The sequence below is a fragment of the Nocardia vaccinii NBRC 15922 genome, from assembly GCF_001613305.1.
Taxonomy (GTDB): Bacteria; Actinomycetota; Actinomycetes; order Mycobacteriales; family Mycobacteriaceae; genus Nocardia; species Nocardia vaccinii.
On record NZ_BDCC01000011.1, the window covers coordinates 57,184 to 114,028 of the forward strand.

General features: G+C 67.5%; 56 protein-coding genes and 1 pseudogene (2 of these 57 running past the window's edge). 16 read left to right on the forward strand and 41 right to left on the reverse strand.

Features of this window, described 5'->3' with window-relative positions; genetic code table 11:
- The 4 genes from NV1_RS08250 to NV1_RS08265 form a co-directional block, all read left to right on the forward strand.
- A protein-coding gene (locus NV1_RS08250) for a M24 family metallopeptidase (RefSeq protein WP_067887412.1) crosses the window boundary here: on the forward strand, positions 1–710 show its 3' portion. Its footprint begins 412 nt before the window's first position; only the last 710 of its 1,122 coding nucleotides appear in the window; its start codon lies beyond the left edge, outside the window; it ends in the stop codon at positions 708–710.
- 63 nt (positions 711–773) lie between these two features.
- Positions 774–1,733, forward strand: a complete 960-nt coding sequence (locus tag NV1_RS08255; RefSeq protein WP_067887415.1) for an enoyl-CoA hydratase/isomerase family protein — start codon at positions 774–776, stop codon at positions 1,731–1,733.
- A gap of 36 nt (positions 1,734–1,769) precedes the next feature.
- Positions 1,770–4,229 carry a CaiB/BaiF CoA-transferase family protein gene (locus NV1_RS08260; protein WP_067887418.1) on the forward strand — a complete coding sequence of 820 codons (2,460 nt, stop codon included), beginning with the start codon at positions 1,770–1,772 and terminating at the stop codon, positions 4,227–4,229.
- 226 nt (positions 4,230–4,455) lie between these two features.
- Positions 4,456–5,280, forward strand: a complete 825-nt coding sequence (locus NV1_RS08265; RefSeq protein ID WP_067887421.1) for a hypothetical protein — start codon at positions 4,456–4,458, stop codon at positions 5,278–5,280.
- A gap of 205 nt (positions 5,281–5,485) precedes the next feature.
- Here the strand turns inward: NV1_RS08265 and NV1_RS08270 are convergent, their stop codons facing one another.
- From NV1_RS08270 to NV1_RS08355, 18 genes are all read right to left on the reverse strand, one after another.
- Positions 5,486–6,688 carry a cytochrome P450 gene (locus NV1_RS08270; RefSeq protein WP_067887424.1) on the reverse strand — a complete coding sequence of 401 codons (1,203 nt, stop codon included), beginning with the start codon at positions 6,686–6,688 and terminating at the stop codon, positions 5,486–5,488.
- A gap of 225 nt (positions 6,689–6,913) precedes the next feature.
- Positions 6,914–8,152 (reverse strand): cytochrome P450, encoded by a 1,239-nt coding sequence (locus tag NV1_RS08275; protein WP_067887427.1) that lies wholly within the window; start codon positions 8,150–8,152, stop codon positions 6,914–6,916.
- 47 nt (positions 8,153–8,199) lie between these two features.
- Entirely contained in the window at positions 8,200–8,394 is a 195-nt protein-coding gene (locus NV1_RS08280) for a ferredoxin (protein ID WP_067887430.1), read from the reverse strand.
- 13 nt (positions 8,395–8,407) lie between these two features.
- A complete protein-coding gene (locus NV1_RS08285) occupies positions 8,408–9,625 on the reverse strand; it encodes an NAD(P)/FAD-dependent oxidoreductase (RefSeq protein ID WP_067887433.1) in 1,218 nt (405 codons plus the stop codon).
- Positions 9,622–10,272, reverse strand: coding sequence for a TetR/AcrR family transcriptional regulator (locus NV1_RS08290; protein ID WP_373864596.1), 651 nt, complete (start codon positions 10,270–10,272; stop codon positions 9,622–9,624). The genes NV1_RS08285 and NV1_RS08290 overlap by 4 nt, the downstream gene beginning before the upstream one ends.
- Positions 10,273–10,432: 160 nt before the next feature.
- Positions 10,433–11,299 (reverse strand): SDR family NAD(P)-dependent oxidoreductase, encoded by an 867-nt coding sequence (locus NV1_RS08295; protein ID WP_067887436.1) that lies wholly within the window; start codon positions 11,297–11,299, stop codon positions 10,433–10,435.
- A 61-nt stretch (positions 11,300–11,360) separates the two neighbouring features.
- Complete coding sequence (locus NV1_RS08300) at positions 11,361–12,242, reverse strand: alpha/beta fold hydrolase (RefSeq protein WP_067887439.1); 882 nt, start codon at positions 12,240–12,242, stop codon at positions 11,361–11,363.
- 148 nt (positions 12,243–12,390) lie between these two features.
- Positions 12,391–13,578, reverse strand: a complete 1,188-nt coding sequence (locus NV1_RS08305; protein ID WP_067887441.1) for a 3,4-dihydroxy-2-butanone-4-phosphate synthase — start codon at positions 13,576–13,578, stop codon at positions 12,391–12,393.
- Complete coding sequence (locus NV1_RS08310) at positions 13,575–14,189, reverse strand: NADPH-dependent FMN reductase (RefSeq protein ID WP_067887445.1); 615 nt, start codon at positions 14,187–14,189, stop codon at positions 13,575–13,577. The genes NV1_RS08305 and NV1_RS08310 overlap by 4 nt, the downstream gene beginning before the upstream one ends.
- A 22-nt stretch (positions 14,190–14,211) precedes the next feature.
- A complete protein-coding gene (locus NV1_RS08315) occupies positions 14,212–15,207 on the reverse strand; it encodes a cyclase family protein (RefSeq protein WP_067887448.1) in 996 nt (331 codons plus the stop codon).
- Entirely contained in the window at positions 15,207–16,043 is an 837-nt protein-coding gene (locus NV1_RS08320) for a coniferyl-alcohol dehydrogenase (RefSeq protein ID WP_067887451.1), read from the reverse strand. Before NV1_RS08320 ends, NV1_RS08315 begins: the two co-directional genes overlap by 1 nt.
- Before the next feature lie 27 nt (positions 16,044–16,070).
- Positions 16,071–17,369 carry an LLM class flavin-dependent oxidoreductase gene (locus tag NV1_RS08325; RefSeq protein WP_067887454.1) on the reverse strand — a complete coding sequence of 433 codons (1,299 nt, stop codon included), beginning with the start codon at positions 17,367–17,369 and terminating at the stop codon, positions 16,071–16,073.
- Positions 17,366–19,066, reverse strand: a complete 1,701-nt coding sequence (locus NV1_RS08330) for an FAD-binding protein (RefSeq protein WP_067887593.1) — start codon at positions 19,064–19,066, stop codon at positions 17,366–17,368. The genes NV1_RS08325 and NV1_RS08330 overlap by 4 nt, the downstream gene beginning before the upstream one ends.
- A gap of 107 nt (positions 19,067–19,173) precedes the next feature.
- Positions 19,174–20,145, reverse strand: a complete 972-nt coding sequence (locus tag NV1_RS08335; protein ID WP_067887457.1) for a 3-carboxyethylcatechol 2,3-dioxygenase — start codon at positions 20,143–20,145, stop codon at positions 19,174–19,176.
- Positions 20,102–21,826, reverse strand: coding sequence for a bifunctional 3-(3-hydroxy-phenyl)propionate/3-hydroxycinnamic acid hydroxylase (locus tag NV1_RS08340; RefSeq protein ID WP_084525194.1), 1,725 nt, complete (start codon positions 21,824–21,826; stop codon positions 20,102–20,104). Before NV1_RS08340 ends, NV1_RS08335 begins: the two co-directional genes overlap by 44 nt.
- Before the next feature lie 3 nt (positions 21,827–21,829).
- Positions 21,830–22,693 carry an alpha/beta fold hydrolase gene (locus NV1_RS08345; RefSeq protein WP_067887460.1) on the reverse strand — a complete coding sequence of 288 codons (864 nt, stop codon included), beginning with the start codon at positions 22,691–22,693 and terminating at the stop codon, positions 21,830–21,832.
- Between the two features lie 70 nt (positions 22,694–22,763).
- Complete coding sequence (locus tag NV1_RS08350; RefSeq protein ID WP_067887463.1) at positions 22,764–24,401, reverse strand: FAD-dependent oxidoreductase; 1,638 nt, start codon at positions 24,399–24,401, stop codon at positions 22,764–22,766.
- 38 nt (positions 24,402–24,439) lie between these two features.
- A complete protein-coding gene (locus tag NV1_RS08355) occupies positions 24,440–25,975 on the reverse strand; it encodes an AMP-binding protein (protein WP_067887466.1) in 1,536 nt (511 codons plus the stop codon).
- A 349-nt stretch (positions 25,976–26,324) separates the two neighbouring features.
- Here NV1_RS08355 and NV1_RS08360 point away from each other — a divergent pair, with 349 nt between their 5' ends.
- The 6 genes from NV1_RS08360 to NV1_RS08385 all read left to right on the forward strand — a co-directional run bounded on the left by NV1_RS08360 (position 26,325) and on the right by NV1_RS08385 (position 32,206).
- Entirely contained in the window at positions 26,325–27,185 is an 861-nt protein-coding gene (locus NV1_RS08360) for a mycofactocin-coupled SDR family oxidoreductase (protein ID WP_067887469.1), read from the forward strand.
- An 86-nt stretch (positions 27,186–27,271) separates the two neighbouring features.
- Positions 27,272–28,636, forward strand: coding sequence for a cytochrome P450 (locus NV1_RS08365; protein WP_067887600.1), 1,365 nt, complete (start codon positions 27,272–27,274; stop codon positions 28,634–28,636).
- A gap of 27 nt (positions 28,637–28,663) precedes the next feature.
- Positions 28,664–29,758, forward strand: a complete 1,095-nt coding sequence (locus NV1_RS08370) for an amidohydrolase family protein (RefSeq protein ID WP_067887471.1) — start codon at positions 28,664–28,666, stop codon at positions 29,756–29,758.
- Positions 29,759–29,770: 12 nt separating this feature from the next.
- A complete protein-coding gene (locus NV1_RS08375) occupies positions 29,771–30,916 on the forward strand; it encodes an amidohydrolase family protein (RefSeq protein WP_067887474.1) in 1,146 nt (381 codons plus the stop codon).
- Positions 30,916–31,323, forward strand: coding sequence for a Rieske (2Fe-2S) protein (locus NV1_RS08380; RefSeq protein WP_067887477.1), 408 nt, complete (start codon positions 30,916–30,918; stop codon positions 31,321–31,323). The genes NV1_RS08375 and NV1_RS08380 overlap by 1 nt, the downstream gene beginning before the upstream one ends.
- A gap of 13 nt (positions 31,324–31,336) precedes the next feature.
- Entirely contained in the window at positions 31,337–32,206 is an 870-nt protein-coding gene (locus tag NV1_RS08385; RefSeq protein WP_067887480.1) for an alpha/beta fold hydrolase, read from the forward strand.
- Between the two features lie 29 nt (positions 32,207–32,235).
- On the opposite strand, the gene NV1_RS08390 is transcribed toward NV1_RS08385, so the two are convergent.
- Positions 32,236–32,703, reverse strand: coding sequence for a hypothetical protein (locus NV1_RS08390; protein WP_067887483.1), 468 nt, complete (start codon positions 32,701–32,703; stop codon positions 32,236–32,238).
- 71 nt (positions 32,704–32,774) lie between these two features.
- On the opposite strand from NV1_RS08390, the gene NV1_RS08395 reads away from it, so the two are divergent.
- Positions 32,775–34,082: an NADH-ubiquinone oxidoreductase-F iron-sulfur binding region domain-containing protein gene (locus NV1_RS08395; RefSeq protein WP_067887486.1), complete on the forward strand. Its 1,308-nt coding sequence runs from the start codon at positions 32,775–32,777 to the stop codon at positions 34,080–34,082.
- A pseudogene (locus tag NV1_RS08400) lies at positions 34,079–34,273 on the forward strand (ferredoxin); the annotation flags it as partial. The gene NV1_RS08395 and the pseudogene NV1_RS08400, both read left to right, overlap by 4 nt.
- Before the next feature lie 321 nt (positions 34,274–34,594).
- On the opposite strand, the gene NV1_RS08405 reads toward NV1_RS08400, so the two are convergent.
- The 4 genes from NV1_RS08405 to NV1_RS08420 all read right to left on the reverse strand — a co-directional run bounded on the left by NV1_RS08405 (position 34,595) and on the right by NV1_RS08420 (position 36,456).
- Positions 34,595–34,933 (reverse strand): DUF4286 family protein, encoded by a 339-nt coding sequence (locus NV1_RS08405; protein ID WP_067887492.1) that lies wholly within the window; start codon positions 34,931–34,933, stop codon positions 34,595–34,597.
- 18 nt (positions 34,934–34,951) lie between these two features.
- A complete protein-coding gene (locus tag NV1_RS08410) occupies positions 34,952–35,254 on the reverse strand; it encodes a hypothetical protein (RefSeq protein ID WP_067887495.1) in 303 nt (100 codons plus the stop codon).
- Positions 35,255–35,373: 119 nt separating this feature from the next.
- Positions 35,374–35,970 (reverse strand): hypothetical protein, encoded by a 597-nt coding sequence (locus tag NV1_RS08415; protein ID WP_245713610.1) that lies wholly within the window; start codon positions 35,968–35,970, stop codon positions 35,374–35,376.
- A 12-nt stretch (positions 35,971–35,982) separates the two neighbouring features.
- Complete coding sequence (locus tag NV1_RS08420) at positions 35,983–36,456, reverse strand: MarR family transcriptional regulator (protein WP_067887498.1); 474 nt, start codon at positions 36,454–36,456, stop codon at positions 35,983–35,985.
- Positions 36,457–36,753: 297 nt separating this feature from the next.
- Here NV1_RS08420 and NV1_RS08425 point away from each other — a divergent pair, with 297 nt between their 5' ends.
- Together NV1_RS08425 and NV1_RS08430 are read left to right on the forward strand one after the other, a co-directional pair.
- Positions 36,754–38,007 carry an amidohydrolase family protein gene (locus NV1_RS08425; protein WP_067887502.1) on the forward strand — a complete coding sequence of 418 codons (1,254 nt, stop codon included), beginning with the start codon at positions 36,754–36,756 and terminating at the stop codon, positions 38,005–38,007.
- Positions 38,008–38,118: 111 nt separating this feature from the next.
- A complete protein-coding gene (locus tag NV1_RS08430; protein ID WP_067887605.1) occupies positions 38,119–38,520 on the forward strand; it encodes a DUF427 domain-containing protein in 402 nt (133 codons plus the stop codon).
- Between the two features lie 29 nt (positions 38,521–38,549).
- On the opposite strand, the gene NV1_RS08435 is transcribed toward NV1_RS08430, so the two are convergent.
- The 11 genes from NV1_RS08435 to NV1_RS08485 all read right to left on the reverse strand — a co-directional run bounded on the left by NV1_RS08435 (position 38,550) and on the right by NV1_RS08485 (position 50,466).
- Positions 38,550–39,353: an Rv1363c family protein gene (locus NV1_RS08435; protein WP_067887505.1), complete on the reverse strand. Its 804-nt coding sequence runs from the start codon at positions 39,351–39,353 to the stop codon at positions 38,550–38,552.
- A gap of 39 nt (positions 39,354–39,392) precedes the next feature.
- The gene (locus NV1_RS08440) at positions 39,393–40,643 is read right to left on the reverse strand and encodes an MlaD family protein (protein ID WP_067887508.1); all 1,251 of its coding nucleotides are present in this window, start codon (positions 40,641–40,643) and stop codon (positions 39,393–39,395) included.
- Positions 40,640–41,800, reverse strand: coding sequence for an MCE family protein (locus NV1_RS08445; protein ID WP_067887608.1), 1,161 nt, complete (start codon positions 41,798–41,800; stop codon positions 40,640–40,642). The genes NV1_RS08440 and NV1_RS08445 overlap by 4 nt, the downstream gene beginning before the upstream one ends.
- Positions 41,801–41,820: 20 nt before the next feature.
- Complete coding sequence (locus NV1_RS08450; protein WP_067887511.1) at positions 41,821–42,936, reverse strand: MCE family protein; 1,116 nt, start codon at positions 42,934–42,936, stop codon at positions 41,821–41,823.
- Positions 42,933–43,952: an MCE family protein gene (locus NV1_RS08455; RefSeq protein WP_245713611.1), complete on the reverse strand. Its 1,020-nt coding sequence runs from the start codon at positions 43,950–43,952 to the stop codon at positions 42,933–42,935. Before NV1_RS08455 ends, NV1_RS08450 begins: the two co-directional genes overlap by 4 nt.
- Before the next feature lie 38 nt (positions 43,953–43,990).
- Positions 43,991–45,028 carry an MlaD family protein gene (locus NV1_RS08460; RefSeq protein ID WP_067887518.1) on the reverse strand — a complete coding sequence of 346 codons (1,038 nt, stop codon included), beginning with the start codon at positions 45,026–45,028 and terminating at the stop codon, positions 43,991–43,993.
- Entirely contained in the window at positions 45,025–46,332 is a 1,308-nt protein-coding gene (locus tag NV1_RS08465) for an MlaD family protein (RefSeq protein ID WP_067887521.1), read from the reverse strand. Before NV1_RS08465 ends, NV1_RS08460 begins: the two co-directional genes overlap by 4 nt.
- A 3-nt stretch (positions 46,333–46,335) precedes the next feature.
- Entirely contained in the window at positions 46,336–47,190 is an 855-nt protein-coding gene (locus NV1_RS08470) for an ABC transporter permease (protein WP_067887523.1), read from the reverse strand.
- Positions 47,190–48,053, reverse strand: coding sequence for an MlaE family ABC transporter permease (locus NV1_RS08475; protein WP_067887525.1), 864 nt, complete (start codon positions 48,051–48,053; stop codon positions 47,190–47,192). The genes NV1_RS08470 and NV1_RS08475 overlap by 1 nt, the downstream gene beginning before the upstream one ends.
- A 1,025-nt stretch (positions 48,054–49,078) precedes the next feature.
- Positions 49,079–49,273 (reverse strand): DUF3046 domain-containing protein, encoded by a 195-nt coding sequence (locus NV1_RS08480; RefSeq protein ID WP_067887527.1) that lies wholly within the window; start codon positions 49,271–49,273, stop codon positions 49,079–49,081.
- Positions 49,274–49,302: 29 nt separating this feature from the next.
- On the reverse strand, positions 49,303–50,466 hold the full coding sequence (locus NV1_RS08485) for a glycosyltransferase (RefSeq protein ID WP_067887529.1): 1,164 nt from the start codon (positions 50,464–50,466) through the stop codon (positions 49,303–49,305).
- A gap of 247 nt (positions 50,467–50,713) precedes the next feature.
- Here NV1_RS08485 and NV1_RS08490 point away from each other — a divergent pair, with 247 nt between their 5' ends.
- The gene (locus NV1_RS08490) at positions 50,714–51,301 is read left to right on the forward strand and encodes an HD domain-containing protein (protein WP_245713612.1); all 588 of its coding nucleotides are present in this window, start codon (positions 50,714–50,716) and stop codon (positions 51,299–51,301) included.
- Here the strand turns inward: NV1_RS08490 and NV1_RS08495 are convergent.
- The 3 genes from NV1_RS08495 to NV1_RS08500 form a co-directional block, all read right to left on the reverse strand.
- A complete protein-coding gene (locus NV1_RS08495) occupies positions 51,286–51,996 on the reverse strand; it encodes a PIG-L deacetylase family protein (RefSeq protein ID WP_067887531.1) in 711 nt (236 codons plus the stop codon). The genes NV1_RS08490 and NV1_RS08495 overlap by 16 nt on opposite strands.
- A gap of 72 nt (positions 51,997–52,068) precedes the next feature.
- Complete coding sequence (locus NV1_RS43350; protein ID WP_157116702.1) at positions 52,069–52,245, reverse strand: hypothetical protein; 177 nt, start codon at positions 52,243–52,245, stop codon at positions 52,069–52,071.
- 286 nt (positions 52,246–52,531) lie between these two features.
- Positions 52,532–53,371, reverse strand: coding sequence for a helix-turn-helix domain-containing protein (locus NV1_RS08500; RefSeq protein WP_067887533.1), 840 nt, complete (start codon positions 53,369–53,371; stop codon positions 52,532–52,534).
- Between the two features lie 101 nt (positions 53,372–53,472).
- Here NV1_RS08500 and NV1_RS08505 point away from each other — a divergent pair, with 101 nt between their 5' ends.
- On the forward strand, positions 53,473–54,180 hold the full coding sequence (locus NV1_RS08505; RefSeq protein WP_067887535.1) for an SDR family NAD(P)-dependent oxidoreductase: 708 nt from the start codon (positions 53,473–53,475) through the stop codon (positions 54,178–54,180).
- Here the strand turns inward: NV1_RS08505 and NV1_RS08510 are convergent.
- From NV1_RS08510 to NV1_RS08525, 4 genes are all read right to left on the reverse strand, one after another.
- Positions 54,147–54,371 (reverse strand): hypothetical protein, encoded by a 225-nt coding sequence (locus NV1_RS08510; RefSeq protein ID WP_067887538.1) that lies wholly within the window; start codon positions 54,369–54,371, stop codon positions 54,147–54,149. The two genes, NV1_RS08505 and NV1_RS08510, sit on opposite strands and share 34 nt — an antisense overlap.
- 73 nt (positions 54,372–54,444) lie before the next feature.
- Positions 54,445–55,356: a phage shock envelope stress response protein PspM gene (pspM, locus tag NV1_RS08515; protein ID WP_245713613.1), complete on the reverse strand. Its 912-nt coding sequence runs from the start codon at positions 55,354–55,356 to the stop codon at positions 54,445–54,447.
- 58 nt (positions 55,357–55,414) lie between these two features.
- Positions 55,415–56,242 carry a PspA/IM30 family protein gene (locus NV1_RS08520; RefSeq protein WP_067887541.1) on the reverse strand — a complete coding sequence of 276 codons (828 nt, stop codon included), beginning with the start codon at positions 56,240–56,242 and terminating at the stop codon, positions 55,415–55,417.
- Positions 56,243–56,461: 219 nt separating this feature from the next.
- Positions 56,462–56,845: the 3' portion of a helix-turn-helix domain-containing protein gene (locus NV1_RS08525; RefSeq protein ID WP_067887615.1), read on the reverse strand. 27 nt of this gene lie beyond the right edge of the window; 384 of the gene's 411 nt are visible here — the last part of the coding sequence; its start codon lies beyond the right edge, outside the window; its stop codon occupies positions 56,462–56,464.

Genomic DNA, 56,845 nt, shown 5'->3' on the forward strand with positions numbered 1-56,845 from the left:
TGGACGGCGAGTCGGCCATGCGTACTGCCCGGCGGATCAAGACCGCCGAGGAGATCGAGGTACTGCGCGGCACGTTGCGGGTCGCCGAGGCGGGGCTGGCCGCGGCTGTGGCCGAACTCGCGCCCGGCAGCGGTGAGCAGAATCTGACCGGTGTGCTGCTCGAGGCGATGACGGCGGGCGGTATCAGTACGCCGGCGTCGCAGGATTCGGTCTGGGTCACCTCCAAGGAGCATCCGTGGCGGCGGGCCGGCGCGGACCGGCGGGCGCACGAGGGCGATCTGGTGGCGTTCTCGGCCGGAGTCCTCGGCGACGGGTACATCGGCGAGATCGGCCGGACGTATCCGGTCGGTGCGGCCGGTGACCAGACCCGAAAGCTGTACCGGCGCTGGGATGCGTTGCAGGCCAGGCTGATCGAGGCCTGCCGCCCGGGTGCGTCGGCCGCGGGTCTGCTCGCGGCCTACGAACTCGCGGGCGAGCCGCTGCCCGCGATGCCGGTCGCGCGCGGACTCGGGATGGGTTTCGATCCGCCCGTGGTCTCACCGCATCTGCGTGCCACGGCCGAGGCCGAACGGCTCGAGCCGGGCATGGTGCTGTCGGTCACCGGCTACGTCTGGGAATCCGGGCTGGGCGCGGTGTTCGGCCGGGACGCGGTGCTGATCACCGATGACAGCTGCGAGGTGCTCACCTCCGCACCCCACTGGGAACACTGATCGGCCCGAGGCGCTATGCCTCGGGTTCGGTGTCCCCCATCATTTTCGGCAAAGGAGTCGAGCATGTCCGAATCCGAGCAGCCCTCGGCAGAGGAGATCATCCGCTACGAGAAGGATACGAAGACCAGGATCGCGACGATCACCTTCGACCGGCCCGACCAGCTCAACGCGCCCACCGCAGCGGCCCGATTGCGTTATGCGGATCTGCTGCACCGGGCCAGCGTCGACGACGAGGTGAAGGTGCTGGTCGTGCGGGGCGCGGGCGATGATTTCGGCACAGGCGCGGATTTGCCGGAATTCATGGAGATGCAGAACGATCCGTCCCAGAAGCGCCGGCTGGCCGAGTTCCGGATCGGCGAGGACGAGGTGCGGTATCCGCCGAAGGATTCCTTCCGGCACGGCGCGACCATCAGCCAGTGGTACGCCAACGCCTCGGCCGGATGCCGCAGCCTGCAGGAATTCAAGAAGATCAGCATCGTGGAGACCAAGGGGTACTGCTACGGCTGGCATTTCTACCAGGCCGCCGACGCGGATCTGGTGATCTCCTCCGACGACGCGCTGTTCGGGCATCCCTCGTTCCGCTACTACGGCTGGGGGCCGCGGATGTGGACCTGGGCGCAGACGATGGGGCTGCGGCGTTTTCAGGAGATGGTGTTCACCGGACGCGCCTTCACCGCGCAGGAGATGTACGAGTGCAACTTCCTGAACAAGGTGGTCCCCCGCGCCGAACTCGAGGCCGAGACCGAGAAGTACGCGCTGGCCTGCTCGCGCAACCGCCCTACCGACACAGTCTTCATGCAGAAGGTGTTCTTCGAGGTGATGAAGCAGCATCAGGGCGAGTACATGGGCAGCCTGCTGAGCGGATTCTTCGAATCGATGGGCGGGCACATCCGCGCCGACGACGACGAACTCATGCTGGACAACGCGTTCGAGGGCGGGCTGAACAACTCGGTCAAGGACAACGACGCACAGTTCCCACCGGATTTCCGGCTGAGCAGGTCGGGCCGGAACAAGAAGGCGTAGCCGCGGCCAGCGTGCGGCGAAAGTCGGTGAGCGAGAATGTCATCCAGGCAAACCACCCGCGCGTCGGTCGAGCCGCCGCTGCGCGGCTGTGTCGTGATCGATCTGTCCAGCCAGATCGCGGGCGGGTACTGCACGAAAATGCTGCGCGACGGCGGTGCGCAGGTGATCAAGGTCGAACCGCCCGAGGGTGATTCGCTGCGATCCTGGTCCGCCTCCGGCGCGGCCATCGAGAACGGTTGCGACGGTGCGTTGTTCAGCTTCCTGGCCGGCGGCAAGGAGAGTGTGAGCGCGGATCCGGATCGCACCGAGGATCTGGATCTGGTCGACACCCTGCTGGATTCGGCCGATGTGGTGGTCTGGTCGCCGGGCTCGCGGCTGGCCGAGCATCCTCGGCTGAGCGTGTCCGCGATCCGCCGCGCGCATCGGCATCTGGTGGTCACCGCGATCACACCGTTCGGGCTAGAAGGTCCCTGGAGTGACCGCGCCGCAACGGAATTCACGTTGCAGGCTTGGTCCGGCGGCATCGTCGGGCTCGGCCGCGGCGCACCCGAGCAGGCGCCGGTATACATCGGCGGCCGGGCGGGCGAATGGTTCGCCGGGGCGTACGCGTCGGCGGCCACCATGACCTCGCGGCTGCGCACGCTGGGATCCGGGACCGGTGAACTGGTCGATCTGTCCATCCTGGAGACGCAGATTCTCGGGCTCACCTATTTTCCGGTGTCGTTCCACGAGGCGCTGGACCGGCCGTTCCGCACGCAGCGGCGGTTGAGCGTGCCGGGTGTGGCGAGCGCGGCCGATGGGATGGTCGCGCTGGGCTGCGGCACCTCGCAGCAGTGGTTCGATCTGTGCGCGATGGTCGGACATCCGGAGTGGATCGATGAGGACACCGATCTGTCCATCACCGAGCGGGCGAACAAGAATGCTCCGGAGATCTTCGCGTGGCTGGCCGAACAGCCCGCCGAAGTGATCCGGGATCTGGCCTCCGCGTTCCGGATTCCGAACGGTCCGGTGGTCAACGGGGCCAATGCGACCACGATGGATCATCACATCGCCCGCGACGCCTTCACGGTGAATCCGCGCGACGGATTCGTCCAGCCGCGACCGCCGTATCGCCCGCAACCGAGCTGGTCGAACGATCCGCTGCCCGCGCCGCGAGTCGGCGAGCACACCGCCCGGTATCGCGCCGCGCGCCCGGAACGCCATGACGCGCGCCCCGCGGCGACCCTGAATCCTCTTCCGTTCCAGGAACTTCGAGTACTGGACCTGACCGCCTACTGGGCCGGCCCGGCCTGCACGCACTATCTGGCCATGCTCGGCGCGGAGGTCATCCACGTCGAATCGGCCACCCGACCCGACGGCACCCGACTCATCGCCGGTGTGCCCGCGACGCAGGAGCAGTGGTGGGAGTACTCACCGATCTTCTCCGCGATAAACACCAACAAGAAGAGCATCACCCTGGACTTCCGCTCCCAGCGCGGACGGGAGCTGCTCGCGCGCCTGGCCGCCACCTGCGATGTGATCGTGGAGAACTACACACCACGGGTGCTCGACCAGATCGGGCTGGATTACGCCGCGGTGCAACAGCTCAGGCCCGATACGATCATGGTCCGCATGCCAGGCTTCGGCCTGGACGGACCGTGGCGCGACAATCCCGCCTTCGCGTACGTCATCGAGGACACCTCCGGGCTGACCTGGCTCACCGGATATCGGGATCGAAATCCGTTGGAGCCCTATTCGATCGGCGACCCCAACGCCGCTGTGCACGCTGTCAACGCCCTGCTGTTGGCGCTGGAACACCGCCGCCGCACCGGAAACGGCATGCTCGTGGAGGCGGCGATGGTGGACGCCGCCTTGAACATCGCCGCCGAACAGGTCATCGAATTCTCCGCCTACGGCGCACTATTGGAGCGCGACGGCAACCACGGCCCCTCGGCCGCCCCGCAGAATCTCTATCGAGCCTCGGGCACAGACGAATTCGGGCGTGAGGACTGCTGGGTCGCCATCGCCGTCAGTACCGACGACCAGTGGCGCGCCCTGTCCAAGGCACTGGGCGATCCGTCCTGGGCCCAGTCCCCAGATCTGTCCTCGGCCACCGGGCGCCGCCGCGAACACGATGCGATAGATGCACACCTGGCCGAGTGGTGCGCGGCCCGCGACAGCGACGAGATAGTCCGAATCCTCTGGGACGCAGAGATTCCCGTCGCCAAGGTCATGCAACCGCACCGCCAGACCGAAATCCCCCAACTGGACGCGCGAAACTTCTTCGAACCCGTCTCGCACCCCGTCGCCCGGACCGCCCGGCACAGCACCGTCCCCATCCGCTTCTCCGCCGGCCCCGACCGGTTCCACCGCTCCCCCGCCCCGCTACTGGGACAGCATACCGCCGAGGTCTTCACGGCACTGGGGCTGACCGAGACGGAGATCTTCGAACTCGAGGCCGATGGCGTCATCGGCGGCACTCCCGCGGTCGTCCGCACATCCGCGAAATCCGACTGACCCGTCGGATCTTCTCGGCAACGACGGGACGAGCCGATCCGCTGGTTCGACGTGTCACGCGAGGTGGAGTCGGGCTGAAATATACGAGAGCACAACTCGTCAGCGCCGCTATACCATGGCGAGATCGTCTGTTTCACAGCCAGTCTCGGGGTGGGGTCATGAGTTCGACACGGGTACCAGCGGAGTTGCGCATTCGGCACAAGCCACCGGACGGGTATGTGCGCCGGTGATCACGAGCGTGCTCGTGCTGTCGGCCTTCTGCGCGTTGGTCGTCTGCAGCCTCTACTTCCTGCTGAAGCTGCACTGGTGGGCACTGCTGGGCCTGGTGCCGATGCTGCTCGTCTTTCCCTTCGGCACGATCGAATTCCTCCAGAACATCACCCGGGCCACGATGTACCGTGCCACCACCACCGAGCTCATCATGTCCTGGCGCTGGCGCCGGAACTGGCCGGAGATCGAGTGGATGTCGTTCGGCGGGAAGTACGGTGCCGAGTACCGGGTCGGCCTGCGCGACGGCAAAAACAAGAGCTTCCGCCCGATCGGCGGCTACGACGTGCAGTGGTGGGAGTTCTTCGACTACATCGGCAAGGTGGCGCCACACGTCCGCTTCCTCGACCGGCGCGACCACGACCGGGCCTGGCGCCGGCAACATTCAGGGCCGAGCGCGACCGACCAACCGGCCCGCCACCGCCAGCGCATACCCCAGCTCCTCGCCCCGATCGGGCTGCTCGCCCTGCTCTTCGGCGGCCTGCTCTTCTTCATCTGGAATTCCGCCGAACCCGGCCGCGCCATGTGCGAAGACAAGGTGATGTCACCGGGCGACAAATGCGTCTCCCTGAACGGCGGGACCACCACAACCTACGAGGAAGAACTCGCCACCAGCAGCCGACAGCACGACGAAGCCCCGATCGCCCTCGCCGTCGCCGCCGGCGGCGCCGTGCTGCTCGTCGGCTCGGTGATCGTGCTGTTCGCCACCAGCCGCAGCGAGAAGGAGGACGAAGACCCCGACCTGCCCCCGGTCAAGGCTTACCAAGCCGTCGACCGAGGCTGACCTCGCGACGCCCGCTGTCGGGGCTGGAGACCGCACTGAACCCTCTCACCTGCAATAGAGGGCCTACTCGCGCCGGACCGCGCACACCGGAGATTCTCGGACCACCCGAACCATCGCAGTCCGGGCAACTCCGCGAAGGACCCGATGCTGTTGATGTGGCGGTCGGTGGCCGGGCGGCACCGAAAACAGCGGCCCGGCAACGAATTCAGCGGGTCGTCGCGGGCAAGGTCTCCCAGCCGCGGACGGTCGAGGTGGGTGAGAGTTTGGCCGCGGACAGGTCGACCTCCCACTCCGGGAATCGCTTCAGGATCTCCTCCAGCGCGATCCGGCCCTCGAGCCGGGCCAGGGCGGAGCCCATGCAGTAGTGCGTGCCGACGCTGAAGGTCAGGTGCTGGCGAGTGTCGCGGTGGATGTCGAAGACGTCGCCGTCGGGGGCGAAGTGGCGGTGGTCGCGATTGGCCGCGCCGATCAGCAGCATCATCGCGCTGCCCTGGGGCACCGTGCGGCCGTACAGCTCGACGTCGCGGGTGACGTACCGCGCGACATGCGGCGCGGGCGGTTCGAAACGCAGCAGCTCCTCCACGGCGTTCGGGATCAGCGCCGGATTCTCGACCAGCTGCCTGCGCTGATCGGGATGTTCGGCGAGAACCTTTCCGGCCCAGCCGATCAGCCGCGTGGTGGTCTCGTTGCCCGCACCGGACACGACGTTGACGTAGGTCAGCAGTTCCTCGCGGGTCAACCGCCGCACGGTGCCGGTCTCGTCGGCGAATTCGACGTTCAGCAGCTCGGTCATGATGTCGTCGGACGGATGCTCCGCGCGCCAGTCGATGTACGCGCCGAAGATGTCGCCGGTGGCCATGCCCTCCGAGGCGGCCTTCATCGGCTTGCCCTCCTCGGTGCGCATCTGCTCGTTGGCGAAATCGCGGATGGCCTCCTGGTCCTGCTCCGGAATGCCCACCAGCATGCCGATGACGCGCATCGGCATCTGCGCGCCGATATCGGCGATGAAATCCAGTTTCCCGGTGCCCACGTGCGGGTCCAGGCTGCGCGCGCAGAATTCCCGGATCTTGTCCTCCAGCTCCCGGATCTTGCGCGGAGTGAACATGCGCGACAACAACTTCCGGTGGATGTCGTGGATCGGCGGGTCCTCGAAGATCAGCACGCCCGGCGGAATCGGGATATCGGCCTTGATCAGCTCGATGATCGCGCCCTTGGCCGAGCTGTAGGTGCCGTGATCCAGCAACGCCGCGTTCACGTCCTCGAACCGGCTCAGCGCGTAGAAGTCGTGCTGCTCGTTGTAGTAGAGCGGTTCCTCCTCGCGCAGCCGTTTGAACATCGGATAGGGATCCGCGTTGAGCTGTACGTCGTAAGGGTCGTAGTAGACGTCACTGGCCGCGCTGGTGGTCACAGAGGTTCACCTCTCGCAGAAAAGTCATCGCGCTCGGTGCGGGCGGGCTTCAGCCGGGACCGAGTCGTCGGGGAAAGTACTACTTAGTGTAAATGCGACAGTACGCTGTCGCAACTGATCTTCTCATATCTCGAGAGTCTCATTCTCATCGAGAATCGGGCAGAACGCGGCCGCCCCCGACCCGAGCTGGCACGAGGGGTCGGGGGCGGGGCGGAAGCCCGGGCGCTACCAGGCCACGGGCAACTCGTAGAGGCCGTAGGCGAGCCGATCGTGCTTGAACTCGACCTGATCGAACGGAATCGCCAGCCGCAGTGTGGGAATCCGGCGTACCAGCGTCTGGAAGACGATCTGCAACTCCGCACGCGCGAGCTGCTGTCCGACGCACTGGTGCGGGCCGAAACCGAAGCCCACGTGCTGCGCCGCGGGACGGGTCAGATCCAGCTTGTCCGGCTGATCCCAGGCCTTCTCGTCCCAGTTGGCCGGGGCCAGGTCCAGGATCAGCCCGTCTCCCGCGCGGATGGTCTCCCCCGCGATCTCGATATCCGCCACCGCGACCCGCCGCTGGCCGTTCTGGATGACACTCAGATAGCGCATCAGCTCCTCGACCGCGTTGGCGACCACCTTGGGATCCTCGGTATCGCGCAGCAGTGCGAACTGGTCCGGATTCTCCAGCAGCGCAAGGACACCCAGCGAGATCATGTTCGAGCTGGTCTCATGCCCGGCGATGAGCACGCCGGTGCCCAGCGCCGATGCCTCCTTCATATCGATCTCCCCGGCGCGCACGCGTTCGGCGATATCGGAGACCAGATCCTCGGCGGGCTCGTCCAGCTTCTTCTTGACCAGATCGATCAGGTAGAGCGCCAAACCCATCCGGCTCTCTTCGGCCTGCTCCTTGGTGGCGAAGCGGTCGACACTGGTGACGGCCTGCGCCTGGAAGTATTCGTGATCCTCGTACGGCACCCCGAGCATCTCGCTGATCATCAGCGTCGGCACCGGAAGCGCGAGTCCCGCAACCAGATCCGCGGGCTGCGGCCCGGCCAGCAGCTTATCGATGTGGTCGTCGGTGATCTGCTGGATGGCCGAGCGCAAGGCCTCGACCCGCTTGAAGGTGAATGGTTTGGTGAGCATCCGGCGGTACCGGCTGTGCTCCTCGCCGTCGGTGGTGAACAGCGACTTCGGGCGGCTGTCGACGATCGCGGCCATACCCTCGTTCCAGTGCGGGAATCCGGCCACGTGGTCGTTCACGCTGACCCGCGGATCGGACATCAGCGCCTTGAATTCGGCATGCCCGGTCACCAGCCAGGGGGTGCTGCCGTCCCAGATCCGCACCCGGTTGAGCGGTTTGTCCCGGCCCAGCCGGGTCGCCTCGGGCGGCGGCGCGAACGGGCACCCGGGCGACCGCAGCATCGGATATTCGGGGACTTCCGTGGTCGCGGTGGTCTCATCGGTCAACGCTTCGGACACTTCTCACTCCTGATGATCGGCTGCGGGGCGAACCGCAGAAGGTCGGTTCATTCCTCGATCTGGATGGCCAGTGCGGGACACATCGCCGCCGCGTGCCGAACGTCCTCGGCGAGTTCGGCCGGCGGATTCTCATCGAGCAGGATGACGATGCCGTCATCGTCGCGCTGATCGAACACCGCGCCCGCGTGCATGACGCAGTGCCCGGCCGCGATGCATTTGACTTGATCGACAGTCACTTTCATCGGGACCTACTTCCTAGGATGAATGCGCAGAGGTCAGCGCCGGACCGGGGGCGGACTGCGCGTCCACCAGGGTCTGGCGCTGCATGCGGGCTTGTTTGGGCATATTCCAACCGAGCACCGCCGTCGGGATTCCGTCGCGCTCGTACCGCACGAGGAAGCGCCCCTGTGCGGGATCGCCCTCCACGACAGTGGCCCGAGCGTCGGGTGTGACGGTGCCGTGCACCTGGATCTTGACCTCGAACTGGTCGGTCCAGAAGTACGGAATCGGCCGGTAGACATCCTCGGCGCCGAGGATATTGGCCGCGACCACCGCGGCCTGTTCGGCCGCGTGGGTGCGATTCTCGAGTCGGACAGCGGAATTCGCGCCCCGATCGGGCCAGCGGGCGACATCGCCGACCGCGTACACGCCCTCGGCCGCACGGCATCGCGCATCGCAGACCACGCCACGATCGAGCCTCAGGCCGCTGCCGGCGAGCCAGTCGGTCGCGGGCACCGCGCCGATGGCCACGACCACCAGATCGGCGGGCAGTGTTCGCGAATCCGCCAGGCGCACACCGGAAACCCGGCGATCACGACCGAGAATGCTTTCCACCCCGACCCCGAGTCGCAACCCGACCCCGTGCCGGGTGTGCAGTGCGGCCAGCTCCGCGGCGACCAGATCGCCGAGTTGTGCGGCCATCGGCGCGTGCAGCGGTCCGGTCATGGTGACCTCGAGGCCGCATTGTCTTGCCGTGGCCGAGATTTCGGCGCCGAGCACACCTTCGCCGACGACGACCACGCGTGGGGCCGCGGCGAATTCGTTCCGCAGGGCCAGGGCGTCGTCGAGGGTGCGCAGGACGTGCACCCCGCTCACCCCGTCGGGCACGGGCAGTGTCCGGGGAGTCGCGCCGGTGGCGATCACGATGGTGTCCGCGACGATCGGACCGGCCGTGGTCCGCACCGTGCGACTGGGCAGATCCAACGACAGGGCGCGCTGCCCCAGCAGCAGATCAACGTCCAGACCGGCCAGCATGCGCGGGGCGCGCAGCAGTGTGCGCTCCGGACGCCAAGCGCCGGAAAGGATCTGCTTGGACAGCGGCGGACGATCGTAGGGCAGGTGCGGCTCGTCGCCGACGACCGTGATGCGATCACGGAAACCTCGGCGGCGCAACGCCTCCACCGTGTTCAGCCCCGAAACCGAGGCCCCGACGACGAGCACTCCGGTGCGCCGGGTCCGGGTGGATGTGGTCATATCGCTTCCTCTCGGGTGACCGGAGCCAGATACAACCCGGTGATCGCATCGATCAACCCCACCGCGGTCTCCGCCCAGCTCGTGCGATACACGAGGGTGTCGTCCGCGAGCGCGCGCTCGCGCTCGGCGCAGCTGTGCACGATCAGCAAGCGCGCCATGGCGTTTCGCTCCCGGTGCAGTTGCGGCGACAGCTCCGGCAGACACCGCTGCAGACCTTCCACGATGCGCACCACCGACGGCGAGGCCAGCGACTCGTCCGAGATCAGGTCGCGGAAGACCGGATCGGGCATGAGCTGGGCGCTGAATCGCGCGTACCACGTCGGATTGCCCAGTACCGCGAGATGTCCGGTGACGGGACGGACCAGACAGCCCACCCAGTCCCGCAGGCCGGCCGAATCGTCCAGGCCCTGAACCATCTCCCGGCACAGCTGTTCGGTGTGCGCGTGATGTTTGCGCACGATCGCGCGCACCAGGTCGGCTTTACCGCCGAAGTGGTAGCCGACCGCGGTGTTGTTGCCCTGCCCCGCGGCCTCGCTCACCTGACGGTTCGACACCGCCGCGATCCCGCGCTCGGCGAACAGGCGTTCCGCGGCGGTGAGGATGGCTTCCCGCGTGGTGTCCACGCGCCCGGATCGAACGGATCCCATCATGTGCCCCTTCGGATCTGCCGTCTGGACCGCGAGCCGACCTGGACCGATCGAGCGCGGCGGAATCACATTCTCGATTCCGATCACGGGATTACCTCCAGTCAACGCTTCGAAGGGAATTAAGTCAACTGATTGACTTAATAAATGATCTCGGCGCAGCTCAGTTCTTCGACGCGACCGGCTGTCCGGTCGAATTCTGTTCGGCGGACTTGCTCTCCTCGGGCTTCTTGCGCGGCTTGAGCACCTTGCCCGCGGTCGTGCCGCCATCGATCGGCAGCACGGTGCCGGTGACGTACAGCGACCGGTCCCCGGCCAGATACACCACCGCATCCGCGACATGTTCGGGCTCACCCTCACGTGGCAGCGGCCGATCGTTGTTCATCGACGCGCGCACCGCCTTGGCGAACCGCTCCACCTTGTCCGGCGGCATGCCGGCGGCCGAGGTGGTCAGCAGCGGGGTCGGGATATTGCCGGGCGCGAGACAGTTGACCCGAATGTCGTACTGCGCCAACTCGATCGCGGCCGATTTGGTGAAGTGGATGACCGCGGCCTTGGACGCGCGATAGGTCTGCACTCCCCCACCCGCCAGCACACCGCCGACCGAGGAGACATTGATGATCGACCCACCGCCGTGCTCGGCCATATGCCGCGCGGCGAACTTGGTGCCCGCCATGACGCCCAGCAGATTCACCCCGAGCACCCGGTGGAAGTCACCGAGGTCGTCCAGCAGCAGGCTCGGATGCATCTTTCCCGGAATGCCCGCGTTATTGCACATCACGTGCAGTCCGCCGAAGGTCGCTACCGCATGGTCGACCAGCCGTTCGACCTGTGCCGGATCGGAGACGTCGGTCTGCAGGAAGACCGCGGCGTCGCCGTGTTCGGCGATCGCCTCCGCGCCGCGCTCGGGGTCCAGGTCGCCCATGACCACCTTCGCGCCCTCGGCCACCAGTTTCGCCACCGTCGCGCGGCCGATTCCGGAGGCTCCGCCGGTGACGACGGCGACCTTTCCGGCCAGTTCGTCGATCATCCCTGTGTCCTTTCGATTCGGTTCGGCCACAGCCGAACTCGCGGTCTGCGTATCAGGCCCGTCACGGCGCGGGCCGGTCGGACTCGGTGGTCGTGCGGGACTGCTCGCCCAGGAACGTCAGCAGCAGTTCGTTGACCACCTCGGGTTGCTCGATCTGCGGGCAGTGCCCGGCCTCCGGGACGACCGCGTGACGTCCGTCCGCGAGCTGCGCGGCGATCTCGGCGGCCCAGCCGCGCGGCAGGAGCTTGTCGCAGCCGCCCTCGACCACCAGGACGGGAATCGAGATGCGCTCGTACGCACGGCGACTCGACGGCGCGGGCGGCGCGTCGGCGCCGGGACGACGAAACCGGGCCGCCGCCAACGCCTCCCACGCACCGGGTGCGACACTGGCCTCGTAGCGCCTGCGCACGTACTCCTCGTCCACGGGATACTTCTCCGAATGGAACAGCGCGGTGACGATGCGCCGCATCGCTTCCGGCGTGGCGTCGTAGTCGTAGAGCGCGCGCATATGCTCGTTGCTCTGGATCTCCCCTCCGCCGCAGATCGCGACCATACTGCGCATCGGCAGGCGCGGCGCGGCCGAGGTCGCGTCGGCGAACATGTTCACCGCGCCCATCGAATTACCAACGAAATGCGCCGATTCCACGCCCAGCAGCGCGAGAAACCGTGCGATGTGCCGGATTCGCAGACCCCGGCCGTCGGTGAAGTCGACGACCTTGGCCGACTCGCCGAACCCCAGCATGTCCGGGGCCAGCACGCGAAAACGTTGCGCGAGCGCAGCTATGGTGTGCTCCCAGCCCACCTCCGCACCCGCGCCGAATTCACCACCGTGCAGCAGCACCACCGGCTCGCCGGTTCCGGCCTCCAGATAACTGGTCACCGAACCGTCCACGACCAAGGTCCTGCGCTGGGCCTGATGCGCGACAGGGTATCGCTGATTCATCGAAGACCCCCCGCACGGATCGACCGGACAGCGGTCACACGACGTCCCGGCAGACGAACGGCGCAACCGGTGCGGCGCAGATGTTCTCGTCGCCGATCGGGTATCGCCCCGGCCCTGCGAAGTCGGATCTGCGTGCGAAGCTCTCCCATTACGAGACCCTCCCCATCGAATCGGAAATCCCGGCCGGGCCGGGCCGTGGCGGCATCGCGCCCAGAACCTCGTCCCGCGGATCGCCGGTCAGCTCGATCCGGTCGAGAATGCGGACCTGTTCGGGAATGAAGCGATCCTCGTCGGCGGCGGTGAGCAGACGGATCTCGTGCATACCGAGTTCGTCCAGAATCTCGAAGGCCGACATCAGATCGGCCGGATCCACCGAATGCCTTGCGGCGCAGGAGCGCTTGCTGGAAAGAGGTCCGGGCAGACCGCGTAATACCGCGTCGCGAGAACGTACGTAGACCAGCACACCGTGCCCCGCCCGCGCGATCACCTCCAGCGCCCGCTCGAACCTCGTCCCGCAGTCGCAGAACAGCGAGCCCAAGGTATCGCCGAACAGGCATTCCACATGCACCCGCACCAGCGGCACGCGATCGGCCCTGGGCTGGCCGTGGACGAAGGCGATATGGTCGCGGCCGAGTCCGTCGATGAATCCGACCGCGCGAAATTCTCCCACCGGCAACGGAATTCGCGCCACGCCGCGACGTTCCACCCGGCACAGCTCACGCCGCCGGTAGGCGATCAGATCCTCGATCGAGACCACCGGCAGCCCGTGGACGGCGCCGAGTTCGAGCAGTTCGGACAGCCGGGCCGCTTCCCCGTCGGCCCCGCAGACCTCACACAGCACACCCGCGGCCGACATGCCCGCCTGCTCGGCCAGATCCATCGCGGCCTCGGGCGGTACGGGTGCGTCCAGCACCCCCCGCCCGGCACAGCCGAGCGGGAACACATGTCCGAGCCGACTGAACTCACGGGCCGTACTCGACGGATCAGCAAGGGCGCGAATGGTTTTCGCCCGTTGCGAGGCATACACCCCCGCCGCGGCGGAGCCCACCGGACCGACCGGCACTCGGAACCGGTCCCGGACCCGATCGGCCGCGGAGGGATCGGCGGGCGGTATCTCCAGCCGATCCAGCTCCGCCGAACGCATGGCCACCTGGACCGGCCCGCGGCCGATGCCGGTGAGCAGATTGACCGACTGGGCCGTGGCCCGCTCGGCCGCCAGCACCAGATCGCCGCGATAGCCGCCGTCGATCTGACTGACCAGCAACACCATTCGGCCGCGGCGCAACGCGGTGATCGCCGCGCGCACCGCGGCCGGATCGGGTGTCGGGGCACTCACGCCCGCGCACCGCCCGCCGGGGCGCAGGTGAGCACCTGGGTCGCGAGCAGTTCGAGCTGCGCGGCGACGGTGTCGTCGCACAGATTCCCCTCGGCGTCCCAGATCGGGTCGGCCGAATTGATCGGCACACCCAGCGGAGTCGGCCACGCGCGCAGAGCGTGCCCGATCGCCCGCAGCTGCCCCAGCGTGCCGACCGCGGCCTGCCAGCCGTAGGCACAGGTGATGCAGCCCAACGGTTTGTTGTCCAGATAGACCGTCGGATCACCGCGCAGATCCTCGATGTAGTCCAGCGCGTTCTTCACCAGTCCGGAGATGCCGCCGTGGTAACCGGGCGAGCCGATCACCACCGCGTCCGCGCGCCGCAACGCCTCGATCAGCGCGACCGCCTGCGGCGTGCGAGCCGGATCGTGCGGGTTGTACATGGGCAGGTTGATATCCGCACCGCAGAACAACGCGGTGCGCCCGCCCTGGCGCTCGACGGCCGCGAGGCAATGCCGCAGTGCCCTCTCGGTCGACGAGCCCGCGCGCAGCGTGCCGCCGAGACCGACGACGAACCTGCGTCCGTCGTGGTCCGCGACCGCGGGGATCGCACTGGTCGTACTTGCGGTCATTTTCGAATCCTCCTGGTTTCCCTTACTTGATCGCGATGGGGTTGATCGGGGAGCCGACCGCGCCGACCACCCGCAAAGGCGGTGCGACGAGCTGGAATTCGTAGACGCCGTCGGCGGCGCAATCCGCGGCCAGGGCCGTCAGATCCCAGTACTCGCCGAGCATCAGGCCGATATCGCGCAGACACAGCATGTGCATCGGCAGGAAGGTGCCCTCGACTCCGGACACCACATCCTCGACCATCAGGTTGTCCGCGGCCACGGCCGCGACCTCACGGTCGTGCAGCCACTTGGCGCACATCCAGTCCAGGCCCGAATACGGTTCCGCGCCGTCACCGGTCTCCTGGAACCGGGACCACCAGCCGGTGCGCACGAGCACGATGTCGCCACGGCCGATCTCGACGCCCTGCGCCTTGGCCACCTCGTCCAATTCGTCCGGGGTGATGGGGTTTCCGGGCTCGAGGAAGACGTCCGCGCCGCGATGCCGGACCAGATCCAGCAGCACGCCGCGCGTGGTGATGCCCTTGCCGTCGACCTTGTCGATACCGCAGTGGAAGGCGCCGGCGCTGGTCACCGAATCGGCCGGGAAACCGTTGTACAGCTTGTCGTCGTAGTACACGTGCGACAGGGCGTCCCACTGGGTGGCCGCCTGCAACGGCATGACGATCATGTCGTCGTTGAACCGGAAGGGATTGTCCTCTCCGGCAAAGAAACCGCCGAATTCCTGGCCGAATCCGTTACGCGCCCACTGTGGTCCGTATTCGGCCATCGTGCGCGCGTCGCCGCCGTCGACGGTCATCACGTGCACCGGGTTCTGCCGGAACTTGAACGCCCCCTGCGGTCCGGACGAGTCGAAGTCGACCCCGAGCGGGAACACCCGCCCGTGCCGCACCAGCTTCGCCGCCTCGGCGATCTTGTCCGGGGTGATGAAGTTGAGCGTGCCGAGTTCGTCGGCCGCGCCCCAGCGGCCCCAGTTGCGCACTTGTTCGGCGACGCGCCGGAATTCGGTCAGGGTGGCCACTATGCCTCTCCTTTTTCGGTGCATGTTTCTGTGGTGGATGTGCCCGCTATCCGCGCGGCCACATTGCCGCCGTCCACCCACAGCACCTGGCCGTGCACATAGCTGGCGGCCTGGCTGTTGAGGAACACCAGGACGGCCGCCTGCTCGGCCGGCTCGCAGACGCGGCCGAGCGGTTTGGGGATGGTGTCGAGATACTGCGGCCCGTACGCCGAGCGCAGCTGGTCCAGGATGGGGGTCTCGGTGACCCCCGGCCCGGTGCAGTTGATCCGGATGCCCCGCGCCCCGAGGGGTACGGCGTTGCGCATCGTGTAGTAGATGATCGCTTCCTTGGACAACCGGTATCCGCCGTCGGCTATCGCGTCGGGATTGCTTGTACACCAAGCGATTCCGTCGTCGATGCCGGTGGTCGCGAGCAGTCCGTCGGACTGCTCGCGGTGGTCGAGGTACCCGGACGCGGCGAGCGAGGACACGCTCACGATCGTCGAGTCCGGGCCCATTCCCGCCGCCAGCGCCTCGGTGAAGTGACGCAGACCCAGGAAATTGATGGTGACGACCTTGATCGGATCGCCGATACCCGAGGAGACGCCGGCGACGTTGAACAGCGCGTCGACCGGACCCCCGATCGCGGCGACGGCACGGTCGATCGATCCGGCATCGGCCATGTCCACCCGGTGGAACTCGTCGAGTTCGCCGGACGGCTCGGCCAGGTCCAGGCCGATCACCGTGCCACCGAGGTCGCGGACCTGCGCGGCCACGCACGCGCCGATGCCCGAGGAACACCCGGTCACCGCGACCCGGCGGCCGTCATACCGCCACAGCTGATCTGTTCGTCCCATCTCGGATACCTCGCCTTCGCCGTGTGGCTACTGCTCGTCCTTGGCGCGCTGGGCGGCCTGCACCCGGCCCTCGTTGATCTCGGCCATCGCCTCGGGAATCTCGCTCGCGGTGAACTTGCCGCCGCGGCCGGTGGGCAGCCCGCCGAAGGAGTAGCTTTCGTCGAATGCCGGTGCGGCCAAGGGCTTGCGGCGCGACTCGACCTTCTCGATGATCGGCTCGAGCCGCTTGGCCTTGGCCGCGACCTGCTTCTCGTCGCGCTCGATGAATTCGGGCAGTACGTGCTTGCCCATCAGTTCGATGGACTCCATGGTTCCCTCGTGGCTGCGCGGGTTCAGCAGCAGGATGATCTCGTCCACCCCGCTCTCCTCGTAGCCGCGCAGGAATTCGCGCACGGTGTCCGGCGAGCCGATCGCACCGCGGCCAGGACCGTAGGCGAGGGTCTCGTCCTCCTTCACCGCGTCCAGGTAGCGGTCCCACACGCCGGTGCGGCCCGGGGTGTGCTGGCCGGTCATGTAGTAGTGCATGATGCCGAACGAGAAGAACCCGCCGCCGACGCCCAGGCGCTGCAGGGCCTGCTCGTCGGTCGGGGCGACCATCATCGACAGATCGCCGCCGATGGCCAGGATGTTCGGGTTGAGCACCGGAATGGTGGGCTCGGCCTTGTCCTCGAACTCCTGGTAGTAGCCGCGCACGCGCTCGGCCAGCGGGCCGGGGCCGGTGTACGCGAAACTCAGTGCGCCGATACCCTTCTGGGCCGCCATCTGCACCGAGGAGGGCCGGGTGCAGGCCACCCACACCGGCGGGTGCGGGCTCTGGGCCGGCTTGGGGATCACGTTGCGGGCGGGCATCTCGATGTGGTTGCCCTTGAAGCCGGTGAACGGCTCCTCGAGCATGCAGCGGATGGCGACGTCGAGCGCCTCCTCCCACTGGCCGCGCTTGTCGGCGGGATCGATGTTGAATCCGCCGAGCTCACCCACCGAGGACGATTCGCCGGTGCCGAACTCGACGCGCCCGTTGGAGATCAGGTCCAGCGTCGAGACCCGCTCGGCGACGCGCGCCGGGTGATTGATCGCCGGCGGCATGTGCATGACGCCGAAGCCGAGCCGAATGTCCTTGGTGCGCTGGCTCGCCGCCGCCAGGAACATCTCGGGCGCGGTGGAGTGGCAATACTCCTCGAGGAAGTGGTGCTCGGTCAGCCAGACGGTGGAGAAACCGGCCTTGTCGGCGGCCTCCACCTCGTCCAGCCCGTCCTGGAACATCTGCCGCTCGTCGTCGGGAACCCACGGCCGCGGCAGGGCGAATTCGTAGAACAGGGATATCTTCATTTACTTCCTCCATTGGAATCGGTGGTAGTCACCTGCGCCGAACCGTTGTCGTCGGCTCGGTCTCTCCCCGAAATGTGCTGGGCCGCTATGTATCCGAAGGTCATCGCGGGACCGATGGTGGCCCCGGCTCCGGCATAGCTGCGGCCCATCACCGCCGCGGTCGTGTTCCCGGTCGCGTACAGACCGGTCACGACCGTCCCGTCCGCCCGCAGCACCCGAGCGAACTCGTCGGTGCGCAGACCGCCGGAGGTGCCCAGATCGCCCGGGACCATCCGGAACGCGTAGTACGGCGGCTTGCCCAGCGGGTAGAGGTTGGGGTTGGGCAGCGTGGGGTCGCCGTAGTAGTTGTCGTAGACGCTGTCCCCGCGCTGGAAGTCGTCGTCGTGGCCCTTGCGCGCGAGTTCGTTGAAACGCTCGGCGGTAGCGGCCAATTGGTCCGCGGGCACGTCGATCTTCGCGGCGAGCTCGGCCCACGAGTTCGCTTGTTTCACCACGCCGGAGTCCAGCCACGCCTGCGGGATCTTCCAGCCGGTCGGCACCGGCGCGAACGGGACCTTCGGAATGGGCAGATGTCCGGCGACAACGTACCGGCGCCACGAGCGCGCGTCGGTGATCAGCCAGCTCGGGATGTGCGTGACGCCGGATCGCTGGCCCTCGATCATCGCGTGGCCGAAGTCCATATAGGGCGCGGCCTCGTTGATGTACCGCTTCCCCGCGCCGTTCACGATGAACTGCGCGGGCATCATCCGCTCGTTCAGCATGAATTGCATACGGCCGTCGGGCCATTGGATGGACGGGAACCACCACGCCTCGTCCAGCAGATCGGTATCCGCGCCGACCTGCTGGCCCGCGCGAATCCCGTCGCCCATCGAGGCCGGATTGCCGAAACTCCAGTCCTGGTCGACTTCCGGGCACAATTCCTTGCGCCACACCATGTCGTGTTCGAAGCCGCCGGTGGCCAGGACCACCCCGCCCTCGGCTCGGACGCGCAGTTGGCGCCCGTCCTTCTCGATGACCGCGCCGAGCACCTCACCGTCCGGGCCGGTGATCAGCGAGGTCATCGGGGAGTCGAGCCACAGCGGCACTTCGTGTTCGCGCAGAGCCAGGCGCATCCGGGCGATCAGCGACTGGCCGATGGCGGCGATGCGGTCGCCGAACACCCGCGCGCGGAACATCCGCCACACCAGCTTGACCAGCACGGCCTTGCCCCGCCAGTTCTGCCGGACCTGATAGAACAGCCGAAGATCCTTGGGCCCCAGCCAGATTCCCTTCGGCGCCAGGGCCAGCGGGTGCAGTAGCTGTTCCTCGTCGGGGCCGAGCTCGCGCAGATCTATCGGCGGGACGTTGATGGTGCTGCCCTCACCCGACCCGCCGGGAAGTTCCGGGTAGTAGTCGGCATAGCCGGGCTTCCAGACGAATTCGAGCCAATCGCTGCTGCGCTCGAGGAAGGCCATCATCTCCGGCGCCCGCTGCACGTACGCCCGCAACCGTTCCTCGGTGACCAGGCCCTGGGTGATGGTGCGCAGATAGTCGACCACGCCCTCGGGGTCGGGACTGTAACCGTCCCGGACCTGCGCGGGGGCGTTCGGCACCCAGATGCCGCCGCCGGACAGTGCGGTGGATCCGCCGTAGTGCGCGGACTTCTCCACGATCAAGGTGCGCAGTCCCGCGTCCTGTGCGGCCAGGCCCGCGGTCATACCGCCGCCGCCGGAGCCCACCACCAGCACGTCGACGGTGTGGTCGAAGGCCTCATCCTGTTGTGCGGCACTGGTTTCCGGCTCACCGGCCGGGGTCGTCTCTGCTGTCACGGATGCCTCCTGCTGGTCGAATCGAGATCGCGCTGCGGCAGCGCGGTGCGCACGGCGAATCCGGCGATGAGCGCGGGGGCGGGCCGGTAGTAGCGCTCGATGGTCCGGTAGCGGCCCGCGCTCGCCAGCGCGCCGAAGGCGGCGACCCAGGTGCGCACCTCGTGCGCGGAATTGCCCGCCGCCTCGGTGATCCACGGATTGGACCAGTCGTCGAACTCGTCCAGTCGTCCGTCGTCGAGCGCGGCCAGCACCCGGCGGTCCCAGTCCGGGTTGAGTGCGCGCAACTGCCCGCTCCCGGAGGCGAATTCGCGCGCCACCGCGATCACCTGCTCCTGCCGCGCCGCGCGCTGCTGCCCGGACATGGTGCCGCCGTGCAGGATTCGGTCGCGCGCAGGACCGGTCGCGGTCGCCAGTGCGGGCATCGGCGGATCGTGGGACAACCCGCCCGAGCCCACCACGAGCACCCGTTTGCCGAGGCCTGCAAGATAATCGCCGACCGCCGCCCCCAGCGCGACGGCCCGGCGCAGCGGTCCGAGCGGTACCGCGACCGAATTGACGAAGATCGGGATCACCGGACGCGCGGTGGCCGAACCCAGCAACCGCTGCAACGGCTGCACGGTGCCGTGGTCGACCTCCATCGTCATCGACATCGCGACGTCCACACCCGCGTCCAGCACCGATTCGGCCAGCTCGCGGGCCAGATCCGCGGGCACGTCCAGCGGTCCGGAGTGGGTGCCGTAATCGCCGACGCCCGAGGCCGCCGCGCCGATGCAGAACGGGGGCATGAGTTTGTAGAAGAACCCGTTGTAGTGATCCGGCGAGAACGCCACGACCAGTTCGGGATCGAATTCGCGGACGAACTCCGCGGCCCGGTCCAGGGCGGCGCCGATATCGTCGAGCAGTTCCCGGTCGGGTCCGGGCAGATCAAGTAGAGGGCTGTGCGAGACGCAGCACAGGGCCAGCGGCATCGTGTCCTCCTCCCGGAGCGACGGTGAGGGTGCGCAGTAGATCCGCGCTGAGTTCCGGCGCGAGCTGGGCGATGGTCGCTCCGGCGACGCAGCGATCCGGGCGCAGGAACAACACCGAATCCTGTTGTCCGTCGAACCATTTCTTCAGCGCGCCGCCGCGATCGGCCAGCACCGTGACGTCCGGGTCGTCGTGCCCGCCCCAGTGCAGCTGGTTCACCGGCAGTATCTCGAAGAACCTGGCGCCCAATGCTTTCCACTGCTCGAATGCCGCGTCACCGAGGACGCGGCGCGGCGCGTTGTTCCAGCACAACACCGCGAACCAGGGGCCGAGTACGTCGTCCAGCAGCGCGTTCGACTGCTCGCGGGTGTCCACCCGGGGCTGGATGAACAACGTGCCGACCGCGGATTTCGGTGTGCGCGACCAGGTGTGCACCACCGCGCCGCGTTCGTACTTCGGCATCGGCTTGAACCGCATGCCCAGCACGTAGCGCTTCACGGGCGGAACGGCGGCCGCCGCGCGCACCAGCACATCCCGCACCGCGGCGACCTTCCGGTCGGTCGGCGAGATGACCTTGCCGACCATCGTGGACAGATCGATCATCGCTCGCGCGTGTTTGCGGCGCTCGAGGTCGTAACTGTCCAGCAGGCCGTCGCCGGCCTTGCCGGTCACGACCGCGGCGAGTTTCCAGCCGAGATTGGCCGCATCGCGGATACCGCTGTTGTAGCCCTGCCCCTGCCATACCGGCATCAGGTGCGCGGCGTCACCGGCCAGGAACATGCGGCCTTTGCGGAACGAACCCGCGATCCGGGAGTGATGCGTGTAGACCCGCCGCCGGATGACCTCGAGCCGATCGGGGTGCGGGACGAACGGCGCGATCAGGCGCTGCGCGAAGGCGGGATCCTCGGCCAGCTCGTCGGGTTCGTCGTCGTGGATCATGAATTCGAAGCGCCGGATGCCGTGCGCGATCGATACCGACACATTCGGCCGGGCCGGATCGGCGGCCACCTCGAGATTGGGATGGCCCAGCGGATCGGTCGCCAGATCGACCACCAGCCAGCGGGTCGAGGAGGTGGTGCCCTCGAACGAGACGCCCATCTGCCGGCGCGTCGCGCTGCGCCCGCCGTCACAACCGACCAGATAGCGAGCGGTGACAGTGGAAGCGCCTGTGGCCGTGGCGAGTTCGACGCTGACCCGGTCACCCGAATCGGTCGCCGAACTCATCCCCGCACCCCAGAGCACCTCGACGTGCGGATACCGGGACAACCCGGCCAGCAGTTCGGCATCCACCAGCGGCTGCACGAAGCCGTTGCGCTTGGGCCAGCCGAATTGGGCGTCGGTGGGGGCGATCTCGGCGAGCAACCGGCGCCGGCCGTCGACGAATCGCATGAACTGATTCGGCGTGGTGTGCGGCAGGATCTGCTCGGTCAGGCCGATGGACTGGAAGGTGCGCAGCGATTCGTCGTCCAGGCCGACGCCGCGCGGATAATCGATCAGCGTGGGACGCTCCTCGACCACGCGGGTGCGCACCCCGTACATACCGAGGATGTTCGCCAGCGTCAGCCCGACCGGGCCCGCGCCCACCAGCAGCACGTCCACGTCGGTCGATGACCCGGAATCGGATTCACCCGGGCCGAACCCGGCGTTCGCGGAATCGCCCGGGTCAGAACTACTCTGCGCCATGAGCTACCCGCCCAGCAGGAAATCGAGGTGCAGCGCGTTGAAACTCTTCGGATCCTCGTACTGCGGCCAGTGCCCGCAGTCGGGCAGCACCTCGAAGCGCGCACCCGGGATCATCGACGCGATGCGGCGTCCCTCGGTGACGTCGGCGGTGGGGTCGTCACTGGTCCACAGCACCAGCGTCGGTGCGGTGATCCGGCCGTAGTCCGCGGGGGACACCAGATTTCGCTGCCGGATCTCCGGATCCTGCAGCGCCATGATGTCTTTCATGGCCGCGACGAATCCGGGCTGGCGGTAGATGCGCTGACGGCTCGCGACGACGTCGTCGTAATCCTTGGTCTTGTCGGCCATCAGCCAGCGGATCCGGGCCTGCACGGTCTCCCAGGTCGGATCGGAGACCGCGGCCATGGACAGGGTGATGATGCGTTTCATCACCTCGGGATCGGCCTGCGATCCCCCGGCGGTGTTGAGCACCAACCGCTCGACCCGATCCGGATGATCGATCGCGGTGCGCGTGGCTACCCAGCCGCCGAGCGATTCACCGCTGATGCTCGCCCGCTCGACGCCGACCGCGTCCAGGAACGCGATCAGGTGTGCCACATAGTGTTTCACCTCGAGCGGGTGGCCGGGCCGGGCGGTGTAGCCGTGCCCGAGCATATCGATCACCCAGGTGGAGAAGTGCTCGGCATGCGCCTCGATGTTCCGGGAGTATGCCTCGACGTGTCCGCCGGACCCGTGCAACAGCACCAGCGCCGGCTTGTCGCGGTCGCCCGCGTGCAGGTAGCGGGTGCGCACACCGCCGACGTCCAGATATCCCTGGGTGAACGCGACGCCCTGGAGATCGCTCCAGATGCTCTCGTACTCCGACAACTCGTAACCTCCGTGTTCCGGCCTGCCCGTCCCGGCGACTCGATCGGGGCGCGATAGATGTGTTCGCTGTTCAGACGTCCGCCGACGTCCCGGTCGCGGCGGTGTGACCGGCCCGGAAGCCCCACACCATGCCGGGGCCGATGGTTCCGCCCGCACCGCCGTAGGCCCGGCCGGTGACGCCTGCCATCGCATTGCCGACCGCGAACAGGCCCGGAATGACCCGGCCGTCCACGTGCAGCACCCGCCCGTCGCGATCGGTGCGCGGCCCGCCCTTGGTGCCCATCGCGCCGACCGTGATCGGCACCGCGTAGTAGGGCGCGCTATCGATCGGGCCGAGGGTGCGGCCCGCGGCGGTGGTCGCGTTCTCATCGCCCCACCAGCCGTCGTACGCGCTCGAGCCGCGGCCGAAATCGGGATCGGCGCCGGCGGCGACGTTGCGGTTCCAGGCCTCGACCGTCGAGGCCAGGCGCTGCGGATCGATGCCGGTCTTCGCGCCCAGTTCGTCGAAATCCTTCGACTCGCAGAACCATTCGGGCACCGCCTCGCCCGGGGCGACGCCCAGGAAGCCGTACCTGCGCAGGTGTTCGGCGTCGAACACGATCCAGCCCGGATCGTTGACGTACCCGCCCTTGGGATCGAGGTAGTGGAACGCACCGGCCATCGAGTTGTACTCCGACGCCTCGTTCACGAACCGCCGTCCGGAGCGGTTGACCATGATGCTGCGCGGGCGGGTGCGCTCGAGACGCACACTGCGGCTGCGCGGTTTGCCCTCGATCGTGTCGCCGGGGATCTGCACCACCGGCACCCACCACGCCTCACTCATCGTGCCCAGATCCGCGCCGTGCGCCATCGCCATGCGCAGGCCGTCGCCGGTGTTGTTGGGCGGGGAGACGGGGCCGGACATCGGGCCGCGCAGATAGGCGCGGACCAGTCCGGGGTCCCATTCGAAACCACCGGTCGCGAGCACCACGCCCTTGCGGGCCCGCAGGACCGACTCGCCCTCGGGTGTTTCGAACCGCACGCCGGTGATCGTCCGCCCTTCCGAAAGCAGTTCCACCGCACGGGCTTTCGTGCGCGGCACGATTCCGGCCTCGAGCACGCCGAAAAGCAGTCCGGCGACCAGCGCGGCCCCGGCGACGACCAGATCCGTGGACTCGGTATCGATTCCGGCGTGCAGCCGCGCCCGGGTCTCCGCGTCGAAGCCGACGTTGCTCCAATCCTCCGGGAAGGCGGTGATCCGATCGCGCCACTCCCCCAGCCGGGACCGGTCGAAGGCGACCGGACTCAGCGAACGCCCGCCGCCGGGCCGCCCGCCGGGCAGTTCGGGCTTGTAATCCGGGAAGCCGTCGGCGATCTCGAAACGCAGACCGCTGTGCTTCTCGACGAATTCGACCATCCGCGCGCCGGTGCGCACGAAGGTCTCCACCAACTCGTCGTCCATCGAATTCAGCGACTGGGCGTGCAGATAGCGCAGTGCGTCCTCGACGCTCAACGGCCCGTCCGGAGATCGGTCGTGTGCCGGAATCCACGCGATGCCGCCGGACACCGCACTGGTTCCCCCGACGGTCGCGGCCTTCTCCACGATCGCCACCGAGGCGCCGCGGGCCGCGGCGGTCAGCGCCGCGGTCAGGCCGGACGCACCACTGCCCAGTACGACGACGTCGACCTCGGATTCGGATGTGTCGGCGTCGATTGCACGGCTAGCCATGAGACCTCCATTTGCGAATGTGAAGAATCATATTCTCGTCAGTTGGATGTGGCAATCTGCTGCCGGATCAGCTGTTTGCGCACCTTGCCGCTCGGGGTCCGGGGATAGTCCGCGACCTCGAACAACCGCTCGGGCCACTTCTGTCGCGCGATGCCGGCGGCCTGGAAATGCCTGCGTACGGTCTCCACCGAGGGCAGGACGTGTCCGGGCCGGATCCGCAGCACCGCGCCGACGGTCTCGCCGAGGCGCCGATCCGGGACGGCCACCACGACCGCCTCGGCCACCGCGGGCATCGCGGCCAGCACCTCCTCCACCTCCACCGCGCTGACGTTCTCGCCGCCGCGGATGATGACGTCGGATTTGCGATCGGTGATCGTCAGATGACCGTCCGGGTGCAGGACGCCGATATCGCCGGTGTGGTACCAGCCGTCGGCGTCGAACACCTGCCCGGTCAGCTCCCGATCGGTGTAGCCCAGGCACAGATCCGGTCCGCGACTGAGGATTTCGCCGTCGTCGGCCAGGCGGATCTCCACCCCCGGCAGCGGCCGCCCGTCGGTGCACAGCCGCTCGAATTCGGGTGCGGTGTAACGGGATGCGGTGATCGAGGGATGTTCGGTGCTGCCGTAGGCGCGGAAGGCGATCAGCCCGAGATCGGCGATCCGGCGCGTGACCGCCGCCGGGACCGCCGAACCACCCAGGCCGACGTACCGGACGTGCTCGAGATGGGCGGGCGTGAAGTCCGGATGATCGAGCAGACTGGTCACGAAATAGGGCGGGCCGCCGCCGACCGACAGGCCGTATTCACTCATCAACGCCAGCGCGTTACCCGGTTCCCACACATCCAGTAGATGAATCGCCTTGCCGCTCAACACCGGCAGCAGGAATGCGCCGAGCATGCCGATGAAATGGCCCACCGGCGTCGCGGTGAGCTGATCCCCCTCGTCGAGGGCGTTCTGCTCGGCCAATTGTCTTGCCTCACAACCCAATGTCTGATGGCTGTGCAGCACACCCTTGGGCGCGCTGGTGGTTCCGGAGGTGAAGGCGATCAGCGCCGGGCCCGCGGGATCCACGGCGATCGTGCCGCTCATCGGCTCGTCGGCCAGCAGCGCGTCGAAATCCCGTCCGACCACGCCCACCACCGGAACCTCGGCGGCCGAACCGCGATCGAAAACGCGCGCGCCGAATCGCTCCGCGGTGAGGTATGCCGCCGGACGAACCGTGGTCAGGATGTGCGCGACCTCGCGATCGCCGTAGAAGTGCACGATCGGCACCACCACCGCGCCGAGAAAGGATGCGGCCCAGAAGGTCGCGGCGGCCTCCATCCAGTTGGGCAACTGGAATGCGACCGCATCGCCGGGTCCGACGCCACGGGCGCGCAGTCCGGCCGCGAGCCGCCGCGCGGTGTGCTCGACCTCGGCCAGCGTGCCCGACCACGGCCTGGCCTGGGAATGCACCCGGAATTCGGCCTCGGGCGCGGCGGCCAGGCCGCGGCTCAACAAATCGCCGAGCGTCTCGGGCCGCCACCACCCCGCGTGCTCGTAGCGGCGTCTCAGTTCCTCGGGGATGGTTCGCATTCAGCTCTCTCTCGATCGGCCGTCGGAGGCCTGCGCTTCGATGTAGACGAGAATAACGTTCTCGTCAGATGCAAAGGTCACTTTCGCATAAAATGCCCGGAAATCCCACGAAACAGCGGCGCTTCGCCCTGAAAATCTCCCCCGGATCACGTCGCCGACCGCCAACCTCGGGACCTTGCGGCAACTTCGGCGCGAGAGTAGTGTTCTCTTTCACCGCAAGGAAAATTCTTCTATGGCGAGATCATGAAGCGGGCCGATGTCGCGTGCATCGGCCGCTGCGGCAACCAGCGGGGACGGGTGATCCGTCGCGGCGGCAGCGCCACCCGGGGAAAGAGATTGGAAGTCAGCTGTGGGACGTGTTGAAGGCAAGGTCGCGTTCATCACCGGTGCCGCGCGCGGGCAGGGCCGCAGTCACGCGGTCCGCCTCGCCGAAGAAGGCGCCGACATCATCGCGGTGGATCTGTGCGAGGACATCTCGACCATCGGCTACCCGCTGGCGCGGCCCGAAGACCTCGAGCAGACCGCCAAACTGGTCGCCGCGACCGGTCGCCGGGTGGTGACCGCCAAGGCGGACGTGCGCAGCGCGGAACAGCTGCAGACCGCGCTCGAGACCGGCATCGCCGAACTGGGACGGCTGGATATCGTCGTCGCCCAGGCCGGTGTGGCCGGTATGAAGGGCCAGCCGGCCATGCAGGCGTGGACCGATGTGATCAATACGAATCTGATCGGCACCATCAACGCCATCCAGGTTTCGCTTCCGCACCTGAGTGAGGGCGCCTCGATCATCGCGACGGGCTCCACCGCCGCGCTCATGGACATCTCCAAAGTCGATCAGCCGGGCAAGGACCCCGGCGGCTCGGCCTACGTGCACTCCAAGCGGGCACTGACCGCCTACGTCTACGAGATCGCGCGCCAGCTCGCCGAACGCGGAATCCGCGCCAACGTCGTGCATCCCACCAACTGCAATACGCCGATGCTGCAGAGCGAACCGATGTATCGCTCGTTCCGCCCGGACCTCGAACATCCGACCCGCGCGGACGCGGAGCCGGTGTTCGGCGTGCAGCAGTCCATGCGCATTCCGTACGTCGAGCCCGAGGACATCAGTAACGCGGTGCTCTACCTGGCTTCGGACGAGGCCCGGTACGTCACCGGTACGCAGATGCGTGTCGATGGCGGCGGCTATCTGAAGTTGTACGACTACCACATGTGATCGCCCCGGACCGCGCCCTCGCGGACACCGCACCCGCGGTGTCCGCGAGGGCGCACCGAATCCGTGAGCAGCGGAGGAAGAACAACGTGAGCATCGAAGACACCACCGCCGACCAGGACCGCAAGAAGAACCGGTACAGCTTCGACCGGCACACTCCCGAATACCGGCACCGGTTCGAGGAGATCACGCAGGAGATGCAGGCCAAGTGCCCGGTCGCCTGGAGCGACACACACGGCGGGCACTGGGTGGCCGCGGACAGCACGTCGGTCTTCGAGCTGGCCCGCTGCCCGCACGTGTCCAACGACCACGACCTCCGCGGCGAACGCAAAGGCTATAAAGGCATTTCGATCCCCACCGCGCAGCGCGCCCAGGCCGTGCGCGGCGGCATGTTGGAGATGGACGATCCCGAGCACCGCCTGTACCGGCAGGTACTCAACCCGTATCTGTCCCCCGCCGCGGTCAAGCGCTGGGATCCGGTCATCGACGAGATCGTGCGCGCGAGCCTGGACGAGAAGATCGAATCCGGCCGCATCGATTTCGTGGACGATCTGGCCAATATCGTGCCGGCCGTGCTGACTCTGGCCATGCTCGGCATCCCGTTGCGACGCTGGTCGCTCTACAGCGAGCCGGTACACGCCGCGGTATACACCCCGGAGAGCTCCCCGGACGCCGCCCGCGTCGCCGAGATGCACCGCGCGATGGGTCTGGACCTGCTGAACAATCTGGTCGAGATCAAGGAGACGCCGCGACCGGGCCTGGTCGACGGCCTGATCAAACTCCGCATCGACGGCGAACCCGCGCCGGACCTCGAGATCCTGGGCATGCTGGGGCTGCTCATCGGCGGCGGTTTCGACACCACCACCGCGCTGACCGCGCACTCGCTGGAATGGCTGTCCGAACATCCGGATCAGCGCGAGCTGCTCAGCAAGGAGCGCGAGCACCTGCTCGATTCGGCCACCGAGGAATTCCTGCGCTACTTCACCCCCGCGCCCGGTGACGGCCGCACGATCTCCGATGACGTCACCATCGCGGACACCCGGTTCGCGGAGGGTGATCGGCTGTGGCTGTCCTGGGCGATGGCCAACCGCGATCCGCAGGTCTTCCCGGACCCCAACGATGTGATCCTGGACCGAAGGGGTAACCGCCACTTCAGTTTCGGGCTCGGCATCCACCGGTGCATCGGCTCGAACGTCGCGCGCGCGGTGTTCAAGAAGATGCTCACCGCGGTGCTGGACAGGATGCCGGATTACCGATGCGACCCCGAGGGCACCGTGCACTACGAGACCATCGGCGTCATCCAGGGAATGCGGCATCTCCCGGCCACCTTCACGCCCGGCAAGCGCCAGGGCGCGGGACTCGAGGAGACCCTGGAGAAGCTCCAGAAGATCTGCGACACACAGGAACTCGCCGCACCGGTGACGGAGCGGCCCGATATCGCGCGCATCGACTGACGCGGAAGCGCACCCGAAAGAGAGCGGATGAGCAGATTACTAGCCGACGGGACCCGTATCCCCGTCATCGATGCCAGCGTGCACATCTTCTTCGGATCGAATCGCGATATGCGCGGATTCCTGCGCGAGCCGTTCGCCAGCCGGGGCATCCCCGATGTGGAGATGGACTGGTACGGCGCACCGGGCGGCGAGTACGCCCCGGGCACCCGCGGGCCGGACAAGCAGTATCCGGGCTCGGATCCCGAGCTGGTCGGCGAGGCGCTGTTCGGCGGGCGCGGGGTGGATGTTGCCGTACTGCATCCGATGACCCGCGGCATCCTGCCGGACCGGTATCTGACCACGGCCGTGCTCGCCGCGCACAACGAGATGATGGTCTCACGCTGGCTGGAATCCAATCCGTACGCCGACCGGTTCCGCGGCACGATCCGGGTGAATCCGGAGGACATCACCGGTGCGCTGCGCGAAATCGACAGGTGGGCAAGCCATCCCGGCATCGTGCAGGTCGGCGTTCCGCTGCAGTCCCGCGAACTGTACGGCAAGCCGCAGTTCTGGCCGCTGTGGGAGGCCGCCGCGCACGCGGGCCTGCCCGTCGCGGTGCACAGCGAGACCGGGGAGAGCATCGCGTTCCCGCCGACCCCGTCCGGGCACACCCGCACCTATGAGCAGTACCTCGGATTCACCTCGCTGAACTACATCTATCACCTGATGAACATGATCGCCGAGGGCGTCTTCGAGCGGATCCCGGAGCTGAAGTTCGTCTGGGCCGACGGCGCGGCGGATATGCTCACGCCGTTCACCTGGCGGATGGACACCTTCGGCCGGCCGCATCTCGAGCAGACCCCGTGGGCGCCGCGCATGCCCAGCGACTATCTGCCCGAACACGTGTACTTCGTGCACAACAGTCTCGACGGTCCGGGCGAGGTCGACTTCGCCGCCGAATGGCTCGACTTCACCGGCAAACAGGACATGGTGATGTTCGGCTCCAGCTATCCGCACTGGCACTGCGGCGACATCGACGAGCTGCCCTCCGCGCTCACCACCGAACAACGCGAGAAGGTGTGCTGGCGCAACGCGTCTCGCGTCTACGGCATCGACGTCCCGGCCGCATCGGCCACCGTCTGAAGGGAGAGGACCATGACCCTGGCTCATCAGCAGCATCGGGCACCGGCCGCGGAGCAGACCGCGGTCCGGGTGGTCGATTCGGACGTGCATCCGGTACCACGCCGCGGGGAGCTGGTGGAATACCTTCCCGAGCCGTACCGCAGCTCGTACTTCCTCAGCCACCGCGTCGGCGACACCATCATCTACGACGCCCCGGACTACGCGCACACCTACGCGATGCGCGCGGACACCTTCCCCGAGGGCGGCGAATTCCCGGGCAGCGACCCGGAATTGGCGTTCCGGCAGCTGATCGTCGACGCCGGTTCCGATATCGCCATCCTGGAGCCGACGGTGAAGGCCACCCGCCTGCCCGAGGCGACCTCGGCGATGGCGACCGGCATCAACCACTGGCTGGCCAACCACTGGCTGGACCCGAAGAACAACTGGCATCAGCGGTGGCGCGGCTCGATCTGCGCGGCCATCGACGATACGGCCCAGGCGGTGCGCGAGATCGAACAGTGGGCCGGGCATCCGTTCATGTCGCAGATCCTGATCAAGGCCGAACCGCGGCCGTCCTGGGGCGATCCGAAATACGACCCGATCTGGGCCACGGCCACCAAGCACGATCTGGTGGTCAGCTGTCATCTGGGCCGCGGCGCGTACGAGACCATGCCCATGCCGCCGGTCGGATTCCCCAGCTACAACCACGATTTCATGGTCACCTACTCGCTGCTGGCGGCGAATCAGATCATGAGCCTGATCTTCGACGGCGTCTTCGACCGGCATCCCAAGCTGCGCATCGTGTTCGTGGAACACGCGTTCACCTGGATCCTGCCGCTGATGTGGCGGATGGACGCGATCTACGCCGCGCGCAAGTCCTTCACCGGAATTCGGCGCAAGCCCTCGGAATACGTCAAGGAGCACATCCGGTTCACCACTCAGCCGCTGGACTATCCCGAGGACAAGACCGAACTCACCCGGGCGTTCGAGTGGATGGAGGCGGACAAGATCCTGCTCTACTCCTCGGACTATCCGCACTGGACGTTCGACGACCCGCGCTGGCTGGTGAAACATCTGCCGGTGCACGCGCGCGACAAGGTCATGTACCGCAACGGCATCGAGACCTACCACCTGCCCGAGACGGTGCCCGCCATCGACGGCCGCAGGCCGGTGTTCTGATGGCGGCCGAACACGAAGCAGCGGACCACGACCCACCCAGGCTCGCCCAGGGCCGCGAACACGTCGTCGCGACGGTCGAGGAGATTCCGCCCGGATCGTCCAAGGTGGTGCCGATCGGGCGGCACGGCGTCGGGGTCTACAACGTCAACGGCACGTTCTACGCGATCGCGAACTATTGTCCGCACGAGGGCGGTCCGCTGTGCTCGGGCCGCGCGCGCGGCCGCACGGTCGTCGACGACTCGGTGCCCGGCGACCAGGTCATGGTGCGCGATCAGGAGTACATCTACTGCCCGTGGCACCAGTGGGGTTTCGAGCTGGCGACCGGGACCACGGTGGTCAAACCCGAATGGAGTATCCGCACCTATCCGGTGCGGATCGTCGGCGATTCCGTCGTCGTGCTGGCGTGAGAGAGGATGTCCCATGCCATCGGTGACGGTGAACGGCGGCGAGGTCGTCTACGAAATCCTCGGTGACACAGGCGATCTGGTCGTCCTGACACCGGGCGGCCGATTCGGCAAGGATGTTCCCGGTCTGCGCCCGCTGGCCGAGGCGATCGTCGCCGGCGGCTATTCGGTACTGCTGTGGGATCGGCCCAACTGCGGCGCGTCGGACGTGCAGTTCTACGGCCGGTCCGAATCGCATATGCGCGCCGAGACGCTGAACGGCCTACTGGGTGCGCTGGATGTCGGGCCGTGCGTCCTCGCGGGCGGCTCGGGCGGCGCACGCGATTCGATGCTCACCGCGATGCTGTATCCGGAGCGGGTGACCACGCTCGTGCTCTGGAATATCGTCGGCGGCGTCTACGGACTGTTCAATCTGGGCGCGTTCTATGTGCTGCCCAGCCTGCAGACCGTGCGCGGCGGCGGGACCGCGGCCCTGCTGAAGATGCGGGAGTGGCGTGAGCGGGTGGCGGCCAATCCTCGCAACGAGCAGCGCCTGCGGGACCTGGACCGGGACGAATTCATCAAACTGTCGCTGCGCTGGCTCAATGCGTACGTGCCCAAACCCGGGCAGACCATCGCCGGCGTGGACGACGAGATGTTCGATCGAATCACCGTGCCCACCTTGATCATTCGCGGCGGCGTCGGCGACCTGGATCATCCGAAGCGGACCTCGCTCGAGGTGAGCTGCCTGATCGAGGGCTCGACGGTGATCGAACCGCCGTGGCCCGAGGACGCCTGGGAGCGCGCGGTCGAGGACCGGGGCAGCGGGCGGGTCGATCACTTCAACCTGTTCGACACCTGGGTGCGGGCGGCCCCGCCGATCCTGGAATTCCTGGACAATCGATGACGCGGGCCCTCGCACCGGTCGCCCGCCGATCACCGGGTACCGATGCGGACCTCGCAGTTCAGCGCCGCCTCCAGCGCGGTGTGGATGCGGCTCTCCGGCACACGTTCGAGATCGGCCGCGGGCAGCGTGACGTGCACGATGTCGAAGCCGTCGGTCCCCGCCTCCCGGACCACCTCGGCGGTCAGGCCGAAGCCGGCCAGCACGCCGTGCGCGTCGTCGTCGGTGCCGCGGCTGACGTAGGTCACCGCCGCGGCCACCGGTTCGGTGCCGAACGCCGCGGCGCACATCCGTACCGCCTCCCCCACGCCGGCCTCGGCGTCCTCGGTGTCGACCAGCATCTGCACCTCCCGCCGCGGCGGGATATCCGAACTGTCGCCGAGGATCTCGACCCGGAGTGTGGCGGCGTATTCGCGCAGGGCGCTCATCCCTTCCGCCCACCGAGCCGCGGTGAGCTCCCGGGCCGGGTCGACATCAATTCGCAGCACCGCGGTTCTCATGTCGGCCAGCGTAACCGCAACCAGCGGCCCCCTTCTGTCCACCGGCCTGTTTCCAGCCGAAAGAGGTTGCCATGCAAGAGATTTTCGACCCGACCACGGAACTCGCCGCGGTCACCGCACCCGGTGTGGAACCACGTCTGCTCCGCGCCGGACCGGAGATGGAGGATCTGGCCGCCTACCGGGCGAGCGGGGGTTACCGGCTGCTGGACTCGGCGGCCGAGCTGCTCGAGGAGATCCGGCACAGCGGCTTGCGTGGTCGTGGTGGGGCGGCGTTCCCGACGGCGATCAAACTGGGCTCGGTGCGCGACGCGCACCTGCGCGGCAGCGCGACCGTGGTCGTCGCGAACGGTGAGGAGGGCGAACCCGCCTCGGTCAAGGACCGCTGGCTGCTGTGCCGCCGCCCGCATCTGGTGCTGGACGGCCTGCGCCTGGCCGCCGCGATCACAGGTGCGAGCCAGGCCTACGTCTACATCTCCGACCCCGAGGCCGCACAGCGCGTCGACGCGGCGCTGACCGAGTTGGACGGCACCGACATCACCCGCGTACGAATCGAATTGGTCACCGTCGCAGCGGGTTACGTCGCCGGGGAGGAGACCGCGGCGATCCGCGCGATCAACGGCGGGCCGGCCAAACCCGCGGACAAACCGCCGCGGCCGTTCGAATCCGGCGTGGACGATCTGCCCACGGCGGTCTCCAATGTGGAGACCCTGGCGAATCTGCCCTTCATCCACCGGCACGGCGGACAGGCGTTCCGCGAGCAGGGCACGGCCGGATCGCCCGGCACCTTCCTGGTGACGGTCACCGGCGGCGACCGCGGCCCCGGTCTCTACGAACTCCCGCACGGCGCGCGATTCGCCGATTTACTCGCCTTACATCGGATTTCGCCGCAGGATGTGCGCGGGGCGCTGATGGGCGGCTACTTCTCCGGTATCGCCGATCGCGCCGTCCTGGACGCCACGCTGGATCACGAATCCATCCGCGGCCTGGGCTACGGCCTCGGTTGCGGCGCGATATCGCTGATCACCGACGAATGTCCGGTCGCCGTGGCCGCATCGGTGCTCGGATATTTCGACCGGGAGAACGCCGGACAGTGCGGTTCCTGCTTCAACGGCACCGCCGCCATGGCCGCGGTGGCGGCCGCACTGCGCGACGGGCGTGCCACCGACGCGGATATCCAACGCCTGCAACGCTGGTCGGTGGTGCTGCGCGGGCGCGGCGCCTGCGGCACCCTGGACGGGGCATGCAATGCCGCCGCCACCCTGCTGAGCCGGTTCCGCACCGAGGTCGACGCCCATCTAGACGGCCGGTGCCCGGATTGCGCACAGCGAATCTACCTGGCCGATCGGCCGTTCGACGCGCGAGAGGTACTGGTGCCGTGAAGATTCGACTCGACCGGACGCTGTGCGACGGATTCGGCATCTGCGCCAGGCACGCACCGGGATACTTCTCCCTCGACGACTGGGGTTACGCCTCGCTCGAGGGCGACGGCGTGGTCGACCCCGCCGACCGCGACGGGGTGATGCGCGCCCTGCTGGACTGCCCGGCGCACGCCATCATCCGGCTCGCGGAACCCGAAACCTGATCCGTGACACCGGTTTCGGCCACGGTCGCCCGGTGGCGCCGAGGCCGGGCGGCCCTCGCGGACCGGCGCCGATCGGGCACCCCGACGCCCGGTGCGTCGACCTGACCGCCTCGACTTCCGCAGCCGGCCGCTCGAACTCGTCGTAGTGGCGCCTATCCGCGACAGTTCCCGGGTATCCGGTTCCGGGCACCGTGGCACCGCTGCCGGTACGCGAGGGCCGCTGCCGAAACCTGCTGTATCACGGCACGAAATGCCCTGTGGCCCGGCGTATCTCGCCGGGCCACAGGGCATCTGAAGTCTCGCCGAAGCTCAGCCCGCGCTCTTTCCCGTGTCGCGAGCACGCCAGATCTGGACCGAAAGGGTCGACATGTCCAGGGTAGGACTGAGCTTTATCTCCCCGGTGGCCGCCTTCGCGCCGAACGCCGCGGCCACCTCCTCCGGATCACCGCTGAGCTCGTACACCGCCAGATAGCGGTGCGCGGGCTCACCGCCGCCGCCCAGGGCGCTGGGCACGAGATCGTACCGCTCACCGCTCACCACACCGGGCACCTCGAGCACGTCGGCGAGGTGCTGGTTGTCGTACCAGTCGTTGAACGCATCATCCTGTCCGGCAACGGCATTGGAGAATACGAGCATCTTGGAGTTCATGACGGAGATCCTTCCGGTTCAATCGCTGGCGGGAAGCGGCTTGGCTTCCTTGAGCGCCAGCGGCGTCGCACCGATGCTCAATGTGCCCGCACCGGCCTTGGTCACCAACACCTCGGCGCCGGACTCGTCGACGTACCGCTTACCCAGCAGATTGCCGTCGCTCAGCTCCGCGGCCGCCGACAGGCCCGGTTCCGGCTTCCCGTCGATCGGAATCATGCGGACACCTCCGGCGCGCAGATCGTCGAGGCTGTCCGAAGCCCGCACGACGATCACCTCCGTATCGCACACCTGGCTCCGTAGCCGATTGCCGTTCTTGACCATTGCGATCCTTTCCTCGGCCACGACGACCGCGTTCGACTTCGCTCCGGCACCACCTCGGCGGCCGGATGCCCCTCCCACTGCGATATCGCCATTCTCTCTTCAGGAGAATAACATATTCGTCACTTGGTGAGATCGGCGCCGCCCCACAGCCCGGTCAGCAGCAATTCACCGCAGTGGAACACCTCCACACCGCTCACCTCGGTCACCGGCTCACCCGCGGCGGCCAGCGCGGCACTCTTGAACGCCCGCGCGGCGGCACTGAGCCGATGCTGGGCCAGGTCGAGTCGTCCGTCGAGTTCGGCGGGCAGATCCGCGCCCCACAGCGCCACCTCCGTACGGCGCTGATCGAGCGAGTCGAGCACGCCGCGACGCACCCGCGGATCGTTCGCCATCAACTCCGGCGCCACGGCCACCGCATGCGGCCAGATGTCGTGCACCGGCGAGGCCAGCGAATCCTCCAGATCCAGCACCGCCGCGCCCAGAATGCGCAGCGGGCGCGGGTCGGCGGTCTCGGCCAGCAGGGCGGTGACCTCCCAGCCCGCCATGGACCGGTCGTACATCCAGCCGCCGACGTACCGGACGGCCTGCACCACATCGGACGCGACGACCGCGAGCCGATATCGCAGCAGGTGTCTGCGGGCGTGCGCCCGCCGGCCCGCGACCGAGTTCACCTCGCCGGAAGCCTGATCGAGCGGCCCGGATTTCTGTGCAGCCATGACGTCCACCACTCACAGCGCGCGATTGCGCGAAACCTGCGCGGTCGCCTGTGCGAGCGCCGTGTTGACCTCCTGGACGAAGCCCACCAGCCTCGCCAGACTCTCCTCGTCCTGTGGCAGGGTTTCATCCAGCGCGGCGAGCTCACCGAACAGCGGGGCGATGGCCACCTCCGCGCGCACCGCGACCAATTCCACCCACACCCTGCGGCGATCTTCCGAATCACGGGTCCGCCGAACGTAACCCGCGCGCTCGAGCCGGTCGATCACAGCGGTGATCGCGCCGCCGCGCGCTATGCCCAGCGACTCCGCGAGCCGGCCGGGCGTCAGCGGCCCGCGCATCCACAACAGGTTCAGACAGGTCAGATCCGCGACGGTGATACCGAGGTCCGCCGCGACCGCGGAATAGAGCACCACCGTGCGGGTGGCCTGGACCCGCATGGCCTCGCGGAGCGCATTCAAGGTCTCCGCCCGCGCGCTGTACGTCATCGTCCGCACGTATCTCTCCGTCCATCCGGCCCTGCGGGAACTCCGACGAGAACGACACCGGCCGAAAACACCTCCGACAGCGAACTCGTATAACTGAAATGAGAATATCATTCTCTCGAACGATGATGGATAGTTTCGATCACGATCGGACCCGACTTCGGCCGCCGCATCGCCCCGCCCACCCTGGCGGCCGAGCGGGGCGCGAGAGTATCATTCTCCTTGATGGAGATTGTTCGTCTCCAAGAGTCAGCCGAGGTCGACCCATACGACATTCCGCACGAACTAGCGAGGAGTCCCGTGAATATCGACGACATGATCCTGGTGAGCATCGACGACCATGTGGTCGAGCCGATTCACATGTTCGACGGCCATGTCCCGAAGAAGTGGGCCGATCTGGCCCCGAAGGTGATCGTCGATGAGAAGGGCATCGACCGGTGGGTCTACCGTGACCGGCCGACCGGCGTCACAGGTCTCAACGCCGTGGTCTCCTGGCCCGCCGAGGAGTGGGGTTACGATCCGGCCGGCTACGCGGAGATGCGGCCCGGGGTGTACGACGTGCACGAGCGCGTCCGCGATATGAACGCCAACGGCATCCTCGCCTCGATGTGCTTCCCGACCTTCGCCGGATTCAGCGCCGGACATCTGGCCTTTTTCAAGGACGAGATCACCGTCGCGATGATCCAGGCCTACAACGACTGGCACATCGAGGATTGGGCCGGGGCATACCCGGGCCGGTTCATCCCGCTATCGATCCTGCCGCTGTGGGATCCGAAGCTGGCCGTCGCGGAGATCGAGCGAGTGGCCCAGAAGGGCTGTCATTCGGTGTCCATGCCGGAACTGCCGCATCTGGACGGCCTGCCCAGCTACCACGACATCGAGTACTGGGGCCCGGTGTTCCAGGCGCTGTCCGACCACGGCACCGTGATGAATCTGCATATCGGACAGGGCTTCCGGGTGTTGAACCTGGCCCCCAACGCGCCGATCGACAATCTGATGGTGCTCGCGCCCAGCGTCTCGCTGATCGCCGCCCAGGATCTGCTGTGGGGCCCGGCGTTCCGCAGCTATCCGGGGCTGAAGGTCTCGTTCTCCGAGGGCGGTGTGGGCTGGATCCCGTTCTTCCTGGACCGCTCGGACCGGCACTACACCAACCAGCGCTGGCTGCGCCGCGACTTCGGCGGCAAGCTGCCCAGCGAGGTGTTCCGGGAGCACACGGTCGCCTGCTACGTCACCGACAAGACCTCGCTGAAGCTCCGGCACGAGATCGGCATCGACAACATCGCGTGGGAGTGCGACTACCCGCACTCGGACTCGATCTGGCCCAACGCCCCCGAGTTCGTGCTCGCGGAGTTGCAGGCGGTCGACGCCGACGATTCCGACATCGACAAGATCACCTGGCAGAACGCCTGCCGCTTCCTGAACTGGGATCCGTTCGCGCACATCCCGAAGGAGCAGGCGACCGTCGGCGCGCTGCGCGCGCAGGCCACGGATGTGGACACCTCCACCACCTCGCGCAAGGAGTACGCGGCGGCCTACGCACAGCGGGCCAGCTGACCCGGGCGCGCAGCTATCGTGAACCCGGCGCCGGACAACTCTCCGGTGCCGGGTTCACGCGTTGTCCCGGTGCCGCACGGCACCGCGGCACCCCATGAGAAAGGCACGATCATGGAGCCGTCGGGGTACATCGACTGGCCGGACTACCGCGTGGACGTGCGCCGGGTCCGCAATCTCATCCGGGTCACCGCCGGGGACCGGGTCCTGGCCGAGACGCATGCGGGGCTCCTCGTCGCGGAACAGGATCACGGCATCGCGTTCTACATTCCCCAGGACGATGTGCGTTTCGATCTGCTCGTCGCCGACCCGCTGACCAGCCGTTGCCCGTTCAAGGGCACCGCGCGCTACTGGCGCGCGCTCGACGGTGACGAGCCGATCGCCTGGGCGTACGCCGAACCGTATCCCGAGGTCGCGCTGATTCGCGGGCACATCGGATTCTATCAGGACCGGGTGCGCGTGGAGGTGGGCGTCGCCACGCCCAGCGTCAGCGCACCCTATGCGAAAGATCGCTGACCACAGCCGGTTCCGGCCGCGACCAGTAATCAGGGCAGGTCCACCTTGCTGGCCAGCCACTGCCCGCCGACCCGGTCCATGGTCATCAGGATGCGATTGCGGTCGACCCGGGGAGTCGGATTGGTGACGTTGGTGATCTCCGCGTCGACGAACAGCATCACCACGGCGTGATCGCCCGATACGGACTGCACGCTCGCGGCCACCACATGCCCCTTGCTGACCGATTTCGCCTGCAACAGAAGTGGTTTGAGCTGAGTGGCGGACTGGCTGTACATATCCTTGAACTGCCCGGTCGCCCCGTTCAGCACGGTCCCGAAGTCGCCGTCGATATGCGCGGAGTCGATACTGGTCAGCGCGACGGCGTAATCCTTCGCCGCGGCCATGGCGGCCTGTCCGGCTGCCGCATCGTCGTTGCGCGCCTTCAGTTTCCAGCCGAACACCGCCGCGCAGACCACCGCCGCCACGAGCAGGAGCAGCAGCACGGCGGTCACCGGCCGGGGAGTCGGAGGCCGCCGGCGGAAGCGAGGTTTCCCCGCGGTGTCGGCGGCTCCGTCCGATGACGTTTCGGAATTGTCCTCCGTGCCCGCCGAATCACCCTCACCCGCAGCACTTTCCGATTTTCCGGCCAGCGCTGCACCGGCCGCCGACCCATCCGAGGCCACATCCCCGTCTGTCGATGATTCGGCGGTCCCGTGAACTTGCTTCCGGGCCGAATCCGGCACCGCGGAAACGGAATCGGATGTGTGCTTGTCGACCGGAGTCGAGTTGTCGTCGCCCTGCTCCGACAGCTCGGCGTCCTCGTCCGGTGTCACCACCGTGGTGCGGTCGTTCATCGGTATCTCCAATCGTCGGGTCACCGCGACGCGTCAGCCCTACGCGTGCGGGCCGCCGTACGGGGTGGGAATGGACAGCGGGCCGGTCGGCGTCGGATCCGATCGCTGCAACGGATTCGAGCCGGGAGGTGCGGTGGCGGTGTTGTCGCCCGGCGGCCGGGGCGCATTCGCCGCGCCGCGGACCAGATCCGGGGCCGGGCCGGTACACCGCGCGTTCAGGTACGGCTCCGGCGAGTCGGGCACCGATCCCGGCAGCCGCGGCACGTTGTAATCGCAGGGGGTCCGGGGATAGACGCTCACCTCGGCCCAGACCCCGCCATCGTGGAAGGCCGAGGAGATGGCATCGAGTGCGGAGCCGGCGCGCTGCTGCGGCCAGAAGAACTCGTTCAGCGCCGGGATGTGCAGGTACGCCATCTGCGCGGTGGTCGTCAGATTACCGAGCAACTGCACCATGGTCGGCGAATTGTCCGCGATGATCCGATCGAGGGCGGTCGTCATACCCGGCACGGTGTTCACCATGGTGCGGTAGCCGCCGGTCATCGAGCCGACCCCGGCCATGGTCTCGGCCAGATTCCGCGACGTCACCCGCAGCCCAGGGCTCACCCGGCTCATCGTGGTCAGCACCGTCTTGCTGTTGTGCAGCATTGAAACCGTCTGCGGCAGAACCGAATCCAGCGTCGAGAGCATGAACATGCCGCCATCCAGGATCGCGGTCAGCTTCTCCGGCCCCTTCGGCCCCACGCCGAGTTCGGCCTCGATGGCCTTCAGTTTCGCCGGATCCATCTGTTGCAGCGGGCCGTTGAGGTGATCGAGCAGGGTCGCCAGCGGGACCGGAGTCGAGGTCCGCTCCGGGGAGACCACCGCGCCGTCGGTCAGATAGGGGCCCTTGTCCGTCGTGGGCAGGAAGTCCAGATACTGCTCCCCCGCCGCCGACAGGGCCGCCACCCGTACATTCCCGCCCACCGGAATATGCACCCCATCGTCGATATCGACGACGGCGACGACCTTGTCACCGTCCACACCGACCGACTGCACGCGGCCGACCGGCACACCACGCAACGTCACGTCCTGATTGGGCAGCAGGCCGCCGGACTGTGCCAGCTCGACCCGCACGTGGAACTGCGAATGCAGCGGATCGATCTTCAGCGACCCCAGCAGCAGATAGCCCGCGCCGACCACGAACACCATCGTCAGGCCGATCATCGAGGTCAGCAGCCGATGCCGGGCGAGCTGCCGCGCGCCGAGCACCAGAACTCGCGCGGGCGGTTCGAACACTTCGGAGATACTCATCGTCTCGGTCCCGTCACTCGTCCCGGGATGGCAACCGGCCCCGGCCCGGGCACCGGTCCCGGTGGTGTCACTCGGTTCTTCAATCTGTTCAGGCTGTACTCCAGCGAGCCGACGAAATTCGTCCAGTCGGTGGGTGTCGGCGCGGTGGCGCCGGGATCGCCCGGATACCCGGGATCCGCCCCCGCCCCCACCGCCAGGCGAGCGATATCGACGTTCACGTGCGCGGACTGGGCATCGGTCACCTTCACCACGATGGGCAGGATCGCGATGAGCGGATCCAGGTTCGCCTTCGGATTGTTCGCCGCGGCATTCATATTGGCGGCCATCTCGTTGACCGATTTGATCAGGCTGAGGTCGTTGGTGCCCTGCACCGAGGGATACCGCGACAGCTGCGCGCTGATCCGGTTCAGCTGTCCGACCAGGTCCACGATCTGCTGGGTGTTGTCGCCGATCACCTGCAGCGCCGGCCCGGCCGCGGCGACCGCACCGTCGACATCGGGCCGGTGCGCGGCCAGGGTCGCGCTCAAATCCTTTGTGGTGGCCAGGATCCGGCGGATCTGATCGGTGCGGGCCAGCAGACTGTCCACCAGCTGACGGGTCTGCTGGATCATGGTGGCCAGGCGGTCGCCGCGTCCGCCGACCGCCTCGCCGAGACTGTTGGCCAGGGCCGTGACGTTCTCGATCGCCCCGCCGTTCACCAGCAGGGCGGCGCGAGTGAGCACCTCCTCGATGGTCGCGGCCGCGGCGGTGGACTGTTCGGGAATGCTCGCGCCGTCGGCCAGCCGGGGAGCGTCCGGGTCCGGATGCGCGGGCGGGGTCAGCGCGACGAAGACATCGCCCATCGGTGTGGCGGAACGCAATTCGGCCGATGTGCCGGCGGGCAGCAGCACCACGGCCTTGATCCGCATGTGCACCACGGCCGTGTAGTTCTTCGCCTGCATCGACTCGACCTCACCGATATCGGCGCCGTTCAGCCGAACCTTCGCCTTGGTGGGCAGATTGAGCGCGTTGGCGAAGGTGGCCGTCAGCGAGTACGAATCGGGGCCGACGCCCGGGGCGGGCAGCGGAAGCTTGTCCAGGCTCACCGAACACGCGGTGGTCGACAGCGCCACCGCCGCGGCGAGGGCGGCGGCGCGTCGTCTCGGTCCGAATGTCATCATTTTTTCGGTATCCCTTGCTATTTCGCCGGGGCTCCCGCCATCGCGGTGAGCATCTGGCCGATGCCGAAGTCCGGCCCCATATCGCGCATCGTGCCGGTCGCGCAGCCCAGATTGTGCAGTTGCAGTAGGTTGCAGACCTCCTTGACCATCTGGCCGTCCAGCAGGAATTTGTCCAGGCCGACGGTGCCGCGCAACGCGCCGTTCTTGGTGTCCAGCGCGTTGTAGACGTTGTCGGTGACCATCGGGAAGATGTCCAGGAACTCGGCCAGATTGTCGTTGTAGTCGGCCATCGACTTGGTGACGGTGTTGGCATTGGTCGCCAGGCCGTGCAGATTGTCCCGGTTGCGCTGCAACAGATCGGCGACCTGCACGAGAATCTGGCCGAGTTTCTTGCCGGTGTCCCCGCTGCCGAGGTGCTGGTCGGCGAGAATTCCGCTGAGTTGGTCCACGCCCGAACCGAATTGGCGGATCTGCTGATCGTTGCGGGACGCGGCCGAACTCAGCGTGTCGAGATTGCGCACGATCGTGGTCACCGCATCCCTGGTCGCGGCGCCGTTGTCCGAACCCAGACGCAGCGCGCGGGACAACTCGGTCATCGCATCGCGCATCTGTTTGCCGTTGCCGGTGGCGATCTGCGAGCTGACATCGAGCAGGCCCGCGACCGGGCCGTTGCCCTTACCATCCCCGCCGAGGGACTGGGACAGCTTGTCGGCCATCGCCAACAGGCTGTCGAACTCCACCGGCGTGCGGGTGCGGTCGGCGCCGAGCACCGCGTGATCGCGCAGGGTCGGGCCGCTGTGGTAGACGGGCGTCAATTCCACATGCCGATCGGTCAGCAGTGAGTCCGAGACCGTGACCGCCATCGCGTCGGACGGAATCTTGACCCACTTGTCCACCTTCATCATCACATCGACGTGCGTCGGATGCGGGGTGACCGAGACGACCTTGCCGACCTTCATGCCCAGCACCGCAACGGTATTGCCGTTGTACAGACCGTTGGCGGAGGTGAACTGCGCGGTGACGGTGATCGAGGAATCGACCAGACCGCCCACCGGGCCGCTCGAGCATCCGGCCACCGCGACACCGGCGACCAGCACGACCAGCAGCTTCAACACGCGACTCACAGAACTCACCTGCAGTCCTTCAGGTACGGAGGACGATTGACCTTCTGGGCGTATCCGCTGAGTGCGCACATGAACGAGTCGATGAACGCGCCGTCGGGGCCGTTGCCCACCAATTCCTGACCGGTTCCGGTGGCATTGGCGAACAGCCGCCACGGCACCGGAAGAATCTGGAACAGATTGCGCAGCAGATCGTCGTGACCGGCCAGCATTCCGGTCATCTGGCGCAGATTGGTGAGCAGTTGCTGGATCTCGGCGCGGTCGCCCACCGCGATCGGCTCGAGCTGCTGGATCAGCGTGGTAGCGGCGTTGAGCAGATTCACCACCGCCGCCTGCCGGGAGATGATCTGCGACAACACATCCCGGCCCTGTTCGATCAACCGGGCCAGTTCGGCCTTCTGCTGCACCAGCACGTCGGTCACCTGCTGGGTGCTGGTCAGCAGCGAACCCAATTGGTTGCGCCGATCCGCGATGACGGTCGCGAGATCCTGAACGTTCCGCAGTACCTCGGGCACCAGTTTCGGCGTCCCCTGCAATTGGGTGCTCAGATCCTGCATGGATTTGGCGATCCGGTCGGCGTCGATACCGCCGAAGGTGGTCGTGGCATTGGCCAGCGCGGTCTGCAGATCATAGGGAACTTCGGTGTCGGACAACGGAATGACGTTATCGTGTAGATGTCCCTGCCCCGCGGGCCGCAATTCGACGTAACGCGATCCCAGCAACGTGGTCAGTTTGATGGCGGCCTTGGTGTCCTTGCCCAGCGGCAGATTCGGCTGCAGTTTCATGGTCAGCACGACGTGGTCCCCGTCGAGCCGGGTTCCGGTCACCGTGCCGACCTGAATACCGGCCAGCGTCACCGCATCACCGGCCGAAACCCCTGCCGCCTGAGCGAAATCCGCGGTATAGGTCTCATCGCCCAGGTGCAGGGAGTTCACGAAGACCGTGATGCCGACGACGACCGCGAGGATGACCATCGCGGCAACGCCGACGCGGAGTCTGCCGTATTCCTCGAGCGGACGCCCGCGCATCCGCTGCCACATTTGCCTCAGTCGTCTCACCATAATCCCTATCGACAGATCGCCGAATTCTCGACCTTGCCACTCGGCGTCGTCGCCCCGAGGATCGCCGACATCAGCGGATCGATTCCCGGCACGGCGCTCACTTGCACATTGCAGACGTACGCGTTCAGATAGGCACCGGTATCGGTGATGCGGGACAGGCCTTTCAGCATGTACGGCAGGTTGAATCCCAGATACGCGAACTTCTGCTTGTTGGTGATGAAATGTTGTGCGAATCCCGGCTGGCGGACGACGAAATCGTTCATCGTCGGCGCCGCGCCGCGCACCACCGCGGCCGCCCGGCCCACGACCGCCGAAATCGAGCTGACCTGCCCGAACAGCGCGTCGCGATCTCGCGAGAGGCCGTCGAAGATCCGGCGGGTCTGCTGCACGACCGTCTGCAGATTGCCGCTCTGTTTCGCCAGATCCGACATCACCCCGGACAGATTGTCGATGATCTGCCCCAGGATCTGGTCCGGACCCGAAAACGCTTGTGCCAGTGCGGAAGTCTGGGTGATCAACGAGGTGATCGCGCCGTTGTCGCCCTGTAGCGCGCGGACCACCGCGGCGGTGATGTTGTCCACCTGCTGGGGATCGAGCACGCTGAACAACGGTTCGAATCCGTTGAGCAGCTTGGAGATGTCGAAGGACGGCTCGGTGTGCGCGAGCGGGATCCGCCCGCCCGGCCGCAACACCGACGGATCGCCGTAATTGCCCAGCGACAGACCGACATAGCGCTGCCCGATGAGGTTCTGGTACGTGATCGATGCGGAGGTGTTGCCGTACAGCACCTGATCGTGCTGCACCTCGAAGGTCACCTCGGCGTTCACCCCGTCGAGGTGGACCGATTTCACGCGCCCGACCCGCACCCCCGCCATCCGCACGTCATCGCCCGAATGCAGCCCGGACACGTCGGTGAACACCGCTGAGTAGGTATCGGTGCGCCCGCTCACGCTGCGCGCCAACGTGATATAGACCGTCCAGGTCAGCAGGATCGAGACCGTCAGGAACAGGATCAGGCCGATCAGCGGCTTACGGTAGCTCATCGATGCGCTCCTGACGGGTCGGCGGGCTGCGTATCCGAGGCCGGGGTTACCGTCACCGAGTTGTCTCGCAATAGCGGTCCGGCGATCAGATCCATTGCGGCATTGGGCTTTCCACCCAGAATCGAGGCGATCTGCTGCTGTTCGCGCGCACTGCCGACAGCACCGACGTTGCCGCCGGTATAGCTCGCCGGTGCGGTGTGCGGCGCGACGATGGTGGGCGCGCCGGCCGGGCCGGTGGCACAGCTCGGGCCGACCAGATTGCCGTATCGCGGGCAGTCCGCGCGAGTGTACTGCTTGTGCGGCGTGAGTTCGATGACCACCTTGGCGGTCATGTTCTGCACGTCGGGATGCCACAGCGTGCGGAATTTCGTCGACAGGATCGTCTCCGATGTCGTCATCTGCGTGAAATTCGAACTGCCCCTTGCGAATACATCCAGGACCGGGGAGAACTTGCCGGTGAGATTCGTGATGGTTCCGGTGTTGTGCTCGAGCGCCGAGGCGATCGTTCCCGTGGTGGTCAGCCCGCCACTGAGCAAGGTGGTCAACTGATCTCGCTGTTCGGCGACGGTCCGCAGCGGGGCCACCGCGTTGTGCACGGCGCTGAGCAGATCCGGCGCCGAATCGCGCAGTCCGGCCAGGGCGGCGGAGAGGGTGTCGAGGGTCGAGGCAGTACCGTCCGGGGCCATTACCCCATTGAGTGCCTGGGCGATCCGGGTCAGATCCGCGCCGGCCTGTGCGGCCTTGGCGCCGTGCCCGGCGGTGGCCTGTTCGACCGTGGTCAAGATGCCGAGCACGGGGTCGGATTGCGAACGTCCGGCAGCGGCGACGATCTTGTCCAGGGCGGTGAGCGAGGTCTGCAACCGCACCGTCGCCAGACTCCGGTCCTCCGGGATGTGCGCGCCCGAGGCCAGCGATTTGCCCTGCCCGTTGTAGACCAACTGCACCGAGGGCACCGCGAAGACGTTGCTGGGCACCACGCGCGCGGTCACCGTGCCGGGAATCCCGGAGGAGTACTGCGGCAGCAGGGAGATGTGCACGTGGTTGGGCCCACCGTCGGTGGCCGGGGTGACGCTGTCCACCATGCCGACCAGCACGCCCTCGTACTTCACATCGGATTTGGCGGGCAGGCCGTCGCCGACGTTGACCAGGTCGGCGGTGACCTGCACGGTCTTGTTGAACACGCCCTGGGATCGGGCGATCATCGCCGCCCCGATCAGCCCGAGCACCAGGAGGAATCCCAGCCCGCGCAGGAACAATTTCCAGTTGGCCAGTACTTTGCCGTCGGATTCGAATGCAATGGACATCGGCTACCCGCTGATTCTCGCGCCGGAGTTGAAACCCCACAGCGTCAGGGTCAACATCAGATCCACGAAGATCATCACGGTGATGCTCGCGCGCATCGCCCGGCCGGCCGCCACCCCGACGCCCTGCGGGCCGCCCGAGGCGTAGAAACCGAAATAGCACTGAATCGTCGTGGTGGTGATGACGAAAACGATCGCTTTCACCAGGGAATAGATGATGTCCGACCCGCTGAGCACCAGCCGGAAATAGTGTTGGTAGGTCCCCGGCGACTGTCCGCCCGCCACCCCGACGACGATTTCCACACCGAGATAACTGACCGCCAGACATGCCAGGTACAGCGGAATCATCGCCACGATCGAGGCCAGCATCCGAGTGGTGACCAGATACGGGATCGGCCGGATCGCGATCGCGTCGAGCGCGTCGATCTCCTCGGCGATCCGCATGGAGCCCAGCTGCGCGGTGAATCGGCAGCCCGCCTGGGCGGCGAAGGCGATCGAGGCCATGATCGGCGCGAGCTCGCGGGTTGCCACGGTCGAGGCGATCATGCCCGTCGCGGGGGCCATACCCAGCAGTTTCAGCGCACTGAACCCCTCGATGCCGACCACGACGCCCGCCGCGGCGCCGAGGACGAGAATCACCTGCGCCGTGCCGCCGCCGACGACGATGGAGCCATTACCCCAGGTCACATTGGACAGGATCTTCAGGAATTCGGCCCGATAATGCCGCAGCACCACCGGAATTCCGCCGATCATCCGGAACAGGAATGTGGCCATATAGCCCAGTCGCATGACCGGGACCGCCGCCGCGTTCCCGGCGACCAGCACCGGTTTCGTGCCCGGGAAATAATATCGTGATGCCATCAGAGTGTCGTCCTCGGAAGCAGCAGGGTGTACAGCTCGGTGAATCCGGCGTTCACGATCATCAGCAGCACGATGGAGGCGACCACCGCCGCGTTCACCGAATTCGCCACACCACCCGGCCCGCCCTTGGTGCTCAATCCCTTCTGGCACGAGACGATCGTGACGATCACCCCGAAGGTGATGGCCTTGACCATCGCCAGATACAGATCGCCGATGGTGGCGAAGGAGGAGAACGTCGCCAGATAACTGCCCGGGACGCCACTCTGGACGTAGACGTTGAACAGATATCCGCCGAGGAATCCGACGAAGCAGCTCAGCCCGGTCAACCCCATCGCGACCAGAATCCCTGCCGCGAGCCGGGGCACCACCAGCATCCGCAGCGCCGAGACGCCCATCACCTCCATGGCGTCGATCTCCTCGCGGATCGTGCGCGCCCCGAGGTCCGAGCAGATCGCCGAGCCGACCGCCGCCGCCAGCAGAATGGCCGTGACCAGTGGGGCGACCTGGCGGATCACCGCGAGCCCGCCCGCGGCGCCGGCCAGTGACGTCGCGCCGACCTGACCGGCCAGCAGACCGAACTGGATCGACATGGTGGCGCTGATCGGCAGGGCCACCGCGACGGTCGGGACATAAGCGGTCTTGGCCATGAACGTGGCCTGCTGCACGAATTCGCGGACGGGGAACTGCCCGGTGGCGATGTCGGTGCACAGATACCGGATGGCCTGAACAGCGAGAATGACCTGTCCGCCTACGGTTTCCAGGGAGGCGAGCGGGTGACGGCGCAGATAGCCGCCCGTCCACCGCTTGATCTCACCGACCGCCGACTGCCCGGTGGCATCCAGTCCGGCCACTGGTGCGCTCATCACGGCCTCGCTTCACTGGCAATGGATTCGGCACTGTCGGTCATCGTTTCCTCCCTGATCCGGCGTACTTCCATGCCGCAACCGCGGGTTGCGCGACCGACGCAGCATGCCGAGCGCTCGGGCAAGCACGAGGGCTGGCGTACTCGCCCGGCATCGGTGAGGCGGATCCGTCGGGGTTGCCCCGGCGTATCGTCTCCTCCTGGATTAGGAAGCGTCATTCTCGTCAGAAGAGAATGCCGCCTCCGTAACACAGTTACTGTAGCAACATTCGGCTCCGGGCAACACCCTCGACATCCACCACCCAACCCCCGATCGACACCCCAGAGTGCGCATCTAGTACCAAACCTGCACATTCTCCAGTTCGAGCCGGTGACGAGAGTAGCATTTCCGTATGAGGGAAGTTCCATTTTCACTTTGATTCCGACCAAGTCCGTAGGCAGCACCCGAAGGGGCCCTGGCAACACCTCGGCTGCCCCGCTCGCTCACTCGAAGCGGATGCGATCCACCGGCCGAGCACAGCTCGTCTCGACACCGGACCGATCCGCATGCCGGAGCCTTGCGACCCCCGCACCGCAACGCACCGGCACATCCGGACGATGTCGAATGCACATGACTGCCGACAGCACATGCGGGCGGATCCGCGGATGATGATCCACCCCGCGGCCCTCGAACGCTCGGCTATTGGGCAAACCCGCGCAAACATCCCCTCGTGCGGCCGCTCAGCGCGTCACGTCATCGTCCGCACCGGACAATCGCGAGCCATCGATCCGCCCCGGCGAGCTCGAACATCCAGAGCCCATCTCCGCGCCCTCCGCTGTGATCCGGATCGCGGAGCGTCCTGATCTGCCGCGGCGGCCGGTTCCGGCAAGTGCGGAGCAGACCCGGGCACGACACTCGGCCCCAGCCGCGAAAACATCACGCATCGCGGCATCCCGGCGGATCCAGCGCCCGGATCCGACCACCCGAGATGTCGCGATCTCGGGCACGGTCGGAGGACGGCTCGCGAACACGCAATGCCGCGGCTCCTACCAACGAGCGCGTGGGACGTCGAATTCGCTGCAGAGCGCGCGCCAGACATCGCGCGGATCGACGCCGTCCTCGATGGCCTGGGCGCCGGTGCGGCCACCCATGGCGAGTAGCACGTGGTCGGATAGCAGAACGTCGCCGCGGGACACCCCGAATTCGGTATGCAACAGTTCCTGGAATTCCGTCAACCGCACTGTGCCGAGGCTACAGGTCGGGACGCGGCTCAGCGGGAACGGGCGCGGTCCAGGACCCGATGACAGATCTCGACCGGATCGGCGACCTCGACGGCGGTCGCGGCGGCGGCCCGCGCCGCGGCGGTGAAGGACGGTTCCGCGAGCACCGTGCGCACCGCGGCCCGCACGGCCTCGCCGGTGAAGGGCCGCACCAGCATCGAACTACCTTGGCGCACCGCGCGATTGGCAAGTTCCCACTGGTCGCCCCCGCCGGGGACGGTCACGATCGGCACACCGGCCAGCAGCGATTTCGCCAGCAGCCCGTGTCCCCCGCCACCGACCACGACCGATGCGTGCGACAGCAGCTCGTCCTGGCGGCCCAGGCCCGCGGTCGCCCACGGCGGCACGTCCGCGGGCGGTGTGTCCAGGGTCGACACCGCGACCCGCACACCGGCCCCGTCCAGCGCCTCGAGCAGCGTTTGCGCCATCCCGGATACGCCGGTGTGCGCGGTCGAGGGGGCGACCACGACCAGCGGATCGTCCCCGGGCGGTAACGGCAGCACCTCGGTGGTCGGCTCCCACAGCAGCGGGCCGATCACGTGCGTGTCACGCGGCCAGTCCGGGCGCGGCACCTCGAGCGCGGGCAGGGTGGCGACCAGACGGGCGGCCGGACCCGGATCCTGTTCGGGCAGACCGACACCCGCGCGGGCGACCGCGCGCTGACGCTCACCGCGGGCGATCGCCCGCCCGGTCATACCGCGCAGCACCGCATCCCGCGCCCGTCCGCGCAACCCCTCCCCCGGTGCGAGCCCACTTCCGATGGGCGGCAACGCTTTCGACGGCAGATACAGCGGATGCGGGGACAGCTCCACCCACGGCACCCCGATCCGTTCGGCGGCCATCCCGCCGCCGACGGTGAGCACATCGGCGATCACCAATTCCGGCAGCATCGCCCCGAGTTCGGGCAGGATCTCGGTGGAGACGTGCGCGGCACGCTCGTGAATGCGCTGTCCGGCATCGAGGTCGTCGTCCTGCGGCCGTGGCGCCAACCCCTTCAGCCGCCGCACCCCGATCCCCTGCGCCCGCGCCGCGTCGAGCCAGCGTGGACCGGTGAACAGCACCGGCTCGTCACCCGCCGCCAGCAACCGCAGACACAGCGCGATCGCCGGAAACGCATGTCCCGGATCCGGTCCCGCGACCACAGCAACTCGCATCCGCCCAGCCTGCCATATCGTCGCGAGGGGGGTAGGCAGCCGGTCCGGCGACACCGCTTAGGCGGTACGCACACCAGCCGCACACCCCACCTCGCCCCGGCGCCGATTCCGGGTGTCGAGGCCGGCCGGCCGGTGCGGTCGCGAGTCGCCCAGTGGTACACCGGACCTGCGCCCACACCACCCGCCGCACACCCACGGCGACGAACTCGCAGTGGCTATCATGACCGCACAGCAGCGAGGAGGAAACGTGGCCGGGCAGACCGATCGGGGTGCGAGGCGAGCGGTTCCCGCCACCGTCGACGAGCTGATGTCCCTCCTGGCGACCTGCGCCGACGTCTGGGATATGCCCGATCACAGCGGCGATCCGGTCGACATCCTCGATCACGACCGCCAGTGCGCCGAACTGCTGCGCCGAGATCACCCCGAAGACGAGGAACTCCAGATCGCGGGCCTGGTACACGATATCGGCCATCTGCTCGCCCCCGGCGACGACGCCGGTCACGGACGCACCGGAGCGGCCGCGGTGCGCGAACTACTCGGCGCGCGAGTGGCCCGCCTGGTCGAACTGCACGTGGTCGCGAAACGCTATCTGGCGGCGACCGATTCCGCGCATGCGGCGAATCTGTCCGCGTCCAGCAGACGCACACTCGTCGCCCAGGGCGGCCCGATGACCGCCGCCGAGGCCACCGAATTCGAAGCCGATCCGGAATTCGCCGCCGCGCTGGCGCTACGCCGGGCCGACGATTCGGGCAAGGTCGCCGGGATCGCGGTGGCGCCGCTGGAATCCTGGCGTCCGGCGGTCGAGCGGGTCGCGGCGGCTCAGCCGCGGATGTAGAACAATTCGAAGCCGATGGCCCGCTCGGCGGGGAACCCCTCGATCGGCGCGGTCGCGCCCGCCACGATCGCCTGGGCCTGCACCGGAACCGGCGCCGGGCCCAGCGCCGCGAGGTAACGACCGTGGGCCAGAATCGATTTCGTCGCCGCATCGATCGAATCGGTGACATCGACGGCATGGGTGACGGCCGATCCGGTCACCGCGGCCCATCGAACCGTCCAGATCGGCAGGCCGCTCAGTTCGGTGAAGATCCACTCGTTGGCGGCATCGGCGATCGCATCGAGTGCGGCGCGACCGACCGCGCGATGATCGGCGCTGTTGGCGCGTCCGGGCGCCCAGGTGTCGTGAAAGTTGAACAGTACGACCATTTCCGGGCGATAGCGGCGGATCGCTCTGGCCAGATCGCGGCGCAGCGGCAGGCTCTCCTCGATCCGGCCGTCCGGGTAGTCGAGGAATTCCACGTCCTGCACGCCCACGGCCTTGGCCGCGGCGATCTCTTCTCGCTCGCGCAGCGGCCCGGTCTGCGCCGGGGGCAGCCCGGCGATCCCGGCCTCTCCGCGACTGGCCAACACGTAGCGAATCCGCTTGCCCTGCAAGGTCCATCGGTGCACCACGGCCGCAGCCTCGTACTCGATGTCGCCCGGATGCGCGACGATGACGAGTCCGGTCTGCCAATCCTCGGGTACCTGATCCATGGCTCCCATTGAATCATCGCACATGCGAACGGGCCGCACGGAATGGATTCCGAGCGGCCCGCGCAGCGAGATCTACAGCTTGTCGACCGTCGATTTCGAGCCCGAAACCGCCTTGTACAGCAGGTAGAGCCCGAATACGACCAGGCTGATCATCAAAATCGGGAACAGCGCCTTCACCAGCGCCCCGACCACGATCAGCACCAGCCAGACGACTGCGACCACGCCCAGAATCTTCCAGAACATGCTCATTTGGTCCATTCCTCCCGAAGGTTTCCGTCGAACCTCCGCTACGTGATCCGACACCCTCCATACTGCCGACACCGCCGTAGAAAATCACCAGGTCAACCTCGATATCAGGGTTAAATCAGGGTACTTCCCGAGGGCCGTCCCAGACCGCCGGCGCGACACCGACGGACGCGGACCCTACCCGCCGCCGACCGTAATTCCGGACGACCACGCCGTACGCACGGCGAGTGCCGAAGGAACCCGACGAAAAGCCGTGATTCCTCGATCCCCGTGGCGACGGTGGCCGCGCTCATCCGGTGAGCGTCTGTGTCCCCAGAACCGCGATCAGTGCCAAACGCTCGGCATCCTCGGTGCCCGGTTCGGCGGTGTAGATCATGATGCGCAGATCGCTGCCGGTGACGGTGAGAATGTCGCAGTCCAGCGTCACCGGGCCGACCAGCGGGTGATCGATGATCTTCGGGCCTGCATCACGGCGGCCGACCGCACCCGAATCCCAGATCTCCGCGAATCGCGCACTTCCGGTGCGCAGGGTGGTGATCAGATCCTGTAGCTGGCGGTCGGCCGGATATCGGGCCGCGGCGGTGCGCAGATCGGTCACCAACGCGGTTTCGTGGGCGGCAAGCGCCTCCGGAGTGCGGCGGGCGTGGGGCCCGGCCCCGAGGAAATGCCGCCACACCCCGTTGCGCTCGACGCCGGCCAACCCGGACTGATCGCCGACCAACGCCACATGCTGCGGGTTGGCGAGCAGAAGTTGCCAGGTCGCGTCGTAGACCGCGACCGGTGTGCCGGTCAGACGGTCCAGTACCCGCTGCACGCTGGCGGTGATGTGGCGCGGCACCAGGTCCGGATCCGGCAGCGGCAGGTTCGCCAACCGGAACAGGTGTGCCCGTTCGGCGACGGACAATCGCAGCGCCCGCGCGAGCGCCTCCACCACCTGCGCCGACGGATTCGACGCGCGCCCCTGCTCCAGCCGGGTGATGTAATCCACCGAGATCCCCGCCAGCAGGGCCAACTCCTCACGACGCAGTCCGGGAGCGCGCCGCCGCTCGCCCCCGGGCAATCCCGCGTCCGCGGGCTCGAGCCGGTCGCGCCACCGCCGCATCGCCGCACCGAATTCCGAGGTCGCCATGGGTCCAGTCTGCGACAACCGATCGCATCGTGCCTGGTATCGCCAGTCCCAGGACATACGGACGACTGGCTGAGCAGGCCGGGCGGGGTGAGCCTGGAGCCATGACGACAACATTGATCACCGGAGCGAACAAGGGCATCGGACTGGAAACCGCCCGGCGGCTCATCGCCGCAGGGCACACCGTCTACATCGGCGCACGCGATCCGGAGCGGGGCCGCCGGGCCGCCGAACAGGTCGGTGCGCGCCTGGTACAACTGGACGTCACCGATGACGCCTCCGTCGCCGCGGCGGCGAAGACCGTCGAGGCCGACGGCGGGCTGGACGTGCTGATCAACAATGCGGGCATCGAGACTCGCAATGCGGACAACAGCGTGCCCGGTGCGGCCGAGGTCACCGGCGAGATGATCCGAGAAGTGTTCGACACCAACGTATTCGGCGTCGTACGGGTGATGCGCGCCTTCTTGCCGCTGCTGGAGCGCTCCGCCGCCCCGGTGGTGGTGAATCTCGGCAGCGGCCTCGGCTCGCTCACCGCTGTCTCGGCCCCGGGCAGCCCCGCCCACGCCTATCCGGGCCTGGCCTACCCGACGTCCAAGACAGCGGTGAACATGCTCACCGTGCAGTATGCCAAGGCGTTCCCGGCCATGCGTATCAATGTCGTCGAACCCGGTTACACCGCAACGGATCTCAACGGCCACTCCGGCCATCAGACCGTCGAACGGGCCGCCGAGATCGTCGTCCGGATGGCCCGGACCCCGCCGGACGGCCCGACCGGAGGTTACTTCGACATCTCCGGGCCGTTGCCCTGGTGATGGACCGTTTCGGTACCGGTCACCGCTGTCTCGTGCACGCCGGTCAGTCCTCGAAGTTCCAGTAGCGCACGGTAATCGGCGAGATCGGATGCGGCGGCGGTCCGTTCGGCCACCTGCCGCGAGACCTGCCCCGGATCGACGGCGGAAGCGGCGGGGACGATGGCGGCGATCCTCGGCCGCGGGCCGACCAACTACCAGCCTCAGCTGAAATACGTTGCAGCGCAGCGAAACTGTCGCCGCCCGTGCTCGACCGGGATTCGGCGACTACCCGCGGAACCGGCTGTCCGCGAGGTCGGTCAGGGCCTGCGCCCAGCCGTCCAAGCGGTCGGCGGATTCGCGCAAGTTCAGCAGGGCCCAATCGGTTTCGGACAGGACGGCGGCGGATTCGGGGACCGCCAGGATGCGGCCGGCGGCGGCGACCAGGGCCTCGTATTCGATGACGCCCGAATCGAGCCGGGAGGTCACCGCGCGCACCTGACCGGACAGGTCCAGGCCCGGAATCGGATCAGCCTCACCCACCACGTCGGCCGTCTGCTCCATCGCCACGACGTCCGCGGCCAGGGCGTGCAGCGCCGCGGCGCAGGAGGCCGCGGTCTCGACGGCGTCGACGAGATCTTCCGCGGGCATCCGGCCACCCTGCGAGATGCGGCCGCTCAGGGCGTGCAATGCCGCCTCGGCGCGAACCAGGCGGGTGATCGGCGCACGCGCCGCCGACCGGACCGGCGGCAGTCGGCGCGGCACGAACGCCGCCCGCGGCAACGGATTTCGACGCAATCGCAGATAACTCCGGGTGCTGACGGCGGCCCCGGTCACCATGGCCGCCGCACCGCCGCCGAGGACGATCACCGCCCACGCCGGAGCCGAGACGACGGCGAGTCCCGCGGCGCCCAGGGCGGTGATACCGGAGGCGGCACTCCAGCGCATGCTGCGCCGCCGCGCACGCCTGCGCCGCCGCAACTCGCGCTCACGAGGATCGGCCCAGGCGCGCACGGCATGCATCGCGGTCTCCCCGGCCTCGCGCAGGGTGTCGGGCAGCCGCCGCGCCCGGTCGAGCTGCTCGGGCTCGATCCCGGACTGCGACAACACTTCCCGAACCACCCGCGAGCGCATCGCACCGGACGACCGGCCGCGGGTGCGGCCCGTCGCAGGCTCGTCGGCGGCCTGCGATTTCCCCATCACCTCGATGCCTTTCGAACTCGCCGGGCGAGCGCCCCGGGCACTACTGCTGCGGGTACTACTGCTGCGCGGCCTGACCGGGGTTGGCCTGCGGCTGCGCGGCGGCCGGATTCGGGGTCGGCGCGGCAACCTGCGGGGTGGCATCGCCCGCGGTCAGCGAGTCACCGCGCATCGAGGCGCGGATCTGCTCGAGCCGGCTGTGCCCGGCCATCTGCACACTGGCCTGCTGCACCTCGAGCATGCGGCCCTGCACCGAGTTACCGGCCAGCTCGGCCGCGCCCAGCGCATTGGCGTACCGGCGCTCGATCTTCTCCCGCACCGCGTCCAGGCTCGGCGTGCTGCCCGGGGCGGACAGCGTCGAATCCATCCGCTGCAGCGAGGCGGACACCTGCTCCTGCATCTTGGCCTGCTCGAGCTGGCTGAGCAGCTTGGTGCGCTCGGCGACCTTCTGCTGCAACAGCATCGCGTTCTGCTCGACGGCCTTCTTGGCCTGCGCGGCGGCCTGCAACGACTGGTCGTGCAGCACCTTCAGATCCTCGACCGCCTGCTCGGCGGTGACCAGCTGCGCGGCGAACGCCTCGGCCGCGTTGGTGTATTGGATCGCCTTGTCGGTATCACCGGCCGTGGTCGCCTGATCCGCGAGCATGACCGCCTGACGGGCGTTGGAGTTGAGCTTCTCCACCTCGTCGAGCTGACGGTTCAGCTTCATCTCCAGCTGACGCTGGTTTCCGATCACCGATGCGGCCTGCTGCGACAGTGCCTGGTGCTGCCGCTGAGCCTCCTCGATGGCCTGCTGGATCTGGACCTTCGGATCCGCGTGCTCCTCGATCTTGGAGTCGAAGAGGGCCATCAGGTACTTCCAGGCCTTGACGAACGGATTAGCCATCGATTGATCCCGCCTCCATCTGACGCGCCGCGCTCCAACGCGACTGTAGTGCGCGACCGTCACGCACCCCTGTGGTACCTATCCTCCATTGCCCGACGCCCCGGGCAAGCGAACTCGCCCGGGACCGATGCTCACTAGAGAATCTATCCGTTTCCGTTCCGTGGCACAGCCTCGTCGATGCCGATCACATAGCTTCGCCGATCGAATAACTTCCCCGGGTCAGTTCGCCTGAACCAGCACCAGCTTGTCCGCGGTCGGCGCGGGAATGACGATCCTGGTCTCGCCCGGGATCCGGGCGAAGGCCGACGGGGCCGGGGCGGCGGGCTCGGCCGGTACCGCGACCGCGGCGGCCGGCTCGGCCACCGCCGGTTCGCGCCGGGGGCGTCCGGCGGCGAAATCGTGCTCCGCCATGGTGATGCTCACATCGGACAGCACCTCGGACAACGGCACGTCCAGGGCCTGGCAGATCGCCGCCAGCAGCTCGCTGGACGCCTCCTTGCGGCCGCGCTCCACCTCGGACAGATATCCCAGACTCACCCGGGCGGACGTGGACACCTCCCGCAGGGTCCGGCTCTGGGCGATCCGAGCACGCCGCAAACTATC

Bases quoted from the DNA above. Each gene is read 5' to 3' on its own strand.
- NV1_RS08255 (WP_067887415.1), top strand. From the start codon at position 774: ATGTCCGAATCCGAGCAGCCCTCGGCAGAGGAGATCATCCGCTACGAG.
- NV1_RS08260 (WP_067887418.1), top strand. From the start codon at position 1,770: ATGTCATCCAGGCAAACCACCCGCGCGTCGGTCGAGCCGCCGCTGCGC.
- NV1_RS08280 (WP_067887430.1), bottom strand. From the start codon at position 8,394: ATGAAAGTGACTGTCGATCAAGTCAAATGCATCGCGGCCGGGCACTGC.
- NV1_RS08285 (WP_067887433.1), bottom strand. From the start codon at position 9,625: ATGACCACATCCACCCGGACCCGGCGCACCGGAGTGCTCGTCGTCGGG.
- NV1_RS08290 (WP_373864596.1), bottom strand. From the start codon at position 10,272: ATGGGATCCGTTCGATCCGGGCGCGTGGACACCACGCGGGAAGCCATC.
- NV1_RS08295 (WP_067887436.1), bottom strand. From the start codon at position 11,299: ATGATCGACGAACTGGCCGGAAAGGTCGCCGTCGTCACCGGCGGAGCC.
- NV1_RS08300 (WP_067887439.1), bottom strand. From the start codon at position 12,242: ATGAATCAGCGATACCCTGTCGCGCATCAGGCCCAGCGCAGGACCTTG.
- NV1_RS08310 (WP_067887445.1), bottom strand. From the start codon at position 14,189: ATGACCGCAAGTACGACCAGTGCGATCCCCGCGGTCGCGGACCACGAC.
- NV1_RS08320 (WP_067887451.1), bottom strand. From the start codon at position 16,043: ATGGGACGAACAGATCAGCTGTGGCGGTATGACGGCCGCCGGGTCGCG.
- NV1_RS08325 (WP_067887454.1), bottom strand. From the start codon at position 17,369: ATGAAGATATCCCTGTTCTACGAATTCGCCCTGCCGCGGCCGTGGGTT.
- NV1_RS08330 (WP_067887593.1), bottom strand. From the start codon at position 19,066: ATGACCGCGGGCCTGGCCGCACAGGACGCGGGACTGCGCACCTTGATC.
- NV1_RS08335 (WP_067887457.1), bottom strand. From the start codon at position 20,145: ATGCCGCTGGCCCTGTGCTGCGTCTCGCACAGCCCTCTACTTGATCTG.
- NV1_RS08340 (WP_084525194.1), bottom strand. From the start codon at position 21,826: ATGGCGCAGAGTAGTTCTGACCCGGGCGATTCCGCGAACGCCGGGTTC.
- NV1_RS08350 (WP_067887463.1), bottom strand. From the start codon at position 24,401: ATGGCTAGCCGTGCAATCGACGCCGACACATCCGAATCCGAGGTCGAC.
- NV1_RS08355 (WP_067887466.1), bottom strand. From the start codon at position 25,975: ATGCGAACCATCCCCGAGGAACTGAGACGCCGCTACGAGCACGCGGGG.
- NV1_RS08370 (WP_067887471.1), top strand. From the start codon at position 28,664: ATGAGCAGATTACTAGCCGACGGGACCCGTATCCCCGTCATCGATGCC.
- NV1_RS08375 (WP_067887474.1), top strand. From the start codon at position 29,771: ATGACCCTGGCTCATCAGCAGCATCGGGCACCGGCCGCGGAGCAGACC.
- NV1_RS08380 (WP_067887477.1), top strand. From the start codon at position 30,916: ATGGCGGCCGAACACGAAGCAGCGGACCACGACCCACCCAGGCTCGCC.
- NV1_RS08385 (WP_067887480.1), top strand. From the start codon at position 31,337: ATGCCATCGGTGACGGTGAACGGCGGCGAGGTCGTCTACGAAATCCTC.
- NV1_RS08390 (WP_067887483.1), bottom strand. From the start codon at position 32,703: ATGAGAACCGCGGTGCTGCGAATTGATGTCGACCCGGCCCGGGAGCTC.
- NV1_RS08395 (WP_067887486.1), top strand. From the start codon at position 32,775: ATGCAAGAGATTTTCGACCCGACCACGGAACTCGCCGCGGTCACCGCA.
- NV1_RS08405 (WP_067887492.1), bottom strand. From the start codon at position 34,933: ATGAACTCCAAGATGCTCGTATTCTCCAATGCCGTTGCCGGACAGGAT.
- NV1_RS08410 (WP_067887495.1), bottom strand. From the start codon at position 35,254: ATGGTCAAGAACGGCAATCGGCTACGGAGCCAGGTGTGCGATACGGAG.
- NV1_RS08415 (WP_245713610.1), bottom strand. From the start codon at position 35,970: ATGGCTGCACAGAAATCCGGGCCGCTCGATCAGGCTTCCGGCGAGGTG.
- NV1_RS08420 (WP_067887498.1), bottom strand. From the start codon at position 36,456: ATGACGTACAGCGCGCGGGCGGAGACCTTGAATGCGCTCCGCGAGGCC.
- NV1_RS08430 (WP_067887605.1), top strand. From the start codon at position 38,119: ATGGAGCCGTCGGGGTACATCGACTGGCCGGACTACCGCGTGGACGTG.
- NV1_RS08435 (WP_067887505.1), bottom strand. From the start codon at position 39,353: ATGAACGACCGCACCACGGTGGTGACACCGGACGAGGACGCCGAGCTG.
- NV1_RS08440 (WP_067887508.1), bottom strand. From the start codon at position 40,643: ATGAGTATCTCCGAAGTGTTCGAACCGCCCGCGCGAGTTCTGGTGCTC.
- NV1_RS08445 (WP_067887608.1), bottom strand. From the start codon at position 41,800: ATGACATTCGGACCGAGACGACGCGCCGCCGCCCTCGCCGCGGCGGTG.
- NV1_RS08455 (WP_245713611.1), bottom strand. From the start codon at position 43,952: ATGCGCGGGCGTCCGCTCGAGGAATACGGCAGACTCCGCGTCGGCGTT.
- NV1_RS08460 (WP_067887518.1), bottom strand. From the start codon at position 45,028: ATGAGCTACCGTAAGCCGCTGATCGGCCTGATCCTGTTCCTGACGGTC.
- NV1_RS08465 (WP_067887521.1), bottom strand. From the start codon at position 46,332: ATGTCCATTGCATTCGAATCCGACGGCAAAGTACTGGCCAACTGGAAA.
- NV1_RS08470 (WP_067887523.1), bottom strand. From the start codon at position 47,190: ATGGCATCACGATATTATTTCCCGGGCACGAAACCGGTGCTGGTCGCC.
- NV1_RS08475 (WP_067887525.1), bottom strand. From the start codon at position 48,053: ATGAGCGCACCAGTGGCCGGACTGGATGCCACCGGGCAGTCGGCGGTC.
- NV1_RS08485 (WP_067887529.1), bottom strand. From the start codon at position 50,466: ATGCGAGTTGCTGTGGTCGCGGGACCGGATCCGGGACATGCGTTTCCG.
- NV1_RS08495 (WP_067887531.1), bottom strand. From the start codon at position 51,996: ATGGATCAGGTACCCGAGGATTGGCAGACCGGACTCGTCATCGTCGCG.
- NV1_RS43350 (WP_157116702.1), bottom strand. From the start codon at position 52,245: ATGAGCATGTTCTGGAAGATTCTGGGCGTGGTCGCAGTCGTCTGGCTG.
- NV1_RS08500 (WP_067887533.1), bottom strand. From the start codon at position 53,371: ATGGCGACCTCGGAATTCGGTGCGGCGATGCGGCGGTGGCGCGACCGG.
- NV1_RS08505 (WP_067887535.1), top strand. From the start codon at position 53,473: ATGACGACAACATTGATCACCGGAGCGAACAAGGGCATCGGACTGGAA.
- pspM (WP_245713613.1), bottom strand. From the start codon at position 55,356: ATGGGGAAATCGCAGGCCGCCGACGAGCCTGCGACGGGCCGCACCCGC.
- NV1_RS08520 (WP_067887541.1), bottom strand. From the start codon at position 56,242: ATGGCTAATCCGTTCGTCAAGGCCTGGAAGTACCTGATGGCCCTCTTC.